The organism is Streptomyces sp. NPDC049585 (assembly GCF_040675615.1).
Classification (GTDB): domain Bacteria; phylum Actinomycetota; class Actinomycetes; order Streptomycetales; family Streptomycetaceae; genus Streptomyces; species Streptomyces luteosporeus.
The window spans coordinates 222,265-263,143 of record NZ_JBFAPE010000007.1; the positions used below are offsets into that span (position 1 = coordinate 222,265).

Annotated in this window: 44 protein-coding genes (1 of these 44 cut by a window edge); 14 read left to right on the plus strand and 30 right to left on the minus strand. The window is 70.7% G+C overall.

All coding sequences use genetic code 11. The features are described from left to right. The 4 genes from AB0K17_RS11680 to AB0K17_RS11695 form a co-directional block, all read right to left on the minus strand. A protein-coding gene (locus AB0K17_RS11680; RefSeq protein ID WP_365982848.1) for a dicarboxylate/amino acid:cation symporter crosses the window boundary here: on the minus strand, window positions 1–49 show its 5' portion. The gene continues 1,280 nt to the left of window position 1, outside the view; 49 of the gene's 1,329 nt are visible here — the first part of the coding sequence; the start codon lies at window positions 47–49; its stop codon lies beyond the left edge, outside the window. A 197-nt stretch (window positions 50–246) separates the two neighbouring features. After that, window positions 247–528 carry a DUF4229 domain-containing protein gene (locus tag AB0K17_RS11685; protein ID WP_365968352.1) on the minus strand — a complete coding sequence of 94 codons (282 nt, stop codon included), beginning with the start codon at window positions 526–528 and terminating at the stop codon, window positions 247–249. Window positions 529–608: 80 nt separating this feature from the next. Next, complete coding sequence (gene mqnE, locus AB0K17_RS11690) at window positions 609–1,772, minus strand: aminofutalosine synthase MqnE (RefSeq protein WP_365968351.1); 1,164 nt, start codon at window positions 1,770–1,772, stop codon at window positions 609–611. 80 nt (window positions 1,773–1,852) lie between these two features. Further along, entirely contained in the window at window positions 1,853–2,308 is a 456-nt protein-coding gene (locus AB0K17_RS11695; protein WP_126914801.1) for an Lrp/AsnC family transcriptional regulator, read from the minus strand. A 141-nt stretch (window positions 2,309–2,449) separates the two neighbouring features. Here AB0K17_RS11695 and AB0K17_RS11700 point away from each other — a divergent pair, with 141 nt between their 5' ends. After that, window positions 2,450–2,581: a hypothetical protein gene (locus AB0K17_RS11700; RefSeq protein WP_365968380.1), complete on the plus strand. Its 132-nt coding sequence runs from the start codon at window positions 2,450–2,452 to the stop codon at window positions 2,579–2,581. On the opposite strand, the gene AB0K17_RS11705 is transcribed toward AB0K17_RS11700, so the two are convergent. Continuing rightward, window positions 2,578–3,267 (minus strand): UbiX family flavin prenyltransferase, encoded by a 690-nt coding sequence (locus tag AB0K17_RS11705; protein ID WP_365968350.1) that lies wholly within the window; start codon window positions 3,265–3,267, stop codon window positions 2,578–2,580. The genes AB0K17_RS11700 and AB0K17_RS11705 overlap by 4 nt on opposite strands. Before the next feature lie 229 nt (window positions 3,268–3,496). Here AB0K17_RS11705 and AB0K17_RS11710 point away from each other — a divergent pair, with 229 nt between their 5' ends. Beyond that, window positions 3,497–4,573 (plus strand): hypothetical protein, encoded by a 1,077-nt coding sequence (locus AB0K17_RS11710; protein ID WP_365968349.1) that lies wholly within the window; start codon window positions 3,497–3,499, stop codon window positions 4,571–4,573. Between the two features lie 73 nt (window positions 4,574–4,646). On the opposite strand, the gene mqnP is transcribed toward AB0K17_RS11710, so the two are convergent. Together mqnP and AB0K17_RS11720 are read right to left on the minus strand one after the other, a co-directional pair. Beyond that, entirely contained in the window at window positions 4,647–5,552 is a 906-nt protein-coding gene (gene mqnP, locus AB0K17_RS11715) for a menaquinone biosynthesis prenyltransferase MqnP (RefSeq protein ID WP_365968348.1), read from the minus strand. A gap of 79 nt (window positions 5,553–5,631) precedes the next feature. Next, on the minus strand, window positions 5,632–7,083 hold the full coding sequence (locus AB0K17_RS11720) for a menaquinone biosynthesis decarboxylase (protein ID WP_344438385.1): 1,452 nt from the start codon (window positions 7,081–7,083) through the stop codon (window positions 5,632–5,634). Window positions 7,084–7,193: 110 nt separating this feature from the next. On the opposite strand from AB0K17_RS11720, the gene AB0K17_RS11725 reads away from it, so the two are divergent. After that, window positions 7,194–7,487: a PLD nuclease N-terminal domain-containing protein gene (locus AB0K17_RS11725; protein WP_365968347.1), complete on the plus strand. Its 294-nt coding sequence runs from the start codon at window positions 7,194–7,196 to the stop codon at window positions 7,485–7,487. Window positions 7,488–7,525: 38 nt separating this feature from the next. On the opposite strand, the gene AB0K17_RS11730 is transcribed toward AB0K17_RS11725, so the two are convergent. The 9 genes from AB0K17_RS11730 to hemL all read right to left on the minus strand — a co-directional run bounded on the left by AB0K17_RS11730 (window position 7,526) and on the right by hemL (window position 16,644). Then, entirely contained in the window at window positions 7,526–8,050 is a 525-nt protein-coding gene (locus AB0K17_RS11730; protein ID WP_365982849.1) for an SRPBCC domain-containing protein, read from the minus strand. A 37-nt stretch (window positions 8,051–8,087) separates the two neighbouring features. Then, window positions 8,088–8,645, minus strand: coding sequence for a Uma2 family endonuclease (locus AB0K17_RS11735; RefSeq protein WP_365968345.1), 558 nt, complete (start codon window positions 8,643–8,645; stop codon window positions 8,088–8,090). Between the two features lie 120 nt (window positions 8,646–8,765). Next, entirely contained in the window at window positions 8,766–9,845 is a 1,080-nt protein-coding gene (gene ccsB, locus AB0K17_RS11740; RefSeq protein ID WP_365968344.1) for a c-type cytochrome biogenesis protein CcsB, read from the minus strand. Further along, window positions 9,842–11,644 carry a cytochrome c biogenesis protein ResB gene (locus AB0K17_RS11745; protein WP_365982850.1) on the minus strand — a complete coding sequence of 601 codons (1,803 nt, stop codon included), beginning with the start codon at window positions 11,642–11,644 and terminating at the stop codon, window positions 9,842–9,844. The genes ccsB and AB0K17_RS11745 overlap by 4 nt, the downstream gene beginning before the upstream one ends. A 3-nt stretch (window positions 11,645–11,647) precedes the next feature. Continuing rightward, window positions 11,648–12,352, minus strand: a complete 705-nt coding sequence (locus AB0K17_RS11750) for a cytochrome c biogenesis protein CcdA (RefSeq protein WP_365982864.1) — start codon at window positions 12,350–12,352, stop codon at window positions 11,648–11,650. 88 nt (window positions 12,353–12,440) lie between these two features. Next, entirely contained in the window at window positions 12,441–13,064 is a 624-nt protein-coding gene (locus AB0K17_RS11755) for a TlpA disulfide reductase family protein (protein ID WP_365982851.1), read from the minus strand. A 23-nt stretch (window positions 13,065–13,087) separates the two neighbouring features. After that, entirely contained in the window at window positions 13,088–14,437 is a 1,350-nt protein-coding gene (locus AB0K17_RS11760) for a hypothetical protein (RefSeq protein WP_365968341.1), read from the minus strand. 195 nt (window positions 14,438–14,632) lie between these two features. Further along, window positions 14,633–15,280: a histidine phosphatase family protein gene (locus tag AB0K17_RS11765; RefSeq protein WP_344438511.1), complete on the minus strand. Its 648-nt coding sequence runs from the start codon at window positions 15,278–15,280 to the stop codon at window positions 14,633–14,635. A 38-nt stretch (window positions 15,281–15,318) separates the two neighbouring features. Then, window positions 15,319–16,644 carry a glutamate-1-semialdehyde 2,1-aminomutase gene (gene hemL, locus AB0K17_RS11770; RefSeq protein WP_365982852.1) on the minus strand — a complete coding sequence of 442 codons (1,326 nt, stop codon included), beginning with the start codon at window positions 16,642–16,644 and terminating at the stop codon, window positions 15,319–15,321. A 127-nt stretch (window positions 16,645–16,771) separates the two neighbouring features. Between hemL and AB0K17_RS11775 the strand changes: the two genes are divergently transcribed. The 4 genes from AB0K17_RS11775 (at window position 16,772) to AB0K17_RS11790 (ending at window position 19,032) form a co-directional block, all read left to right on the plus strand. Further along, a complete protein-coding gene (locus AB0K17_RS11775) occupies window positions 16,772–17,350 on the plus strand; it encodes a hypothetical protein (RefSeq protein WP_365968339.1) in 579 nt (192 codons plus the stop codon). Between the two features lie 26 nt (window positions 17,351–17,376). Next, window positions 17,377–17,712, plus strand: coding sequence for a YnfA family protein (locus tag AB0K17_RS11780; protein WP_365982853.1), 336 nt, complete (start codon window positions 17,377–17,379; stop codon window positions 17,710–17,712). 62 nt (window positions 17,713–17,774) lie between these two features. Beyond that, window positions 17,775–18,536 carry an SDR family oxidoreductase gene (locus AB0K17_RS11785; protein ID WP_365968337.1) on the plus strand — a complete coding sequence of 254 codons (762 nt, stop codon included), beginning with the start codon at window positions 17,775–17,777 and terminating at the stop codon, window positions 18,534–18,536. Between the two features lie 115 nt (window positions 18,537–18,651). Next, a complete protein-coding gene (locus AB0K17_RS11790; protein ID WP_365982854.1) occupies window positions 18,652–19,032 on the plus strand; it encodes a VOC family protein in 381 nt (126 codons plus the stop codon). 36 nt (window positions 19,033–19,068) lie between these two features. Here the strand turns inward: AB0K17_RS11790 and AB0K17_RS11795 are convergent, their stop codons facing one another. Then, window positions 19,069–20,262 (minus strand): RtcB family protein, encoded by a 1,194-nt coding sequence (locus tag AB0K17_RS11795; RefSeq protein ID WP_365982855.1) that lies wholly within the window; start codon window positions 20,260–20,262, stop codon window positions 19,069–19,071. Window positions 20,263–20,424: 162 nt separating this feature from the next. Here AB0K17_RS11795 and AB0K17_RS11800 point away from each other — a divergent pair, with 162 nt between their 5' ends. Together AB0K17_RS11800 and AB0K17_RS11805 are read left to right on the plus strand one after the other, a co-directional pair. Beyond that, window positions 20,425–21,294 carry a hypothetical protein gene (locus AB0K17_RS11800; protein ID WP_365982856.1) on the plus strand — a complete coding sequence of 290 codons (870 nt, stop codon included), beginning with the start codon at window positions 20,425–20,427 and terminating at the stop codon, window positions 21,292–21,294. 137 nt (window positions 21,295–21,431) lie between these two features. Continuing rightward, entirely contained in the window at window positions 21,432–22,169 is a 738-nt protein-coding gene (locus AB0K17_RS11805; protein WP_365968333.1) for a hypothetical protein, read from the plus strand. 76 nt (window positions 22,170–22,245) lie between these two features. Here AB0K17_RS11805 and lysS read toward each other — a convergent pair whose 3' ends face one another. Beyond that, window positions 22,246–23,967, minus strand: coding sequence for a lysine--tRNA ligase (lysS, locus tag AB0K17_RS11810; RefSeq protein ID WP_365968332.1), 1,722 nt, complete (start codon window positions 23,965–23,967; stop codon window positions 22,246–22,248). A gap of 157 nt (window positions 23,968–24,124) precedes the next feature. Between lysS and argS the strand changes: the two genes are divergently transcribed. Beyond that, the gene (gene argS, locus AB0K17_RS11815; RefSeq protein ID WP_365982857.1) at window positions 24,125–25,882 is read left to right on the plus strand and encodes an arginine--tRNA ligase; all 1,758 of its coding nucleotides are present in this window, start codon (window positions 24,125–24,127) and stop codon (window positions 25,880–25,882) included. A 4-nt stretch (window positions 25,883–25,886) separates the two neighbouring features. Here the strand turns inward: argS and AB0K17_RS11820 are convergent, their stop codons facing one another. The 6 genes from AB0K17_RS11820 to AB0K17_RS11845 all read right to left on the minus strand — a co-directional run bounded on the left by AB0K17_RS11820 (window position 25,887) and on the right by AB0K17_RS11845 (window position 32,361). Next, window positions 25,887–26,327 carry an ATP-binding protein gene (locus tag AB0K17_RS11820; protein WP_344438422.1) on the minus strand — a complete coding sequence of 147 codons (441 nt, stop codon included), beginning with the start codon at window positions 26,325–26,327 and terminating at the stop codon, window positions 25,887–25,889. A 260-nt stretch (window positions 26,328–26,587) separates the two neighbouring features. Continuing rightward, window positions 26,588–27,580, minus strand: coding sequence for a porphobilinogen synthase (hemB, locus tag AB0K17_RS11825; protein WP_365968330.1), 993 nt, complete (start codon window positions 27,578–27,580; stop codon window positions 26,588–26,590). After that, window positions 27,577–29,226 carry a bifunctional uroporphyrinogen-III C-methyltransferase/uroporphyrinogen-III synthase gene (locus tag AB0K17_RS11830; RefSeq protein ID WP_365968329.1) on the minus strand — a complete coding sequence of 550 codons (1,650 nt, stop codon included), beginning with the start codon at window positions 29,224–29,226 and terminating at the stop codon, window positions 27,577–27,579. The genes hemB and AB0K17_RS11830 overlap by 4 nt, the downstream gene beginning before the upstream one ends. After that, window positions 29,223–30,197, minus strand: coding sequence for a hydroxymethylbilane synthase (gene hemC / locus AB0K17_RS11835; protein WP_365968328.1), 975 nt, complete (start codon window positions 30,195–30,197; stop codon window positions 29,223–29,225). The genes AB0K17_RS11830 and hemC overlap by 4 nt, the downstream gene beginning before the upstream one ends. Then, window positions 30,194–31,573, minus strand: coding sequence for a glutamyl-tRNA reductase (locus AB0K17_RS11840; RefSeq protein WP_365982858.1), 1,380 nt, complete (start codon window positions 31,571–31,573; stop codon window positions 30,194–30,196). The genes hemC and AB0K17_RS11840 overlap by 4 nt, the downstream gene beginning before the upstream one ends. Then, the gene (locus AB0K17_RS11845) at window positions 31,570–32,361 is read right to left on the minus strand and encodes a redox-sensing transcriptional repressor Rex (RefSeq protein WP_365968326.1); all 792 of its coding nucleotides are present in this window, start codon (window positions 32,359–32,361) and stop codon (window positions 31,570–31,572) included. Before AB0K17_RS11845 ends, AB0K17_RS11840 begins: the two co-directional genes overlap by 4 nt. Window positions 32,362–32,718: 357 nt before the next feature. Here AB0K17_RS11845 and AB0K17_RS11850 point away from each other — a divergent pair, with 357 nt between their 5' ends. From AB0K17_RS11850 to AB0K17_RS11865, 4 genes are all read left to right on the plus strand, one after another. Further along, complete coding sequence (locus tag AB0K17_RS11850; protein WP_344438436.1) at window positions 32,719–32,997, plus strand: glutaredoxin family protein; 279 nt, start codon at window positions 32,719–32,721, stop codon at window positions 32,995–32,997. A gap of 107 nt (window positions 32,998–33,104) precedes the next feature. Then, the gene (locus AB0K17_RS11855; protein ID WP_365968325.1) at window positions 33,105–34,052 is read left to right on the plus strand and encodes an HAD-IB family hydrolase; all 948 of its coding nucleotides are present in this window, start codon (window positions 33,105–33,107) and stop codon (window positions 34,050–34,052) included. Window positions 34,053–34,503: 451 nt separating this feature from the next. Continuing rightward, window positions 34,504–35,298: an ECF subfamily RNA polymerase sigma factor, BldN family gene (locus AB0K17_RS11860; protein ID WP_365968324.1), complete on the plus strand. Its 795-nt coding sequence runs from the start codon at window positions 34,504–34,506 to the stop codon at window positions 35,296–35,298. 271 nt (window positions 35,299–35,569) lie between these two features. After that, window positions 35,570–36,745, plus strand: a complete 1,176-nt coding sequence (locus AB0K17_RS11865) for a DUF5667 domain-containing protein (RefSeq protein WP_365968323.1) — start codon at window positions 35,570–35,572, stop codon at window positions 36,743–36,745. Window positions 36,746–36,799: 54 nt separating this feature from the next. Here AB0K17_RS11865 and AB0K17_RS11870 read toward each other — a convergent pair whose 3' ends face one another. From AB0K17_RS11870 to AB0K17_RS11895, 6 genes are all read right to left on the minus strand, one after another. Then, a complete protein-coding gene (locus tag AB0K17_RS11870) occupies window positions 36,800–37,879 on the minus strand; it encodes a lysophospholipid acyltransferase family protein (RefSeq protein ID WP_365968322.1) in 1,080 nt (359 codons plus the stop codon). Between the two features lie 14 nt (window positions 37,880–37,893). Further along, window positions 37,894–38,940 (minus strand): NAD-dependent epimerase/dehydratase family protein, encoded by a 1,047-nt coding sequence (locus AB0K17_RS11875; RefSeq protein ID WP_365982859.1) that lies wholly within the window; start codon window positions 38,938–38,940, stop codon window positions 37,894–37,896. Between the two features lie 238 nt (window positions 38,941–39,178). Further along, window positions 39,179–39,277 carry an AURKAIP1/COX24 domain-containing protein gene (locus AB0K17_RS11880; RefSeq protein WP_003948845.1) on the minus strand — a complete coding sequence of 33 codons (99 nt, stop codon included), beginning with the start codon at window positions 39,275–39,277 and terminating at the stop codon, window positions 39,179–39,181. A 110-nt stretch (window positions 39,278–39,387) separates the two neighbouring features. After that, window positions 39,388–39,597, minus strand: coding sequence for a helix-turn-helix domain-containing protein (locus AB0K17_RS11885; protein ID WP_154080489.1), 210 nt, complete (start codon window positions 39,595–39,597; stop codon window positions 39,388–39,390). 128 nt (window positions 39,598–39,725) lie between these two features. Continuing rightward, a complete protein-coding gene (locus tag AB0K17_RS11890; RefSeq protein ID WP_365968320.1) occupies window positions 39,726–40,544 on the minus strand; it encodes a phosphatase in 819 nt (272 codons plus the stop codon). Window positions 40,545–40,704: 160 nt separating this feature from the next. Next, a partial coding sequence (locus AB0K17_RS11895; RefSeq protein WP_365982865.1) for an integrase core domain-containing protein occupies window positions 40,705–40,879 on the minus strand: 175 nt, incomplete at its 5' end.

The window sequence follows — 40,879 nt, forward strand, 5'->3', positions numbered from 1 at the left end:
GGGCGGTGCGGCCGCGCGGGGTGGCGGCGGGAGACGGGGACGTGGACATGCCGGTCACCCTAACACTCATGCTTTGAGCACCCCAAAGGTTGACTTTGAGGCGCGGGCATGCAAAAAGCGCCCCGGGACGCGCCTGCGCCCCGCCGTGGAGCGGTGCTTCCACGGCGGGGCGCAGGGCGCGAGCGAGGCGCGATGTGAGGAGAGTTACACGAAAAGGGCGATTTGCCCCTCCCGTTGCCTCCGGTCCTAGTCCTCCTGGCCGGCGTTGGCGGCCATCTTCGCCTTCGCCCGGTCGACGCGGTCGACGATCTGCTCCGACATCGCGTCGCGCTGCTTGCGCAGCAGCACCAGGCTCAGCGGCGCCGAGATGATCAGGGCGAGCAGCAGCATCCAGAAGATGTTGGAGCCGCCGACCCCGAGCGGGACGAGGCGGACGTAGCACAGCACCCACACGACGGCGAAGCATGCGACGAGCAGGCCGATACGCAGGGCGGTGTAACGGAGCGAGGCGTATTTCTGGCTACTCACGGGCGGGACCTTCTTCTCCAGCACTTCTCACGGACGGCCCGACGGGCCGCATCCAGTCAAACACGCCCCCCGCGTACCGGTCACGCACGCATCGGCTGCGGCGTCTCGCGCAGCGAGGCGTCGGGGCCGGGGTACTCGCGGATGACCTCGTAGCGCGTGTTGCGCTCGACCGGGCGGAAGCCGGCCTCGCGGATCAGCTCCAGCAGGTCGTCCCGGGTGAGCTTGTTGGGCGTGCCGTAGTTGTCGGCGTCGTGCGTGATCTTGTACTCGACGACCGAGCCGTCCATGTCGTCCGCGCCGTGCTGCAGGGCGAGCTGGGCGGTCTGCACACCGTGCATGACCCAGAAGACCTTCACGTGCGGGACGTTGTCGAACAGCAGCCGGGAGACGGCGAACGTCTTCAGCGCCTCGGCGCCCGTGGCCATGCTGGTGCGGGCCTGCAGGGTGTTGCGGACCTTGCCGTCCTTCATGTCCACGAAGTCGTGCTGGTAGCGCAGCGGGATGAAGACCTGGAAGCCGCCGGTCTCGTCCTGCAGTTCACGCAGCCGCAGGACGTGGTCCACGCGGTGGCGCGGCTCCTCGATGTGCCCGTAGAGCATGGTGCAGGGCGTCTTCAGGCCCTTGGAGTGCGCCAGGCGATGGATGCGCGACCAGTCCTCCCAGTGGGTCTCGTGGTCGACGATGTGCTGGCGGACCTCCCAGTCGAAGATCTCCGCGCCGCCGCCGGTCAGCGACTCCAGGCCGGCGTCGATCAGCTCGTCGAGGATCTCGGAGGCGGACAGGCCGGAGATCTTCTCGAAGTGGTGGATCTCGGTGGCGGTGAACGCCTTGAGCGAGACGTTCGGCAGCGCCTTCTTCAGCTCGCGCAGCGAGCGGGGGTAGTAGCGCCAGGGCAGCGCGGGGTGCAGGCCGTTGACGATGTGCAGCTCGGTGAGGTTCTCGTTCTCCATGGCCTTGGCCAGGCGCACGGCCTCCTCGATGCGCATCGTGTACGCGTCCTTCTCGCCCGGCTTGCGCTGGAACGAGCAGTACGCGCACGAGGCCGTGCACACGTTGGTCATGTTGAGGTGCCGGTTGACGTTGAAGTGGACGACGTCGCCGTTCTTCCTCGTCCGGACGTGGTGGGCGAGTCCGCCGAGCCAGGCGAGGTCGTCGGACTCGTAGAGGGCGATGCCGTCCTCGCGGGTCAGCCGCTCACCGGCGAAGACCTTTTCCTCGAGCTCGCGCTTGAGCCCAGCGTCCATGCGTCCGCCTCTTTCGCTACATCCGGCAAGGTTCGGTCCGGTTGTCCCCTCGCAACCGGATCGAGCCTACTCCCCTGCCCTCAGACGTCCTCGGGCAGCTCTCCCACCCGGTTCTCCCACTTGGTCGACAGCACGATGGTGGTACGGGTGCGGCTGACGCCCTTGGTTCCGGACAGGCGGCGGATGGTGCGCTCCAGCCCGTCGACGTCGCCGACGCGGACCTTGAGCATGTAGGAGTCGTCGCCGGCGATGAACCAGCAGTCCTCGATCTCCTCCAGGTCGCGCAGCCGGCGCGCCACGTCCTCGTGGTCGGCGGCGTCGGAGAGCTGGATGCCGATCAGGGCGGTGACGCCCAGGCCCAGCGAGGCGGCGTTGACGGTCGCCCGGTAGCCGGTGATGACACCGGCCGCCTCCAGGCGGTTGATCCGGTCCGTGACGCTCGGCCCGGACAGGCCCACCAGCCTGCCCAGTTCGGCGTACGAGGCCCGGCCGTTCTCCCGCAGCGCCTGGATGAGCTGCCTGTCCACCGCGTCCATAGCCTGGAACCTTTCAAATAATCAGCGATCTCGCCGGTTTACGTGTAGAATCTAAGGCGTACGGGGCGCCAGACCCCGTAAATCTTTCACAGGATCGGCGAATCAACGACGATCCTTCGATCTCTCAGGAGTGAAGCACCCGTGTACTCGATCGAGATGGCCTACGCCCGTATGCGCGAGCTGCAGGACCTGGCCAACCGCTCGCGTGCCCACCAGCCCGCCGCTCCCCGTCGCGCCTCCAAGATCCGCCTGGCGCGCGGCAAGAAGCGCTAACCGCTCTCGCGAGCACCACTCGCACCACCGAGCTCTCCTTCCCAACGGCGGTACAGCCGGTGCGGCACCCCTGCCGCGTCCAGCACCCGCCCGGCGACGAAGTCCACCAGATCCTGGATGTGCGTCGCCCCCGCGTAGAACGCCGGCGAAGCGGGCAGCACCACGGCTCCCGCGTCGTCGAGCGCCACGAGCTGGCGCAACGTCTGCCCGCTCAGCGGCGTCTCCCGCACCGCGACGATCAACGGCCGGCGCTCCTTGAGCGTCACGCTCGCCACCCGCTGCAGCAGGTCCTTCGACAATCCCAGCGCCACACCGGCCACACAGGCGGTGCTCGCGGGCACGATCAGCATCCCTCGCACGGGGTACGACCCGGACGAGGGACCCGCGGCCAGATCACCGGCCGCCCAGTACCGCACGTCCGAGACGTCCGCGTCGAAGGCGTGCGGTTTGCCGTCCGCCCCCAGGGCCAGCCAGCTGCGCAGGTCCTCCTGCCAGTGCGCGTCCCGGAAGCGGATGCCGGTCTCGTCCAGCAGCGTCAGCCGCGCGGCCCGGCTGACCACGAGGTCCACCGCCTGCCCCGCTGCCAGCAGTCCCCGCACGACGGCCGCGGCGTACGGCGTCCCGGATGCACCGGAGACCCCCACGACCCAGGGCCGGCGCTGCGTTGTGTGTTCGTACGGCTCCACGCCCCCGAGCCTATCCGGCGCCTCCCGCTGCGGGCCTGACCAGGCGGTCCGGCCGGGGAGCGGTGACGCAGGGGGCCTGTGCGAAGGGAGAGTTGAGCCCTGTCAGGATGTCGTGAAAGAGCTTTGACATGATCGATCGTTTTGCACTTTAGTTATCTTTTGCCAAGTTCCGTCTACGGGGGAGCGCACCATCCACACCACGCGAAAGGCTCTGGCCGCCGCCGGCGTCGTGGCGATCATCGCCGCGGGTTCCACGGCCTGCGACCCGAGCAACAGCCTCAGCACGGCCGCCAAGGTCAAGCAGGCCTTCGACAAGCTCGGCAAGCAGAAGTCGCTCTCCCTGGAGATCGGATTCGACGCCAATGCCGACCAGATCTTCAAGGCCATGCAGGGCCAGGACGACTTCACCCGTGACGACGCCGCGATGCTCGCCAAGATGAAGCTCGACTACTCCTTCGGCTCCGACACGGCCCTGAAGGACGCCAAGGCGGACGACAAGAGCTTCAAGTACGGGATGCAGCTGGGCGAGAGCGGCAAGCCGGTCCTCGAGGCGCGTCAGCTCGACAACAAGAGCTACTTCCGTGTCGACCTCAAGGCCGTCATGGCCTTCGCCGAGAAGCACGGCAAGAAGCCCGGCTCGGGCGACGCCGAGGGCAAGGCCATGGAGAAGCTGATCCGGCAGGCCGACCAGCTCCCCGACTCGCTCGGCGGCGCCAAGAACGCCCTCAAGGGCGAGTGGGTCAGCCTCGACAAGGCGACTCTCGAGGAATTCGCCAAGTCGATGGACAAGTCCGGCAGCGGAAAGAGCACGCAGCCCGACCCCGAGACCCAGAAGAAGGTCTACGAGGTCCTGCAGCGCGCCCTGGTCGACAACGCCGAGGTCAAGGACGCGGGCAAGAAGAACGGCGTCGAGCACGTCACCGCCACCGTCCCGGCGAACAAGGTCGCCAAGGACTTCGCCGAGGGCCTCAAGCCGCTCAAGGACAAGCTCGGCGCCAAGGCCCCGTCCCTGGACAAGCTCGACAAGGACCTGGACGAGCTCGACAAGAAGAAGGACAAGAACCTCGTCTTCGACCTGTCGATCAAGGACGGCATGCTCGCCGGCCTGAGCCTGGACGCCGCCCAGTTCAACGACGACGCCAAGGGCGAGGACAAGCTCCAGGGCCCGCTGCCGATCGCCATCACCTTCAAGGACGGCGCCGCCGCTCTCACGGCCCCGGCCGGGGCCAAGGAGCTCAAGCCGCAGGACCTGATGGGCGCCGCCATGTTCGCCATGGGCGCGGGCAAGGACGGCAAGGACGTCTGACCGTCCCCGTAACGACACGAGAGGGCGGCACCCCGGTGGGGGTGCCGCCCTCTCGTCGTACGCGATGCGCCCGTCAGGCCACGCCCAGGCCCCGCACCAGCAGGTCCAGCAGCGCGCACAGGAAAAGGGCGATGCCGATGAAACCGTTCACCGTGAAGAAGGCCCGGTTCAACCGGGACAGGTCGCGCGGCGTGACGATGGAGTGCTCGTAGACGAACGCCGCGGCCACCACCAGCAGACCCGTCCAGAAGAACGCCCCTGCGTGCGTCAGCAGCGCGTACCAGACCAGCAGGGCCGTCGTGACGACGTGGCACGCGCGGGCGCCGTAGAGAGCCGCGGGGATGCCGAAGCGGGCCGGGGTGGACTTCACCCCGTGTGCGCGGTCCGCCGCCACGTCCTGGCAGGCGAAGATCAGGTCGAAGCCGCCGATCCACACGCCCACCGCCAGGCCCAGCACCACCGCGTCCCACGACCAGGAGCCCGTCACCGCCAGCCATGCGCCGACCGGGCCCATGGCCTGGGCCAGGCCCAGGATCGCGTGCGGGAAGTCGGTGAAGCGCTTGCCGTACGGGTAGACCACCATCGGGATCACCGCGATGGGGGCCAGTGCCAGGCACAGCGGGTTGAGCAGGGCGGCGGCGCCCAGGAAGAAGACGACGGCCACCAGCGCGCCCGTCCACGCCGAGCGCACCGAGACCGCGCCGGTGACCAGCTCGCGGCCGGCGGTGCGGGGGTTACGGGCGTCGATCTCGCGGTCGATGATGCGGTTGCAGGCCATGGCGAAGGTGCGCAGGCCCACCATGGCGACGGTCACCAGCAGCAGCCGCCACCAGCCGATGTGACCGTTCTTGAAGTACATCGCCGTCAGCGACGCTATGTAGGCGAAGGGCAGCGCGAAGACCGAGTGCTCGATCATCACGAGGCGCAGGAAGGCCCGGGTCCGCCCGGGCTGCGGCACGGCGGCGGCAGCGGTGCTCACAGCCCGTACCCCGGTTCACCCCCGCGGAAGCGGGGAAACCCCGGCTTCGCGCTGCCGCATCCCATGTTGACGGCCTGTGTCACAGCCCGTACTCCTTCCAGCGCCGAGTCACTCGATCGGATGTCTCCGGGTCCGACTCCACCATGTGCGGCCAGCCGCCGTCACGCGTGTAGCCCTCCTCGGGCCATTTGGCGGTCGCGTCGATGCCCGCCTTGCCGCCCCAGAACTGCTGGTACGAGGCGTGGTCGAGGTGGTCGACCGGGCCCTCGACGACGGTCAGGTCGCGGGCGTAGTCGGTGTTGCCCAGCGCCCGCCAGGCCACCTCGTGCAGGTCGTGGACGTCGCAGTCGGCGTCGACGACCACGATCAGCTTGGTCAGCGACATCATGTGCGCGCCCCAGATGGCGTGCATGACCTTCTGGGCGTGCTTGGGGTACTTCTTGTCGATCGAGACGATCGCGCAGTTGTGGAAGCCGCCGGCCTCGGGCAGGTGGTAGTCCACGATGTCCGGAATGATGATCTTCAGCAGGGGCAGGAAGAACCGCTCGGTGGCCCGGCCCAGCGGGCCGTCCTCCGTCGGCGGCCGGCCCACGACGATGGACTGCAGCAGCGGCCGGCGCCGCATCGTCACGCAGTCGATCGTCAGCGCGGGGAAGTCCTCCTGCGGCGTGTAGAAGCCGGTGTGGTCGCCGAAGGGCCCCTCCGGCAGCATCTTCCCCGGCTCCAGCCAGCCCTCCAGGACGACCTCGGCGTTGGCCGGCACCTGCAGCGGCACCGTCTTGCAGTCGACCATGTCGATGCGCTTGCCCTGGACGAAGCCGGCAAAGAGGTACTCGTCGATGTCGCCGGGCAGCGGCGCCGTCGAGGCGTACGTCACCGCCGGCGGGCAGCCGAAGGCGATGGCGACCGGCAGCCGCTCGCCCCGCTTGGCCGCGACCTGGTAGTGGTTGCGGCTGTCCTTGTGGATCTGCCAGTGCATGCCGATGGTGCGCTTGTCGTGCCGCTGCAGGCGGTACAGGCCGAGGTTGCGCACGCCGGTCTCGGGGTGCTTGGTGTGGGTCAGGCCGAGGTTGAAGAAGGAGCCGCCGTCCTCGGGCCAGGTGAACAGCGCCGGCAGCTGCTCCAGGTCGACGTCGTCGCCGGTGAGGACGACCTCCTGGACGGGGGCGTCCTTGATCTTGCGCGGCGGCACATGGGCCATCGCGCCCAGCTTGCCGAACGCCTCGCGCACCCCGGTGAAGCCGTGCGGCAGCTCCGGCTTGAGCAGACCGCCGATCTTCTCGCCGATCTCGTCGTACGAGCGCAGGCCGAGCGACTTCAGCAGGCGGCGGTCGGTGCCGAAGACGTTCATCGCGAGCGGCATCGAGGCGCCCTTGACGTTCTCGAAGAGCAGCGCCGGCCCGCCGGACTTGTTCACTCTGTCGACGATCTCCCCGATTTCCAGGTACGGGTCGACTTCGGCCGTGATGCGCTTGAGATCGCCGTCGCGCTCCAGGGCCCGCAGGAAGGAGCGAAGATCGTCGTAAGCCATGCGTTCCAGTATCGAGCACGCACTAGGCTGGAGCGGTCACGGGGCCGCTCCGGCGGCCCGCGCACGCCGCTCCCGCGCCGTGTCCATGCCGTACTCCGGGGGGCTTCCCGATGCTGAGGTATCTGCCGTTCCTGCTGGTACTGGCGTTGTGGATCTACGCGTTCATCGACTGCCTCAACACGCCGGAGGACGAGGTACGCAACCTGCCGAAGATGGCCTGGGTGCTGATCATCCTGCTCTTCGGCGAGGTGCTGCTCGGCCCGGTCGCCTGGCTGATCGCCGGCCGCCCGCGCGCCGCGACCCGCCGCGCGGCCGGCGGCGGCGGCCGCTGGGTGGCGCCCGACGACAACCCCGAGTTCCTGCGCTCGCTCAAGCGCGACGAGGACGAGGGCCCGCAGCGCTAGGCGCCCCTTCGGGGCGCTGCGGATCCGCCGGACACGACCTAGGCGCCCCGCTCGCCGCGGTACTCGTCCCGCAGCTGTTGCCACCGCTCCGTCGTCCACGCCGACCAGTCGGCCGGGTTTCCGCCGAGGGCCTGCAGCAGGTACTCGAAGTGGTGGTGCCAGCCCGCGAGGCAGTCCAGCCGCACGTCCTCGGTGCCGGTCATCTCGTTGGTGAAGTGCAGCAGCGTGCCGCCGACCCCGAGCGGCCCCGGCTCCAGCTCGAAGCGGATCCGCCCGTGGATCTCCACGGTGTACTCCACCACCCGCTTCGGCTGCCACGCCGTCACCCGCCCGGGCGCGACAGTGGCGTTCCCCTGCGCGTCGGTGTTCTGCCACCGCAGGGTGATGGCCCCGCCCTCGCGCTGCTCGAACGGCTCGGCGACCGCCAGCCACGCCGGCAGCCCCTCGGGCGTGGCGATCGCGTCCCACACCTCGTCGACGGGGTACGGGATGGACAGCTCGTAGCGCAGCGTGTGGATGTCGCCCCGGGACTCGGCCGCGCCGTAGGGGGAGGGGATCTCCATGGGTCCACCTTTAACACGGTCAGGCGCGGGGCGCGCGTCAGTCGCGGGGCCAGGCCGTTGTATCGACGACGATCTCAGGGAACGGGAGGGTGAACTTGCTGGTGAAGGTGTAGGTCGTCTCGTCGGTGTACTCGCCGTCGCGAGGCGCGTGGAAGACGTGTACGAGACCGGTCTTGGGGTCGGCGATCACATAGGTGGGCACTCCGGCCACGGCGTACGTCTTCAGCTTCGACCCGAAGTCATCACGTCGGCTGCTCCGGGAGACGACTTCGGCCACCAGCTCCAGGTCCTGGTACCGGTAGAGGCCCTTCTCCTTCTCGGCGCCCTCCTTGACGAGTGCCAGGTCGGGGGCGAAGCCGTTGAGGCAGCCGGGGAAGTCGACCCGAACGTCCCAGAGGATGCCGGGGTAGTCGAAGCCTCGTACATCCTCCAGGGCACGACTGAACAGCCTGATGATCATGGAGTGCACGTCGCGCTGCGGATTCAGGACGATCTCCCCCTCGATGATCTCCGCTCGATACCCAGCGGGCACGTTCATGGCCTCGATGAGCGCGAACATCTCATCGAGTGTGGTCGAGTCCTCCATGGTCGCCATCCGGCACCTCCCGAGCTGGATCTCCGAGTCTAAGAATCCGTCGGCCCTCACACTCGCACAAAGGCCCGCCTCCCCCGAATGGGTGAGGCGGGCCCTTCGTGCGGCCGTACAGTTGCGGACTCACACCCCCGCGTACGAGTGCTTGCCGCTCAGCAGGATGTTCACGCCGTAGTAGTTGAACAGGTAGCAGGAGAAGGCCAGCAGGCCCAGGATCGCGGCCTTGCGGCCCTTCCAGCCGGCGGTGGCGCGGGCGTGGAGGTAGCAGGCGTAGGCGACCCAGGTGATGAAGGACCAGACCTCCTTGGGGTCCCAGCCCCAGTAGCGGCCCCAGGCGGCCTCGGCCCAGATCGCGCCCGCGATGATCGTGAACGTCCACAGCGGGAAGACGGTGGCGTTGATGCGGTAGGCAAACTTGTCGAGCGTCGCCGCCGAGGGCAGTCGCGAGAGGACGTTGTCGATCTTCCGCAGGGGGCGGTCCTCCGCGAGCCGGGCCTCGTAGCCGTCGCGGAAGAGGTAGAAGAACGTCGAGACCGCACCCACGTACAGCGCCGCGCCGGAGAGGATGGCGCAGGAGACGTGGATCCACAGCCAGTACGAGTGCAGGGCCGGCACCAGCTGGTCGCTGGCGGTGTAGAGCACCGAGACGGCCAGGCCCAGGTCCAGCAGGACCGTCGTGATCAGCGGCAGACCCAGCCAGCGGATGTTCTTCTTCGCCACCAGCAGCGCGAGGTAGACGGCGACCGCGACCATCGCGAACGTCGTCGAGAACTCGTACATGTTGCCCCACGGGGCCCGCTGCACCGACAGCGCGCGGGTGAGCACGCCACCGGCGTGCAGCGCCCAGGCGAGCACCGTCAGCGAGATGGCCATGCGGCCATAGAGGTCGCCCTTCTCGCTGGTGCCGGCCGCGCCCGGGCCGTCGGGGACGTCCCGGCTGCCGGGGGCCGACCGGGTGACGACCTTGGGCCGCTCCAGGACGGCGGTGCCGCCGCCGGACTGCTTGACCGTCACGCTCACCGCGGGGGCCGCGGCCGCCTCGGCGGTGATCGCCGCCGCGGTGCGCCCGACGGCGCTGCGGCTGCCGAAGACCCACTCGGCGATGTGCGCGAGGAAGGCGAGGGTGTAGACGGCCATGGCCGAATAGACCAGCCAGTTGCTGATGTGGGCCAGGTTCTCGTTGGTTGCAGCCGCGAGGGTCACGCGCGCGCTCCTTCGGACGGTTCGGCTGTGTCGGCTGGGGTGCCGGGTTCGGGGGCGACGGGCGGCGCGTGGGGCTGCAGGCCGGCGGCCAGCGCGGCGAGCTCCTCGGGCAGCCGGGCGGACTCGCTGCGGGCCAGGCCCGCCAGCTCCACGACCGTACGCCCGTCCTCGCCGGCGAGGGCCCGCACCCACACGCGGCGGCGCTGGACGAACAGCGAGCCGGCCAGGCCCACCAGGGCGCCGACCGCGCCGGCCAGCGCGAGGCCGTTGCCGGGCTTCTGGGAGACCTGGAAGGTCGCCCACTGCCGGATGCCGTCGAAGTGCAGCGTGCCCGCCCCCTCCGGCAGCGTCATCGTGTCGCCGACCTTGAGGATCTGCGCGAACTTCGAGCCGTCGGGGTCGGCGAACTGCTTCATCCTGGAGTCGTCGAGCTGGTAGACGCTCTGCGGCACGCCCGAGTCCAGGCCCAGGTTGCCCCGGTAGGCGGTCAGCACCAGGCGCGGATTGTCCAGCGCCGGGAACTGGGAGAGCATCGTGCCGGACCGCAGGTCGAGCGTGGGCACGAAGTTGCCCTTGAAGCCGAGGTCGGACTCCTTGCCGTCCTTGTCCCGGTAGTCGGGCACCTTCAGCACGGACGTCTCGGTGACGTTGCTGTCCAGCGGCAGCGAGGGCATCGGGCCGCGGAAGGCCACGTCGCCCTTGCCGTCGCGGACGGTGACCATCGGCGCGTAGCCGTGGCCGATGAGGTAGACCTTCGAGCCGGCCGTCTCCAGCGGCTCGTTGACCTTGACCGTGGCCTTGCGGGGCGTGCCGTCGGGCCCGTCCCAGTACGTGATGTGGGCGGCGTAGTCGCGCGGGGTGCCCTTCTGCGGGCCGGTGCGCTCGTAGGACCCGGAGAAGCTGTCGAGCCGGAACCCGAACGGATCGAGGTCGTCGGCGCTGAACAGCGAACCGGACTTGAAGTCGTCGTACTGCGTGAGCGTGTTCGAGAAGCCGTCGCCCTCGACGACCAGCTTGCCGCCCTCGGACTTGAACAGCTGGCCGGAGGCGAAGGCCACCAGCATCACGATCAGCGAGACGTGGAAGAGGAGGTTGCCCGCCTCGCGCAGGTAGCCCTTCTCCGCGCCCACGGAGTCCGCGGCGCGCTCGACGCGGAAGCGTCGTCGGCGCAGCAGCCGCTCGGCGGCCGCCAGCACCTGCTCCGGCTCGGCGGAGGTGTGCCAGGTGGCGTGCGCGGGCATGCGCGTCAGCCGGCGCGGCGCGCCCGGCGGGCGGCTGCGCAGCTGGCCGACGAACTGCCAGGTGCGCGGGACGATGCAGCCGATCAGGGAGACGAACAGCAGGATGTAGATCGCGGAGAACCACACCGAGCTGTAGACGTGGAAGAGCCCGAGCTTGTCGTAGATCGGCGCGAGCGTCCCGTGCTTGCCGCGCCACTGTTCGACCTTGAGCTCGTCGACGCCGGTCTGCGGCACGAGGGAGCCGGGGACGGTGGCCAGGGAGAGCAGGAACAGCAGGATCAGCGCGACCCGCATGGAGGTCAGCTGCCGCCAGCACCAGCGCACCCAGCCCAGCGCCTCGCGCCCGGCCCAGGCCAGCGCGCCGAGCACGCCGGGCCGGCGGACGCCGCCGAAGGAGCCGGGTACGGCGCGGCCGCCCTCGGCGTCGTCGTCGACGGGCGCCGTGGACAGCGCGGCGGCCGCGGCGGCCGTCGTGTCCACGGTCTCCGTCGCGTCAGCGGCGTCCGGGCCGGCTTCGGTGCCGGCGTCGGTGCCGGCGGGGCCGTTCGTCTTGGCCATCGATCAGATCCCAGGGGTGAAGGTGCTCGACCACGTCTGCAGCTCGCCGACCATGCTGTCCCACACCCCGGTGACCAGGAGCACGCCGACGACGACGAGCATCCCGCCGCCGGCCCGCATGACCCACGCGTAGTGCCGCTTGACCCACCCGAACGCACCGAGCGCGCGCCGGAAGGCCACCGCGGTCAGGACGAAGGGCAGGCCCAGGCCCAGGCAGTAGGCGACGGTCAGCAGTGCGCCCCGGCCGGCGCTGGCCTGGTTGAAGGACAGCGACTGCACGGCGGCGAGCGTCGGACCGATGCACGGCGTCCAGCCCAGGCCGAAGAGCACGCCGAGGACGGGCGCGCCGGCCAGGCCGAGCGCCGGCCTGGTGTGGAAGCGGAACTCGCGCTGCCCGAAGAAGCCGAGCGCGCCCATGAAGGCCAGGCCGAGCACGATCGTCAGGGCGCCGAGCACCATGGAGATCGTCCCCTTGTACTCCTGCAGCGTCCGGCCGAAGTAGCCGAAGAACGCGCCGGCGGAGACGAAGACGGCGGAGAAGCCGGCCACGAAGAGGGAGGAGCCGGCCACCATCCGGCCGCGCCGGGCCTCGGCCAGGTCGGCGCCGCTGACGCCGGTGACGTAGGAGAGGTAGCCGGGCACCAGCGGCAGCACGCAGGGCGAGAAGAAGGAGATGAGCCCGCCGAGCACGGCCACGGGCAGCGCCATCAGCAGCGCGCCGGACAGCACGGTCTGGTTGGTGTCGGTCACGGCGGCGAGGACGTGCGCGGCGGCGGGGGACCCGGTGATCACGGGGTCACTTCTCCGCTACCAGGGGGGCGAGCGTCTGGCGCAGCTCGTCCTCGCTCAGGGCCTTCATGGCGCGGGCGGCGATCTTGCCGTCGCGGTCGATGAAGACGGTCGAGGGGATCGACTGCGGGTTCAGGCTGCCCTTGGGGAAGCGCAGCAGCAGCTTGCCGGAGGAGTCGTACAGGCTCGGGTAGGGAACCTTGAACTCCTTCTCGAAGGCGATCGCGGGGGCCGGGTCGGGGTCGCGCGTGTCGAGCCCGACGAACTGTACGCCCTTGTCCTTGAAGTCGTTCGCGACGGCGACGAGGTTCTTGGCCTCGGCCCGGCAGGGCGCGCACCACGAGCCCCACACGTTAAGGACGACGATCTTGCCCTTGTACTCCTTGGCGACGTCGAGGTCCTTGTCGTCGAGCGTCCTGCCCGACAGCTCGGGCGCCGCCTGCCGGCCGCTGCGCTCCTTGACGACGTCCACGCCGCCCGTACCCTGCACGAACTGCGTCTGCCCGCCGCCTCCCGCGGAGTCGTGGGAGCCGCAGGCGCTGAGCGTCAGCGCCGCAAGGACCGCGCCGATCGCCGGCACGGTGGTACGACGGCGTGGAAGTGGGCGTCGAAGGGCGCGGCAGGCACTCATGTGAAAAGTTTCGCATGGGCAGTTTAGGGATCTTCCGCACCCCCCTCGGTCTCGTCGGAGGACTCCCGCTCCCAGCCGGCCGGCGGCTCCTTCTCCTTTTCCCGCTCGGGAGTGGCCTGCGGCCGCGGCTTGGGGCGGCTCCCGGCCGCGGCCGCCTTGCCGTGCCACTTCTCCCCCACGTCCAGCGACCGCAGGTGCGCGAGGACCTCCGGCTTCTGCACGTCCAGCCAGTCCACGAACTGCCGGAAGGACACCAGCCGCACGTCGCGCCGCTTGTCGTCGGCGATGTACTTCAGCGCCTCCTCCACGGCGTCCATGTAGATCCCGCCGTTCCAGTCCTCGAAGTGGTTGCCCACGAAGAACGGCGCCCGGTTCGTCTCGTACGCCCGGTCGAACCCGGCGATGTACGACTCGGTCGCCTGCCGGCGCCAGGAGGGGTAGTGGTCGGGCACGCCGCGGGTGGTGTTCTTCGACTGGTTGGCGAGGATGTTGTAGTCCATCGACAACACCTCGAAGGAGTGACCCGGGAAGGGCATCTGCTGCAGCGGCAGGTCCCACAGCCCGTGCTTCTTGCGCGGCCAGACCTGCTCGCCGCCCGAGGAGCTCGCGTCGTAGCGCCAGCCCAGCCGCGCCGCCGTCGGCAGCAGACCGTCCTGGTTCAGCAGGCACGGCGTCCGGCCGCCGATCAGCTCCTTGCGGTAGTCGAAGGGCAGCGGCTCCAGGTCGGTGAAGCCGGTGTGGGTGCGCCACTGGGTGACGAAGGAGACGGCCTGGTCGATCTCCGAGGCCCAGTCCTCCGGCGACCAGCGGGCCACCGAACCGTGCCCGGTGCAGAAGTGCCCGTTGAAGTGCGTGCCGACCTCGTGCCCCTCCAGCCACGCCGCCCGCAGGTTCTTCAGCGTCGCCCTGATGTGGTCGTCGGACAGGTAGCCGATGTCGGAGGCGCCGACCGGGTTGTTCGGCGGCTCGTACAGCCGCTTGCGCGACTCCGGCAGCAGGTAGATGCCCGAGAGGAAGAACGTCATCTTCACGCCGTGGTCCCGGGCGAGCTTGCGGAAGCGCGGGAAGAGGCCGTTGCCGACCTCGCCGGCCCCGTCCCACGAGAAGATCACGAACTGCGGCGGCTTCTCCCCCGGCTCCAGCGGCACCGGAGCCGGCGGCTGCTCCGGCTGCGTGCCGGTGTCCGCCGTCGAGCCGTCCCCGATCAGCCGCGCCTTCGCCTTGGCCTCGTGACCGCGCTGCCGCGGCCCCGGACCGGTGGCCACCACCTCGTCGTCCGCGGACTGCGAACAGCCCGCGACCCCGCCGAGCGCCGCGGCCGCACCTGCTCCCATCCCCATGCCGAGCAGGTCCCGGCGGCTGATGTCGCGCATGTCGGCTCCATCCGGTTGCGCCCCCATACCATACGCCGTCCATATAAATGGACATTGAGTATGAGGGCGCGCCGGATTACGACGGTTGCGCAGTTATCGAGGGATTTCCCGCCCCCTGGGGGTGTTCTGGCGCCCCGCCAGGCGTACGACGCGCGCCGGGCGCACCGCACCCGACGCGCACGCCCCGGGCAGTCCTCAGGCCCCGAACGCCTTCTGGCCGCCCTTCACCGGCTTCGCACCCGCCAGCAGGTGCGCCGGCACCAGATCCCGCGCCGGCTCGCTGTACCCCACCGAGACGATCCGGTCGCCCCGGTAGGTGAACGTCGTCAGGCTCGCCAGCGTGCACTGCCGCTTGCGCGGGTCGTGCCACAGCCTGCGCTTCTCCACGAAGCTGCGCACGATCCAGATCGGCAGCTGATGGCTCACCAGCACCGCCTCGTGCCCGCGCGCCGCGTCCTTCGCCGCATCCAGCGCACCCATCATCCGCACGACCTGCTCCACGTACGGCTCGCCCCACGACGGACGGAAGGGGTTCGTCAGATGCCGCCAGTTCGCCGGCTTGCGCAGCGCACCGTCGCCCACGCCGAAGGTCTTGCCCTCGAAGACGTTCGCCGCCTCGATCAGCCGCTCGTCCGTCGCCAGCTGAAGGCCGTGCGTCTTCGCGATCGGCGCCGCCGTCTCCTGCGCCCGCTCCAGCGGCGAGGCCACCACGTACGTCACGTCCCGCTCCGCCAGGTGCTCCGCCACCCGGTCGGCCATCCGCCGGCCCAGCTCGGAGAGGTGGTAGCCCGCCCGGCGGCCGTAGAGCACGCCGTCGGGGTTGTGCACCTCGCCGTGTCGCATGAGATGGACGACGGTGATGTCGTCCGCGCCCTTCGCGCTCACTTCTCCCCCTCCGTCGCCTCGGCCGCCGCCCGCGCCGCCGCCGGCAGCGCCACCGCGATCCGCTCGAGCGCCGCCGCGTCGTGGCTCGTGGAGACGAACCACGACTCGAACGCCGACGGCGGCAGGTACACGCCCTGCGCCAGCATCGAGTGGAAGAAGGCGTTGAAACGGAACGCCTCCTGCGAACGGGCCTTCTCGTAGTCCGTGACCTGCGCCTCGGTGAAGAAGACCGAGAACATGTTCCCCGACGTCTGCAGGCGGTGGGCCACCCCCGCCTTCGTCAGCGCCTCCGTCACCGCAGAGCCGATCTCGGCGGCCACCGCGTCCACCTTCTCGTACGCGGCGTCGTCCAGCAGCCGCAGCTGCGCCAGGCCCGCGGCCGTCGCCACCGGATTGCCCGACAGCGTGCCCGCCTGGTACACCGGGCCGGCCGGCGCCAGCTGCGCCATCACGTCCGCCCGGCCGCCGAACGCCGCCGCCGGGAAGCCGCCGCCCATGACCTTGCCGAAGGTCATCAGGTCCGGCTTCACGCCGTCGATGCCGTACCAGCCGGCCTTCGAGACGCGGAAGCCCGTCATCACCTCGTCGGAGATGAACAGCGCGCCGTTCTGCGCGCACGCCGTCTTCAGGCCCTCGTTGAAGCCCGGCAGCGGCGGGACGACGCCCATGTTGCCCGGCGACGCCTCGGTGATCACGCACGCGATCTCACCCGGGTGGGCGTGGAACGCCGCGTGCACGGCCTCCAGGTCGTTGTACGGCAGCACGATCGTGTCCCCGGCCTGCGCCCCGGTCACACCCGGGGTGTCCGGCAGCCCGAAGGTCGCCACACCGGAACCGGCCGCGGCCAGCAGCGCGTCCACGTGACCGTGGTAACACCCGGCGAACTTGATCACCTTGGCCCGGCCCGTGAAGCCGCGCGCCAGGCGGATCGCCGACATGGTCGCCTCGGTGCCCGAGGACACCAGGCGCACCTGCTCGACCGGCTCCACCCGGGAGACGATCTCCTCCGCGAGGGCGACCTCGCCCTCGCCGGGCGTGCCGAACGAGGTACCGCGCGCCACGGCCTGCTGGACCGCGGCGATCACCTCCGGGTGCGAGTGGCCGAGAATCATCGGTCCCCACGAGCACACGAGGTCCACATATTCCCGGCCATCCGCGTCCGTCAGGTACGGACCGGTGCCCGAAACCATGAACCGGGGCGTACCCCCCACGGCGCGGAACGCGCGCACGGGAGAGTTCACGCCACCGGGCGTCACGGCCGACGCACGGTCGAAGAGCATCTGGGAGACTGGGGCGTCATATGGGTAGCTCACGCTAGCCATGGTCTCAGAGCGCTCCCACCGGTCGCGTCCGGGCGTTTCGCGCGTCCGCAGCGGGGGAGGTCTCTGAGACGATGATCGGGTTGCGCAGCGGGGGCTGTGCTGCCCAAAAGTGCGGTCGGGTGGAGATATGCATCGCGGTGGCGGACTGGGCGAGGGCACGGACGACCTGGGGCCCGAGCGAGCCGAGCGGACCCACAAGGGGCGACACCGGCGCGCGGACAAAAGCGGCGAGAGCCGTGAGGAACACAGCGCGAGCAGGAGTGGCCGGGTGGGGGTGACCTACAAGTACTTCGGGGCGCCGAACGGCGCCACCGCCGCCCGCGTGCCCCTTTCCATGCGCCCCGAGGAGCTCGGCGGTGACGAGCTGGGCATGGGCGGGATGTTCACCAGGATCAAGCCGGAGACCGTGGCCGCCATGGTCCTCACCGGCATCCAGGGCATACCCCTGCACAAAGTGCCCCCGCTCGAGCTGGTGGTTCTCCACCCCGACTACGCGGTCGTCAAGCTGCCCATGACCGTCGTCGACCCGCTGCGCGGCATCGGCGAGGAATCGGTGGGCGCGGCGGCGTTCATCTGGTCCACGGTCCCCGACCGGGGCGGCCCCCGCGACGCCTTCACCGTCTACCAGCTGCTGCACGAATGGCAGGATTTCTCCCACCGCCTGCACGAGGCCGGCCACCAGCCGTACTGCCTGGTCTGGCCGTAACCGCCCGCACCGACCCCACCGGACACATGCTCATCGCCCGCTCCATCGCCCTCTTCGTCCTCGCCGCCCTCCTGGAGATCGGCGGCGCCTGGCTGGTGTGGCAGGGCGCCCGCGAACACCGCGGCTGGGCCTGGATCGGGGCGGGGATCATCGCGCTCGGCGCGTACGGCTTCGTCGCCACGCTCCAGCCCGACGCCCACTTCGGCCGGATCCTCGCCGCGTACGGCGGGGTCTTCGTCGCCGGATCGCTCGCCTGGGGCATGGTCGCCGACGGCTACCGGCCCGACCGCTACGACGTGACCGGCGCCCTGGTCTGCCTCGCCGGCGTCGCCCTGATCATGTACGGCCCGCGAGGCCGGTGAGGGGCCCGGCCTATGCTGCGGCATAGGTCCCAGCGATCCCAGCCGTCCCAGGAGGCCCAACCATGAGCACCCGCACCGCAGTGATCACCGGCGCCAGCAGTGGCATCGGCGCCGCCACCGCCCGGCAGCTCGCCGCCGCCGGCTACCGCGTCGTGCTCACCGCCCGCCGTGAGGACCGCATCACCGCCCTCGCCGACGACCTCACCGCCGCCGGCCACCAGGCCGTCGCCTACGCCCTCGACGTCACCGACCGCACCGCCGTCGACGCCTTCGGCGACTGGCTCGACGGCCAGGGGCCCATCGAGGTCCTCGTCAACAACGCCGGCGGCGCCATCGGCACCGAGACCGTCGCCACCGCCGACCCCACCGACTGGCGCACCATGTACGAGGTCAACGTCCTCGGCACCCTCCACATGACGCAGGCCCTCCTGCCCCGCCTCACCGCGGCCGAGGGCACCGTGATCGTCCTGTCCTCCACCGCGGGCCTGGCCACCTACGAGGGCGGTGGCGGCTACGTCGCCGCCAAGCACGGCGCCCACGTCCTCGCCGAGACCCTCCGCCTGGAACTGTGCGGCCAGCCCGTGCGCGTCATCGAGATCGCCCCCGGCATGGTGCGCACCGAGGAGTTCGCCCTCACCCGCTTCCGCGGCGACCAGGACAAGGCCGCCGCCGTCTACACCGGCGTCGCCGAACCCCTCACCGCCGACGACGTCGCCGACACCATCACCTGGGCCGTCACCCGCCCGCCCCACGTCAACATCGACCTGCTCGTCGTCCGCCCCCGCGCCCAGGCCTCCAACTACAAGGTCCACCGCGAGTCCTGACCGGCCATCGGCCGCGGGACCGAGGACCGGCGACCGATAGCCGAAACGATCAAGCTGGCCTAGATTCGACGCACAGAACCCCGCCCCACGCCGAAAGACCGGAGATTCGGGAACCATGCGCGTCATCGATTTCGACCACCTCGTCCTCAACGTCGCCGACCCCGAGCGCGCCCTCGCCTTCTACACCGGCCCCCTCGGCCTGGAGCCGGTCCGCGTGGACGAGTGGCGCGCCGGCAAGGTGCCCTTCCCCTCGGTCCGCGTCTCCCCGACCACGATCATCGACCTGGTCGAGGGCCCCCGCGGCGAGACCAACGTCGACCACCTCTGCCTGGTCGTCGAACCCCTCGACTGGCAGACCGTCATCGACGCCGGCACCTTCGACGTCGTACGCGGCCCCATCTCCGCCTTCGGTGCCCGCGGCACGGCCCAGTCCCTCTACGTCCGCGACCCGGACGGCAACACGGTCGAACTGCGCTGGTACCCGCAGGACGCGTGAGCCGGCACCGGTCGCCGGCCCGGCCCTTCGTCCGCCTCAGCCCTTCACGCAGATGACCTGCTTGAGGTGGGCCACGACCTCGACGAGGTCCCGCTGCTGCTCCATGACCTGCTCGATGGGCTTGTAGGCGGCCGGGATCTCGTCGACGACGCCGGAGTCCTTGCGGCACTCGACGCCGCGCGTCTGGTGCGCCAGGTCCTCGGCGGAGAAACGCTTCTTCGCGGCGTTGCGGCTCATGCGGCGGCCGGCGCCGTGCGAGGCGGAGTTGAACGAGTCCTCGTTGCCCAGGCCACGCACGATGTACGAGCCCGTGCCCATGGAGCCGGGGATGATGCCGTACTCGCCGCCGCCCGCGCGGATCGCGCCCTTGCGGGTGACCAGCAGGTCCACGCCCTCGTAACGCTCCTCGGCCACGTAGTTGTGGTGGCAGGAGATCTCGGGCTCGAAGGTGGGCTTCGCCTTCTTGAGCTCCTTGCGGATGACGTCCTTGAACAGCGCCATCATGATCTCGCGGTTGTGGCGCGCGTACTCCTGCGCCCAGAACAGGTCGTGCCGGTAGGCCGCCATCTGCGGGGTGTCGGCTATGAACACCGCGAGGTCGCGGTCGACCAGGTTCTGGTTGTGCGAGAGCTTCTGCGCCTGGCCGATGTGGTACTCGGCCAGCTCCTTGCCGATGTTCCGGGAGCCGGAGTGGAGCATGAGCCACACCGAACCAGACATATCTACACAAAGCTCCACAAAATGATTTCCCGAGCCAAGCGTTCCCATCTGCTTCAGCGCGCGCCCCTGGCGGAACTTCACTGCCTCCGCCACCCCCTGGAACCGTCCCCAGAAGTCGTCCCAGCCCGCCGTCGGCAGGCCGTGCAGGCGGACCGGGTCGACCGGGTCGTCGTGCATGGCGAAGCCGACCGGGATGGCGTCCTCGATCTTGCGGCGGAGGCGGGAGAGGTCGCCGGGGAGGTCCTCGGCGCGCAGGGAGGTCCTGACCGCGGACATGCCGCAGCCGATGTCGACGCCGACCGCCGCCGGGCAGACGGCGCCGCGCATCGCGATCACGGATCCGACCGTGGCGCCCTTGCCGAAGTGGACGTCCGGCATCACGGCGAGGCCCTGCACCCACGGCAGTGTCGTCACGTTCTGCAGCTGCCGCAGGGCGACGGGCTCGACGGTGGCCGGGTCGGCCCACATGCGGATCAGCACCCGGGCGCCGGGCACCTCGGTGTAGGACATATTGGGTTCATTCCCCCGAATAGAGCAGATAAAGCAAACAGCGGACGTATTCGCTGATAGTCGACAGGGAACCGGCGGATGCGGCGGCCCGTGCGGTACACATTGTGTTCAGTCGCCACCCTGCGGCGACAACCCGTTTTCCGGCGAAGGGAGCCACGGACAGTGCAGCGAAGGGCGTACGCACCGGCAGCAGCACTGGCCGCGGTGGCGGTGCTGTCGGCGCTGCTCGGCGGGTGCGGCGGGGGTGCCGGGGCCGACGGCCACGGCCAGGACGCCAAGCCCGGGCCGGGCGGTTCGTCGGCCGGCTCGGCGGAGCCGGGGAAGTACCACAGCCTGCCCGAGCCGTGCGGCTACGTGAGCCCCGCGACGATCCGGCGGATGCTGCCGGGCGTGGACCAGGGCGACGAGGAGGAGGCCAAGCGCCTGCTGCGCGGCCAGGCCGCGATCACGTACGACACGGACCGCCGGGTGGGCTGCCGCTGGAAGCTGGAGACCCCGGAGGGCACGCGGCATCTGACGGTGGACTTCGAGCGTGTCGTGTCGTACCAGCCGGGGATCAGTGACGAGAACCGGGCCCGCCAGCTGTACGCGCGGCAGGCGGCCGAGGCGCACATCGCCGTTGCGACGCCGTCGGCGTCCTCCTCGCCGTCCGCCTCGGCGGGCGGCGCCTCGCCGAGCACCGGCCCGGCCCCGCAGCTGCGCGGCGCCACGCCGGCGCCCTCCTCCCCGCCGGCGTCCACTGCGGCGCCGTCCGGCGGAGCGTCCTCGGCGTCGCCGTCGGCCGATCCGCGGCTGGCGCCGCGGGTGCTGGACGATCTGGGCGACGACGCGTTCGTGAACGACAAGCTGGTCACGGCGGGCTCGGGGGTGCACCGTGACGTCACGGTGGTCTTCCGTTCGTCCAATGTGCTGGTGACGATCGCGTACGACCAGTGGACGACGGATTCGCGGCACGTGCCCGCCAGCCAGGACCTGCAGGGCAAGGCCCAGGACCTGGCCCGTGAACTCGACGCGGGGCACTTCGGTAATTAGCGGGTGATTAGCCCGGGCGCGAGGGCGCAATGCGGCGTCCGCCGTGCCCGGGCCGCGTACCGTGCCCGTATAAAACCGTGCTCGTATCAAACCGGTACGGCCCCCGCCGTCACTACTTTCGAATGAGCGAAGGACCCATGCACCGACGTACAGCCCCGCGACTCGCCCGATTCCTCGCCTGCGCCGCAGTTCCGGTGATGCTCGTCGCCACCGGCTGCTCGGACGACGGCGGGGAGAAGAAGGAGCCGGAGAAGAAGCCGTCGTCCGCGGCCCCGGGTTCGGCGAAGCCGAGCGCCTCGGCGTCCGCCTCCGCGAAGGCGGCGACGTTCGCCAAGCTGCCGGAGGTGTGCAAGACGCTGTCCGGTGACACCATCGACAAGCTGGTGCCGAAGGCGGAGAAGAAGGAGGGCAAGGCGCTGCCCTCGTCCGACACCAATGACTCCGCCAGCTGCATCTGGAGCGGTCTGAACGACAAGGACGTCAAGGACCTGCAGTTCCGTACGCTGACGGTGTCGCTGAAGCGGTTCTCCTCGGACCCGACGCTGGGTTCGGGCGAGAAGCGGGCCGACGATTTCCAGGCGAAGCAGGTGCAGGCGGCGACGACGCAGGACGGTGCGAAGGACGCCAAGTCGGAGAAGGTCTCGGGCATCGGTGACACGGCGACGGTGGTGAGCTCGACGACGAAGAAGGACGACAACGAGTTCAAGAACGAGACGGTCGTCGCGCGCACCCAGAACGTGGTGGTGACCGTGAAGTACAGCGGTGCCGGTTACGAGGGCGCGAAGACGCCGGACGCGGACGAGCTGAAGAAGTCGGCGCAGGACGCGACCAAGGAGGTCGTGAAGGCGGTCGGCGCGGCCAACGGCAAGCAGTAGGCAGTAGCCAGCCGAAAAGGGCCCCGGTCCGGTGATCTCTCACCGGACCGGGGCCCTTTTCCGTATCGGCGACCCGTTACGCGCTCAGCAGCTTGCGCACCCGGTCGGCGCCGACGGCGAGCAGCAGCGTGGGCAGGCGCGGGCCGGTGTCCCGTCCGACGAGCAGGTGGTAGAGCAGCGCGAAGAACTGGCGCTGGGCGACCTTGAGCTCGGGGGTGGGCTTGGCCTCGGGGTCCAGGCCGGCCATGATCTTCGGCACGCCGTAGACGAGGTGGGTCAGGCCGTCGAGGGACCAGTGCTCGTCCAGGCCCTCCAGCAGCAGGCGCAGCGACTCGCGGCCGGTGTCGTCGAGGGAGGCGAGGAGCTCGGTGTCGGGCTCGGCGCGGACGATGGTGCGCTGGTCGGCGGGGACCTGGTTGTTGATCCAGTGCTCGGCCTTGTCCAGGCGCGGGCGGCACTCGTCGAGGGTGGCGACGGGGTTGGCCGGGTCGAGGTCGCCGAGGATGCGCAGGGTCTGCTCGTCGTGGCCGGCGGTGATGTCGACGACGGAGGCCAGCGTGCGGTAGGGCAGCGGGCGGGGGGTCGTGGGCAGGTCGCCGGTGGCGGTGCGGACGGCGCGGTTGTAGGCGGCGACGTCGGCGGGCAGGGCGGTGCCGTCGGCGACCTTGGCGACGAGCTTGTCCCACTCGTCGTAGAGCCGCTGGATCTCCTGGTCGAAGGCGATCTTGAAGGACTGGTTGGGCTTGCGGCGGGCGTAGAGCCAGCGCAGCAGCGGGGCCTCCATGATCTGCAGGGCGTCGCCGGGGGTGGGCACGCCGCCCTTGGAGGAGGACATCTTGGCCATGCCGCTGATGCCGACGAAGGCATACATGGGGCCGATGGGCTGCTCGCCGCCGAAGATCGGGCCGACGATCTGGCCGCCGACCTGGAAGGAGGAGCCCGGGGAGGAGTGGTCGACGCCGGAGGGCTCGAAGATCACGCCTTCGTGGGCCCAGCGCATGGGCCAGTCGACCTTCCAGACGAGCTTGCCGTGGTCGAACTCCTTGAGCAGCACGGTTTCGCTGTGGCCGCACTGGCAGGTGTAGGAGAGCTCGGTGGTCTCGTCGTCGTACGCCGTGACGGTGGTGAGGTCCTTGTTGCAGACGGTGCAGTACGGCTTGTACGGGTAGTAGCCGGTGCTGCTGCTGCCGTCGTCCTCGGTGGCGGCGCCGGAGCCCTCGGCGGCCTCCAGCTCGGCCTCCTCGACGGGCTTCTGCTGCTTCTTGACCGCGGTGGCGGGCTTGGCCTTGGTGCGGTACTGGGCGAGGATCGCGTCGATGTCGCCGCGGTGCTTCATGGCGTGCAGGATCTGCTCGCGGTAGGCACCGGAGGTGTACTGCGCGGTCTGGCTGATGCCGCGGTACTCGACGCCGAGCTCGTCCAGGGCCTCGATCATGGCGGCCTTGAAGTGCTCGGCCCAGCTGCCGTACGGGCTGCCGGGCGGGGCGGGCACGGCGGTCAGCGGCTTGCCGATGTGCTCGGCCCAGGAGGGGTCGATGCCGGCCGGGACCTTGCGGTACCGGTCGTAGTCGTCCCAGGAGAGGATGTGGATGCACTCGTGGCCGCGGCGGCGGATCTCGTCGGCGACCAGGTGCGGGGTCATGACCTCGCGGAGGTTGCCGAGGTGGATGGGGCCGGAGGGGGACAGGCCCGAGGCGACGACGATCGGTTTGCCGGGAGCGCGGCGCTCACCTTCGGCGATGACCTCGTCGGCGAAACGGGAGACCCAGTCGGCCTCGGTGCTCTGAGCCTGAGCCACGGCACTTCCTTCCTTACGGTCCTGGCATGACCATTGTCCCAGACGGACGGGGTGCTCCGCGGGTTGCCCGAGGGGGGCGCGAATTCCGTGGGGACCGTGGTACACGCATGGGATACTCGGGGTGTCGAAATGCCGCCTACCGGAATGGCACCTTTCCATGGCTTCGGTTCCTTCGCTCGCTTCCACGCTTCACCAGCGCATCGCGGACGCCCTGGCGGCCGCCGTGCCGCAGGCCGGCGCCGCCGACCCGCTGCTGCGACGAAGCGACCGGGCGGATTTCCAGGCCAACGGCATGCTGGCGCTGGCGAAGAAGCTGAAGGGCAATCCGCGGGAACTGGCGGCCGAGGTCGTGAAGTCCCTGCCGGCGGACGAGCTGATCAAGGACGTCGAGGTCTCCGGCCCGGGCTTCCTGAACATCTCGATCACCGATGCCGCGATCACCGGCACCCTGGCGGCCCGTGCGGCGGACGAGCGCCTGGGCGTGCCGTTCAAGGAGCACCCGGGCACGACGGTGATCGACTGGGCGCAGCCGAACGTGGCCAAGGAGATGCACGTCGGTCACCTGCGGAACACGGTGATCGGCAACTCGGTCGTGCGGCTGCTGGAGTTCACCGGTGAGAAGGTGGTCAGCCGCCACCACATCGGCGACTGGGGCACGCAGTTCGGCATGCTCATCCAGTACTTGATCGAGCACCCGCACGAGCTGGACCACAAGGACACGCAGGTCTCCGGCGAGGAGGCCATGTCGAACCTGAACCGGCTGTACAAGGCCTCGCGTGCGCTGTTCGACTCGGACGAGGAGTTCAAGGGCCGGGCCCGGCGCCGGGTGGTGGACCTGCAGGCGGGCGACGAGCAGACGCTCGCGCTGTGGCAGAAGTTCGTCGACGAGTCGAAGATCTACTTCTACTCGGTGTTCGACAAGCTGGACGTGGAGATCCGCGACGAGGACATCGTCGGCGAGTCGGGTTACAACGACATGCTCGCCGAGACCTGCCGCCTGCTGGAGGAGTCGGGCGTCGCGGTGCGCTCGGAGGGCGCGCTGTGCGTCTTCTTCGACGACGTGAAGGGCCCGGAGGGCAACCCGGTCCCGCTGATCGTGCAGAAGTCCGACGGCGGCTTCGGCTACGCCGCGACCGACCTGTCCGCGATCCGCGACCGGGTCTTCAACCTCAAGGCCGACACGCTGCTGTACGTGGTGGACACCCGGCAGTCGCTGCACTTCAAGATGGTCTTCGAGACCGCGCGCCGGGCCGGCTGGCTCACCGACGAGGTCACGGCCGTGCAGCTGGGCTTCGGCACGGTGCTGGGCAAGGACGGCAAGCCGTTCAAGACCCGTGAGGGCGAGACGGTGCGGCTGGTGGACCTGCTGGACGAGGCCGTCGCCCGGGCGTCGGCGATCGTGCGCGAGAAGGCCCAGGACCTGAGCGAGGAGGAGATCGCCGAGCGTGGTGCCCAGGTGGGCATCGGCGCGGTGAAGTACGCGGACCTGTCGACGTCGGCGGCCCGCGACTACAAGTTCGACCTGGACCAGATGGTGTCGCTCAACGGTGACACCTCGGTCTACCTGCAGTACGCCTTCGCGCGCATCCAGTCGATCCTGCGCAAGGCGGGCGAGGCGGGTCCGGTGGCGCACCCGGAGCTGGCGCTGGCTCCGGCGGAGCGCGCCCTGGGTCTGCACCTGGACCAGTTCGCGGCGACGGTGGCGGAGGCGGCCGGGGAGTACGCGCCGCACAAGCTGGCGGGGTACCTCTACCAGCTGGCCTCGCTGTACACGACGTTCTACGACCAGTGCCCGGTGCTGCGCGCCGAGTCGCCGGAGCTGGTGGAGAACCGCCTGTTCCTGTGCGACCTCACGGCCCGCACGCTGCGCCAGGGCATGGCGCTGCTGGGCATCCGTACGCCCGAGCGCCTCTGACGGCTCATCCCGCGCCGGCGCCGAGCTCGAACCAGATCAGCTTGCCGACCAGCCCCTGGGGCTGGTCGCGCAGGGCGAAGCCGCCCCAGCTGTCGGCGCACCACTGGACCAGGCCCAGGCCCCGGCCCTGTTCGGCGCCGTTGTCGGCGGCGTCGGGCAGGGCGACGCGGTCGAGCGCGGGCATGCGGGGGTTGGTGTCCCACACGGCGACGCGCACCCGGTCGCCCTCGCGTTTGACGCGTACGGAGGCGGGGCCGTCGGAGTAGCGGTAGGCGTTGGTGACGAGCTCCGAGGTGAGCAGCTCGGCGGTGTCGGCGAGTTCGAGGAAGCCGTGTTCCTCGAAGATGGTGCGCAGGGTGCGCCGGGCGATGCACGGCGCCATGGGGTCCGAGGGGACCTGGAGGGTGTACTCCCAGTCGTCCGTGGGTTCGGGGTCATGACTCATGCACGCCTCCGTGGAGTAAGCGACCTGACACACACGGTAGTCATGGTCGGAGCACATACCCCGCCCCTCGGGGTTTTCAGCAAGAGACGACCTGTGTGGGTGACGATCGTGAACTATGCGCCCACTCTCGCGTGAGCTGCGCAAACGCGATGTCTTCGCACGGGGCGGGAATGCACGGGCGGCGCCGTGCGGTCCCGGAGGCCGGGATTCCCGCAGGACGCCGCCATTGCGCTGCGTAACAAAGGGGCCGGGGGCGGCGGCTAGAGCTGCCGCGCGACCTCCGTCGCCCAGTACGTGAGAATCATGTTCGCCCCGGCGCGCTTGATGCCGGTGAGCGTCTCCATGATGGCCCGGTCGCGGTCGATCCAGCCGTTGGCGGCGGCCGCCTCGACCATCGCGTACTCGCCGGAGATCTGGTACGCGGCGACGGGCACGTCGACGGCGTCGGCGATCTTCGCGAGGACGTCGAGGTAGGGCAGGGCCGGCTTGACCATGACCATGTCGGCGCCCTCGTTCAGGTCGAGGGCGAGCTCGCGCAGGGACTCGCGCAGGTTGGCCGGGTCCTGCTGGTAGGTCTTGCGGTCGCCGGTCAGCGAGGAGCCGACGGCCTCCCGGAAGGGGCCGTAGAACGCCGAGGCGTACTTGGCGGTGTAGGCGAGGATCGCCACGTCCTCGTGGCCGGTCTGGTCGAGGGCGTCGCGCACGACGCCGACCTGGCCGTCCATCATGCCGCTGGGGCCCACGACGTGGACGCCGGCGTCGGCCTGGACCTGGGCCATCTCGGCGTAGCGCTCGAGGGTGGCGTCGTTGTCGACGCGGCCGGCGGCGTCGAGGACGCCGCAGTGGCCGTGGTCGGTGTACTCGTCCAGGCACAGGTCGGACATGATCACGAGCTCGTCGCCGACCTCGGCCTTCACGTCGCGGATGGCGACCTGCAGGATGCCGTCGGGGTCGGTGCCGGCGGTGCCGAGCGCGTCCTTCTTGGCGTCCTCGGGGACGCCGAAGAGCATGATCCCGGCGACGCCCGCCTCCAGCGCCTCGACGGCGGCCTTGCGCAGGGTGTCACGGGTGTGCTGGACGACGCCGGGCATCGCCGAGATCGGCACCGGCTCGCCGATGCCCTCCCGCACGAAGGCGGGAAGGATCAGGTCGGCCGGGTGCAGCCGGTGTTCGGCGACCATGCGGCGCATGGCGGGGCTGGTCCTCAGCCGCCGGGGCCGCGACCCCGGGAAGCTGCCGTACGTGGTGCTCAACTGCGTGCCCTCCTACGTGATCCGGGCCGCCGCTCGCTCGGACGGGTGACCGCTTCACCGGCCTCCAGGGCGGCGTCGCGGCGGGCCGCGCCGAACTCCGCGAGCGCCTCGGCCAGCTTGTGCACCGAGGGCTCGGGCGACAGCACGTCCACCCGCAGGCCGTGTTCCTCCGCGGTCTTCGCGGTGGCCGGGCCGATGCAGGCGATGACGGTGACATTGTGGGGCTTGCCGGCGATGCCGACGAGGTTGCGCACCGTGGAGGAGGAGGTGAAGAGCACGGCGTCGAAGCCGCCGCCCTTGATCGCCTCGCGGGTCTCGGCCGGCGGCGGCGAGGCCCGCACGGTGCGGTAGGCGGTGACGTCGTCGACCTCCCAGCCCAGCTCGATCAGGCCGGCGACCAGGGTCTCGGTGGCGATGTCGGCGCGCGGCAGGAAGACGCGGTCGATCGGGTCGAAGACCGGGTCGTAGGGCGGCCAGTCCTCCAGCAGGCCTGCGGCGGACTGCTCGCCGGAGGGCACGAGGTCGGGCTTGACGCCGAACTCGACCAGGGCGGCGGCGGTCTGCTCGCCGACCGCGGCGACCTTGATGCCGGCGAAGGCGCGGGCGTCGAGCCCGTACTCCTCGAACTTCTCCCGCACCGCCTTGACGGCGTTGACGGAGGTGAAGGCGATCCACTCGTAGCGGCCGGTGACCAGGCCCTTGACCGCGCGCTCCATCTGCTGCGGGGTGCGCGGGGGCTCCACGGCGATGGTGGGCACCTCGTGCGGCACCGCGCCGTAGGAACGGAGCTGGTCGGAGAGGGAGGCGGCCTGCTCCTTGGTGCGCGGCACGAGCACGTTCCAGCCGAAGAGCGGCTTGGACTCGAACCACGACAGCTGTTCGCGCCGGTCGGCGGCACTGCGCTCGCCGACCACGGCTATGACCGGCTGGGCGCCGTCGGCCGAGGGCAGCACCTTGGCGGCCTTGAGCACCTGCTGGAGCGTGCCGAGGGTGGCGGTCCAGGTGCGCTGGCGGGTGGTGGTGCCGGCGACGGTGACGCTCAGGGGGGTGTCGGGCTTGCGGCCGGCGGCGACCAGCTGCCCGGCGGTGGCGACGACGTTCTCCAGCGTGGTGGAGACGACCGCGGTCACCTCGCTGGCGCCGACCTCGGCCCAGCAGGTGGCGTCCGCGGTGCGGGCGTCGACGAAGCGGACGTCGCCGCCGTTGCCGTCGCGCAGCGGGACGCCGGCGTAGGCGGGCACGCCGACGGCGTTGGCGATGCCGGGGACGACCTCGAAGGTGATGCCCTCGGCGGCGCAGGCCAGCATCTCCTCGGCGGCGTCGCCGTCGAGTCCGGGGTCGCCGTGCACGGCACGCACGACCCGCTTGCCGGTGCGCGCGGACGCCATGACAAGATTGGCGGTGTCCCGAAGGACGGGCACGTCCGCGGCCTTTGATGCCTCGTCAGTAACCGTGTGGAGGGGCACGTCCACGGTGCTGCGGGCGTGCGCGCGCACCACGTCGAGCACCTGCGGATCGGCGATCAGGACGTCCGCGGCCGCCAGTGCCTCCACGGCACGCAGCGTCAGCAGGCCCGGGTCACCGGGGCCTGCGCCGAGGAAGGTGACGTGCCCGTGCGCGGAGTGGTTCGGGGCGGTGGGGTTCAATGTGCTCGCTCCCCCATAAGACCGGCCGCACCCTTGTCGAGCATCTCGGCGGCGAGTTCGCGGCCGAGGGCAAGGGCGTCCTGTTCGGACGCGGGTACGGGACCGGTGGTGGACAGCTGCACCAGCGTCGAGCCGTCGGTGGTGCCGACGACGCCGCGCAGGCGCATTTCGGTGACAGCCTGCTCCTCGACCAACAGGTCGGCCAACGCACCCACGGGCGCGCTGCAGCCGGCCTCCAGGGCGGCGAGCAGGGAACGCTCGGCGGTCACGGCGGCCCGGGTGAACGGGTCGTCGAGCACGGCGAGCGAAGCGGCGAGCGGTGCGTTGGTCGCGACGCACTCGATCGCCAGTGCCCCCTGGCCGGGGGCGGGCAGGATCCGGTCGGCCGGCAGGTACTGGGTGACCTCGTCCAGCCGGCCCAGGCGGGTCAGGCCCGCCGCGGCCAGCACCACGGCGTCCAGCTCGCCGTTGGCGACGAAGCCGAGCCGGGTGTCGACGTTTCCGCGCACGGGCACGGTCTCGATCCGCCGGCCCGCCTCGCGGGCCCAGGCGTTGAGCTGGGCCATGCGGCGGGGCGAACCGGTGCCGATGCGTGCCCCGTCGGGGAGCTGCTCGAAGGTGAGCCCGTCGCGGGCGACGAGCACGTCGCGCGGGTCCTCGCGCTTGGGGACGGCGGCCAGCAGCAGCCCGTCGGGCTGCGCGGTCGGCAGGTCCTTCAGCGAGTGGACGGCGAAGTCGATCTCGCCGGCGAGGAGCGCGTCGCGCAGCGCCGAGACGAACACGCCGGTGCCGCCGATCTGCGCCAGCGCCTCGCGCGAGACGTCGCCGTAGGTGGTGATCTCCACCAGTTCCACCGGATGTCCGGTGGCCTTGCGGACCGCCTCGGCCACCTGACCGGACTGAGCCATCGCGAGCTTGCTGCGGCGGGTGCCCAACCGCAGGGTGCGCCGCGTCGAAGAGGTGTCGTTCATGCCGGCTCCCGTGCCGTGGTGTGCCTGTCGGCACGCGTGTCGGCCCTGCTGACGGCGGCGACCGCCTGCGGGTCGAGGTCGAAGAGTTCGCGCAGCGCGTCGGCGTAGCCGGCGCCGCCCGGGGTGGCGGCCAGCTCCTTCACGCGCACGGTGGGGGCGTGCAGGAGCTTGTCGACGACGCGGCGCACGGTCTGGGTGATCTCCGCGCGCTGCTTGTCGTCCAGGTCCGGCAGCCGCCCGTTGAGGCGGGACATCTCGCTCGCCACCACGTCGGCGGCCATGGTGCGCAGCGCCACCACGGTCGGCGTGATGTGCGCGGCGCGCTGGGCGGCGCCGAAGGCGGCGACCTCGTCGGAGACGATGGTGCGCACCTGGTCGACGTCGGCGGCCATGGGGGCGTCCGCGGAGGCCTCGGCGAGGGACTCGATGTCCACGAGCCGGGCGCCGGGCAGCCGGTGCACGGCGGCGTCGACGTCGCGGGGCATGGCCAGGTCCAGCAGGGCCAGGGCCGGTCCGCTGCCGTTCGTACGACCGGCGAGGGCGGCCCGTACGGCGTCGGCGGTCAGGACGAGGCCGGTGGCGCCGGTGCAGGAGACGACGACGTCGGCGAGCGCCAGCTCGCCGGGGACGGCGTCCATCGGCACGGCCGAGGCGGTGAAGCCGGACGCGCCGGGCCCGCCGGGCTCGGTGAGGATGGCGGCGAGCCGCTCGGCGCGCTCCAGGGTGCGGTTGGCGACGGCCACGTGGGCGACGCCGGCGCGCGCGAGGGTGGCGGCGGCCAGCGAGGACATCGAGCCCGCGCCGATGACCAGGGCCCGCCGGCCCGCCGCCCAGTCGGCGACGGGGGTGCCGGCGGCCAGCTGCTCCAGGCCGAAGGTGACCAGGGACTGGCCGGCCTTGTCGATGCCGGTCTCGCTGTGGGCGCGCTTGCCGACCCGCAGGGCCTGCTGGAACAGGTCGTTCAGCAGCCGGCCGGCGGTGTGCAGCTCCTGGCCGAGGGCGAGGGCGTCCTTGATCTGGCCGAGGATCTGGCCCTCGCCGACGACCATCGAGTCCAGGCCGCAGGCCACCGAGAACAGGTGGTGGACGGCCCGGTCCTCGTAGTGCACGTACAGGTAGGGGGTGAGCTCCTCCAGCGCCACGCCCGAGTGCCGGGCGAGCAGCGTGGACAGCTCGGCGACGCCCGCGTGGAACTTGTCCACGTCGGCGTACACCTCGATGCGGTTGCAGGTGGCGAGCACCGCCGACTCGGTGGCGGGCTCGGCGGCCAGCACGTCGTGCGCGAGCCGGGCCCGGCTCTCGCGCGTGAGCGCGGCCCGCTCCAGCACGCTGACCGGGGCGCTGCGGTGGCTGAGACCGACGACGAGGAGGCTCATGCCGGCATCACGGCGGGGACGTCCCCCTCCGGTCCCTTCCTGCTGCCCGCGCCCTGGGCCGGACGGCCCGGGGCCTGCGGGGCGCCGGCGGCCGCGGTGACGGCCGCGGGGCCCTGACCGGGCTCCTCGCCGGCCTTGCGCTGCTCGTGGAAGGCGAGGATCTGCAGCTCGATGGACAGGTCGACCTTGCGCACGTCGACGCCGTCGGGCACGGCGAGCACGGTCGGCGCGAAGTTGAGGATCGAGGTGACACCGGCGGTCACGAGGCGGTCGCAGACCTGCTGGGCGGCGCCGGCGGGGGTGGCGATGACGCCGATGGACACCCCGTTGTCACGGATGATCGACTCGAGTTCGTCGGTGTGGCGCACGGGCAGCCCGGCCACCGGCCGGCCGGTCATGGCCGGGTCGGCGTCGATGAGGGCCGCGACGCGGAAGCCGCGGGAGGCGAAGCCGCCGTAGTTGGCCAGGGCGGCGCCGAGGTTGCCGATGCCGACGATGACGACGGGCCAGTCCTGGGTCAGGCCCAGCTCGCGGGAGATCTGGTAGACGAGGTACTCGACGTCGTAGCCCACGCCGCGGGTGCCGTACGAGCCCAGGTAGCTGAAGTCCTTGCGCAGCTTGGCGGAGTTCACGCCGGCAGCACTGGCCAGCTCCTCGGAGGAGACGGTGGGGACCGAGCGCTCGGAGAGCGCGGTCAGCGCGCGCAGATACAGCGGTAGCCGGGCGACGGTGGCCTCGGGGATCCCTCGGCTTCGGGTCGCCGGTCGGTGAGTTCGGCCAGTTGCCACGGTGCTCCTGCGGGTAGAGCGGGGCTGCGGGCAGCGCCTTGTCCCAGAACCGCCCTGTTGAACGCAGGCTATGCCTTTGTGAACGCGTGCACAAAGATGGTGTCCGATTTGCCCGGCCAACGTGATGGGTGTCACGCGGCGATTCGGCCCGTTCCGGGAACCGTTCGACCGGGTCCCTCGACGGCCGGTCGGGTACCCCGGCTGTCCGCCACACCTGCCACAGGAGTACCACGCGCAGACCCACCGGGACACGGGCGCTCACTCCTTGCGGACTCGAACAAAACGCCCACGATGGTAGTCGACTCAGGCACCCAATCGGACGCCTCGAACGGGAGCGAACGGGGCACAATGGCCGCCATGAGCCCGCTCCTGCGCCGCAGCGCCCGCAAGAACCCCGCCGACAGCGTCGTCACCCTGGTCGGCAAGCCCGGCTGCCACCTGTGCGACGACGCCGAAGCGGTGATCGCACAGGTCTGCGCGGAGCTCGGGGCCCGCTGGGAGAAGAAGGACATCACCCAGGACGAGGAGCTGCACCGCAAGTACTGGGAGCAGATCCCGGTCGTCCTCGTCGACGGGGCGCAGCACGACTTCTGGCGGGTGAACCCCGACCGCCTGCGCAAGGCGCTGGGGGCCTGACGGCCGGGCCGCACGGGCCGCTGGGTAACCGCTCCGACGCGCAGAGTTCACGCCATCGCACCACTCGGGGCTCCGGTTACCCCGAACAAACTGGCTATGCTCGCGGCATGGCCGCACTCGGATGGCTCACCCCGCGCAGGCGCTCCGCCACGGCACGCAGCGTGCTGGCCGGCGAAGCGGCGGCGGAGGCAGCCCGCAAGTCCGCGCAGGAGAACGCCCAGGAGCACGAGGCGTCGCCGGCGTCCGCCCAGGCGCCGGGCGAGCCGGAATTCCCGGTCGCCGGCGACGAGCGGGCAGCCGCGTTCTTCGACCTGGACAACACCGTCATGCAGGGCGCGGCCATCTTCCACTTCGGTCGCGGGCTGTACAAGCGGCACTTCTTCGGCAAGCGCGAGCTCGCGCGCTTCGCCTGGCAGCAGGCGTGGTTCCGGCTGGCTGGCATCGAGGACCCCGAGCACATGCAGGAGGCCCGCGACAGCGTCCTGTCCATCGTCAAGGGCCACCGCGTCTCCGAGCTGATGACCATCGGCGAGGAGATCTACGACGAGTACATGGCCGAGCGCATCTGGCCCGGCACCCGCGCCCTGGCCCAGGCCCACCTGGACGCCGGGCAGAAGGTCTGGCTGGTCACCGCCGCCCCCGTGGAGACGGCGACGATCATCGCCCGCCGACTGGGGCTGACCGGTGCGCTGGGCACCGTCGCCGAGTCGGTCGGCGGGGTCTACACCGGCAAGCTGGTCGGCGAGCTGCTGCACGGCCCGGCCAAGGCCGAGGCCGTACGGGCGCTGGCCGCCGCCGAGGGCCTGGACCTCGCGCGCTGCGCGGCGTACAGCGACTCCGCCAACGACATCCCGATGCTCTCGCTCGTCGGGCACCCCTACGCGATCAACCCCGACAGCCGGCTGCGCAAGCACGCGCGCGAGCACGGCTGGCGGCTGCGCGACTACCGCACGGGCCGCAAGGCCGCCAAGATCGGCATTCCCGCCGCGGCCGGCCTCGGCGCGCTCGCCGGCGGCGCCGCCGCGGGCATCGCCCTGCACCGCCGCCGTCGCTGAGGCCCGGCCGCGGCCCCGCCCGCGGCCGTTTCCGTCAGGTGCTCACCGACCGTGCCGTCCCCGGCGCCGTCCACCTGCCGCCCATCACCGGAACGGGCGACGCCGCGGCGCGCCTCCTCGCCACGCGCCGTAATCGGACTGACCGAACAGGCAATCTTTTTGTCGTACCCATGTGAAGGGTTCGACACTCCTTACGTGTCCGGATTGCCACAACACGCTGCCCAATCGGCCACACTCTCGCCAATTCCTGTCAACTTCCGTTCGTAGTTCGATATTTGAACGGGCATGAACCGTGCTCAGAACGAACGGAAACGATGATTTAGGCAACTCGGTGTAGCGCTGCCTGTACGAAGGGTTATTCTCCTCAAACGCAAGCCGGTACCCGCTTGTCCCTACGACGAGTGAACGGTCCCGCGCTGCACGTGATGGAAGCTCTGCCTCTGGGAGTCCCGTGTACCCACACGTCGGGGTTGACGCCTCGGGCCTGGCTACGCTGCGCGCAGCGGTCCTCGACCGTCTGCGCGGCTTCGTCCCCACCGCGTACGCCGTCCCCGCCTTCGCCGCGCCCGCCCTCGCGGGGGTGGGCGGCCCTGCCGGCCCCTGCTACGCCCTCGCCGAGAGCAGCGCGGCCGTCGGCAGACGCACCCGCCGGGCGGCCGGCGCCGCCACGACGACCCGCCGTCCGAGCGCGGACAGCGACAGCGCCCGCATGCTCGACCTCGTCGAACGCGCCCAGGCCGGCGAGGCCGAGGCCTTCGGCCGGCTCTACGACCAGTACGCCGACACCGTCTACCGCTACATCTACTACCGCGTCGGCGGCCGGGCCACGGCCGAGGACCTGACCAGCGAGACGTTCCTGCGCGCCCTGCGCCGCATCGGCACCTTCACCTGGCAGGGCCGCGACTTCGGCGCCTGGCTGGTGACCATCGCCCGCAACCTGGTGGCCGACCACTTCAAGTCGTCCCGGTTCCGGCTGGAGGTCACCACCGGCGAGATGCTCGACGCCAACGAGGTCGAGCGCAGCCCCGAGGACTCCGTCCTCGAATCCCTCTCCAACGCCGCCCTGTTGGAGGCGGTGCGCAAGCTCAACCCCCAGCAGCAGGAGTGCGTCACCCTGCGCTTCCTCCAGGGCCTGTCGGTCGCCGAGACCGCCCGCGTCATGGGGAAGAACGAGGGCGCCATCAAGACCCTGCAGTACCGGGCCGTGCGCACCCTCGCCCGGCTCCTGCCGGACGACGCCCGCTGATCGTGCCCGGCCCCGCCCGGCCCCCGCGGCCGAGCATCCTTCCGACCCCCGAACCCCCGATTTTCGATGTGATGTCCGCAATCACTCACCGGCGGCCACCTCACCGCGGCCGCGTAACCCGACTGCCGCGCCGCTCGTTGTCCGGGGTGCAGACTTCCCGATGCCACGTCATGCCGGTATTCACTCACTCGATCGAGTGGATGCTCCCCCGGCGTGCAACCCTTCATGTGCCCAGGGGAGTCGACCGTCATGACGAGAGGAGGTGCCGCCTGTGATCGCGAATGTATCGGCGCACCGGCGGGCGAACGCCTTCGCCCAGGCCCTGGACCAGGATGCCCAGGGTGCTGCGGCCGCACAGTCCGGCCCACCGGTGGAAGACACCGAGCAGGCAAAGCTGTTGGCCCTGGCGGGCGGGCTCGGCGCACTGCCGGGCCCCGAGCTGGACCCCGAGGTCAAAACCGTGCAGCGGGCACAGCTGATCGCCGCCATGGAGGCGCAGTTCGCCGGCGGCATCCCCGCACAGCGCCCGGGCCGCGGAGCGCACCGGGCCGGCCGGCTCTCCCGGCTGCGCCCCCGCTCCCGCTGGTCCAAGGGGCTCGCCGCCGGCGGGCTCACCGTGGGCGTGGCGGCGGGGGCGTTCGGCGGCGTGGCGGCCGCGAGCACCAATGCCCTGCCCGGCGACACGCTCTACGGCCTCAAACGCGGCATGGAGGACCTCAAGCTCGGTATGGCGGACGGCGACGCCGCACGCGGCGGCCTGTTCCTCGACCAGGCGTCCACGCGCATGCAGGAGGCCCGCCGGCTGATGGAGCGCGGCCGCGCCGGCGCGCTGGACCACGAGTCGCTCACCGAGATCCGCCGCACCCTCGCGGGCATGCAGCACGACGTCGCCGAGGGCCACCGGCTGCTGCACGGCGTCTACCAGCGGGACGGCTCGCTCGGCGCCATCCAGCGGCTGTCCTCGTTCGCCTCGTCCCACCGCGAGAGCTGGAGCCAGCTGCGCGAGAAGCTGCCCGTCCAGCTCACCGACGTGAGCAACGGCGTCACCTCGGTCTTCGCCGCCATAGACGAAGAGGTCGAGCCGCTGCGGTCGCTGCTGCACAACAACCAGGGCAGGCACGGCTCGCCCACGGGCGGCACCGCCTCGCACCACGGCACGCCCGGCAACGCCGGCAGCCAGTCCTCGCCGTCCGCGAAGGCCTCCTCGTCGGCCGACGGCAAGCGCTCCGGCGGCAAGCCCGCCCAGTCCTCGCCGAGCGGCCCGGAGGAGCACGAGGGGCTCCTCGGCGGTACGGGGCTGCTGCAGCCCCCGTCCGAGGGCACCGGTGCCGACCGGCAGGCGCACGGCAAGGACGGCAGGCCGTCCAAGCAGCCGGACGTCACCATCCCGCCGCTGCTGCCCAACATCCTCCCGGGTCTGGGCATCCACGGCGAGGACGAGAAGTAGGCACCCGCGAGAAGCAGGCACCCGGGCGGTCGGTGTTCTTCCGAAGAGGTTTCTTCAGAAGAACACCGACCGCCTCTGCACCAGCAGCTTGTAGAGCGTGTGCTGGATCGTCTCGCGCACCTGGTCGGTCAGGTTGAACATCAGCATCGGGTCGTCCGCCGCCTCCGGCGAATAACCGTCGGTCGGGATCGGCTCACCGAACTGGATCGTCCACTTCGTCGGCAGCGGCACCAGCCCCAGCGGCCCGAGCCAGGGGAACGTCGGGGTCACCGGGAAGTACGGGATGCCCAGCAGCCGCGCCACCGTCCTGGAGTTGCCGATCATCGGATAGATCTCCTCGGCCCCCACGATCGAGCACGGCACGATCGGCGCCCCGGCACGCAGTGCCGTCTGCACGAAGCCGCCCCGCCCGAAGCGCTGCAGCTTGTACCGCTCGGAGAAGGGCTTCCCGATCCCCTTGAAGCCCTCCGGCATCACCCCCACCAGCTCCCCGCGCTCCAGCAGCATCTGCGCATCCTCCGCGCAGGCGAGGGTGTGCCCGAGCTTGCGCGACAGCTCGTTGATCAACGGCAGCACGAAGACCAGGTCCGCCGCGAGCATCCGCACGTTGCGCCCGGCCGGGTGGTGGTCGTGCACCGCCACCTGGAGCATCAGGCCGTCCACGGGCAGCGTGCCGGAGTGGTTGGCGACGATGAGCGCCGAGCCCTTCTCCGGGATGTTCTCGATGCCCTTCACCTCGACCCGGAAGTACTTCTCCTTGAACGGCCGCAGCACCGACATGATCAGCTGATCGGTGAGCTCCTGGTCGTAGCCGAAGTCGTCGACCTCGTACTCGCCCGTGATCCGCCGGCGCAGGAAGTTCAGCCCGTGGGCCACCTTCCGCTCCCAGCCGTCCGCGCCCTGCCGCTCCCCGGCCGCCCCGGCCCCGCCGCCGTCCGTCGCCGCCTCGTCGGCGCCCGCAGCGCCGCCCACGGGGCCCCGCCCGGGCCGGGTGCCCGGTCCGGGCCCGTCGTCCTCGCGCTGGGCCGGTACGGGCGCCAGCGCGGCCCGCTCCGTACGGGCCCGGCCGGCGCGCTTGGGCCGCCGCTTGGACCGCGGCTCCTCGCCGAACGGAATCACCTTCGCATCGGCCATGGTGCGTGCGCTCCTCAGTTCTGGCCGCTGCCCGCAGGCATCAGCGCGGCGATCCGGTCGACGGTACGGGCGAGGGCTTCCGGCGGCAGCAGCCCCGGGCCGCGGCTGCGGGCGAAGTCCGCGAAGGCCGCGGGCGTGGAGTAGCGGGGGTGGAACCCCAGCGTGTCGCGCATCTGCGCGGTGTCCACGACCCGGCCGTGGGTGAGCAGCCGGACCTGCTCGGGCGAGAAGTCCAGCGCCCCCACCGAACGCAGCGCGGAGCCGACCCAGGTCACCGTCGGCAGGAAGAAGGGGAGCGTGGGGCGCCCGAGGCGCCGCGCGGCCTGCGAGAGCAGCAGCACGCCGTCGCCCGCGATGTTGAAGGTGCCGCTGTTGAGCGTGCCGCGGACCGGCTCGCCGGCCGCGATGCGCAGCACCTCGATCGCGTCGTCCTCGTGGACGAACTGCAGCCGGGGGTCGAAGCCGAGGACGGTGGGCAGCACGGGCAGCGAGAAGTACTCGGCGAGCGGCGAGTCCGCGCAGGGCCCGAGCACGTTCGCGAAGCGCAGGACGCACACGGCCACGTCGGGCCGGCGCCGGGCGAAGCCGCGCACATAGCCCTCGACCTCCGCCACGTCCTTGGCGAAGCCCCCGCTCGGCAGCGACTTCGGCGGCGTGGACTCGGTGAAGACGGCCGGGTCGCGGGGCGCCGAACCGTACACCGTGGTGCTCGACTTGATCACCAGCCGCTTGACGGAGGGCGTCTTCTGGCAGGCGCCGAGCAGCTGCATCGTGCCGATGACGTTGGTCTCCTTGACCGTCGCCCGGCTGCCGCGCTTGCCCAGGGGCGTGCCGTTGACGTCCATATGGACGACCGTGTCGACGGAGTGCTCCGCGAGGACCCTGCCGATCGTGGGATGGCGGATGTCCGCCCGTATGAAATCGGCCCCGCCCAGACGGTGCTCGGGTGGCACTGCGTCCACCCCGATGACGCGGTCGACGTCGGGCTCGCGCTGGATGCGGCGGACGAAGCGACCGCCCAGTTGCCGTGCGACTCCGGTGACGAGCACGACCTTGCCCAAGATCAGCGCCTTCCTTCCCACCGAGCTGAAGCCCTGTCGCGGCCACCGTAGCGGGTCGTTGTTGCACTGTGATGACCACCGGTGGGGCGGAGCGTCATTTCAAGCCGTAGCGACGGTTTCACTTACTGCTACGTAAGCTCGGGGGCGGCGGCGAGGGGCCATGGGGGTGGCGCCGAACACACCGCAGCCCTCCCGCCGTGAACGACGGGAGGGCTGCGGGACGAGCACAGCGGCGTGCTTACTTCTTGTTGCGACGCTGAACGCGCGTGCGCTTGAGCAGCTTGCGGTGCTTCTTCTTGGCCATCCGCTTGCGCCGCTTCTTGATAACAGAGCCCACGACTACCCTCGCTTACATCGATTCACTCGGTGCGGGGCGTCCGAGCCCACACGACCTACATCGGGTCAGCGTACCCGCCACCGGGCGAACAACGTAATCCGGGGTCCCCGTCAGGCCGTTTCCACCCCCACGAAGGACTCTCGGAGGTACTCGTGCACCGCTTGTTCTGGGACCCGGAACGACCTGCCCACCCGGATCGCCGGCAGATGACCGCTGTGCACCAGCCGGTACACGGTCATCTTGGAGACTCGCATCACCGCGGCGACTTCCGCCACGGTCAGGAACACGACCTCGTTGAGAGGCCTTTCGCCAGCAGCCATGACACACCTGAACCTTCCGCACATGACGCGCACCGGCTTCCCCTCCGGTGACTCCTCGTCGCTGCGCGCTCACTCCCCAGGTTAGGGGCGGGTGATGCGAGTGGGGAAGAGGAGCAGCCATCGGCCGCCTACTGTGACAGACACGCTCGATTGAGTACATAGCGAGTAAGCGGTCGGTAGTAATCAGACCGCACAGTGTCATCAAGCGGAACGGCCACGGACACCCGCCCCTCGGCCTCGCCGACGAACGGCGCGGGGTCGTCCGAGTCCGCCAGACCGATGGCCTCAATGCCCAGCTGACCTGCTCCGCAGAGCCATCCGTGGTCCCCCACGACCAGGGCCGGCACGGGCCCGCCGTCCTCCGCGACGCCGGCCAGCGCGACCCGAAGCGGGAGGGGCGAATGCGTATGTGCGCCCGGCTCACTCGCAGACGGCCGTGCGCCGGGTTCGCGCACCATCGCGACTCCTCCGGCGTAGTGAAGGTTGTATGTGCGTACGCCGAACCGGGTCGTCATGTCGACACTTCGACCCTGCGCCGGGGTGAGGACAGCACATCCCGCCGACGACAGACCGGCGGCCAAACCGGCGTAGAAGCCCAGGAGACGGTGCGGGTGGCCCGTGCCGATGAGCACCGGCGCCCCCGTCGCGGCCACCGTCGCGAGCCGGTCGGCGAAGGCATCGAGTGCCACCATCGTCCGGTCCGGATCAATCACATCCTGCCCGGAAGTTTCCCTGGGATCGACCGAAACACCACACCTCTGGCCCATCAGACGCAACAAATCCGCGAAGCGCCAGTCGTATTCCGGCTCCAGACCGATCAGCACCCGCGGGTCCCGCGCGGCGAACCGCCGGTACCGCGCCAGGCTGCCCTCCCGGGACGTGGCGACACGGCCCGCGATCCCGGTGGCGAGCAGATGGGCGATCAGATCGTCACGCGCGCAGGACACGGCCCGATGCTGGCCGAAGGCCGGCGAGCCCGGCGACCGAACAACGGCGAAATCAGCCCATGTGGTGACCACGAGCCGGGACCGGCGCCCCGTGGGGGGCGGGGCGGTGTCGATCTGCGGCTGCGCCGCGTGGGGGGCGGCACGATCCGCCGGCCGCGGCCTAGGTGTGTTGTCCCGGCAGGTTGGTGACACGGCTGGCGGGTGTTTGGCCTGCGATGCCGGTGTGGGGTCGGTGGTAGTTGTACCAGTCCAGCCAGTCGGGAAAGGCGGCTTGGCGTTCGTGGTCTGAGGTGTAGGGCTGCTGGTAGGCCCATTCCTCGAGCAGGGTGCGGTGG

Coding starts and splice junctions, on each gene's coding strand:
- mqnE (WP_365968351.1), bottom strand. CDS start 1,772: ATGGACGCTGGGCTCAAGCGCGAGCTCGAGGAAAAGGTCTTCGCCGGT.
- AB0K17_RS11695 (WP_126914801.1), bottom strand. CDS start 2,308: ATGGACGCGGTGGACAGGCAGCTCATCCAGGCGCTGCGGGAGAACGGC.
- AB0K17_RS11720 (WP_344438385.1), bottom strand. CDS start 7,083: ATGGCTTACGACGATCTTCGCTCCTTCCTGCGGGCCCTGGAGCGCGAC.
- AB0K17_RS11725 (WP_365968347.1), top strand. CDS start 7,194: ATGCTGAGGTATCTGCCGTTCCTGCTGGTACTGGCGTTGTGGATCTAC.
- AB0K17_RS11730 (WP_365982849.1), bottom strand. CDS start 8,050: ATGGAGATCCCCTCCCCCTACGGCGCGGCCGAGTCCCGGGGCGACATC.
- AB0K17_RS11735 (WP_365968345.1), bottom strand. CDS start 8,645: ATGGCGACCATGGAGGACTCGACCACACTCGATGAGATGTTCGCGCTC.
- AB0K17_RS11745 (WP_365982850.1), bottom strand. CDS start 11,644: ATGGCCAAGACGAACGGCCCCGCCGGCACCGACGCCGGCACCGAAGCC.
- AB0K17_RS11750 (WP_365982864.1), bottom strand. CDS start 12,352: ATGGCGCTGCCCGTGGCCGTGCTCGGCGGGCTCATCTCCTTCTTCTCG.
- AB0K17_RS11755 (WP_365982851.1), bottom strand. CDS start 13,064: ATGAGTGCCTGCCGCGCCCTTCGACGCCCACTTCCACGCCGTCGTACC.
- AB0K17_RS11760 (WP_365968341.1), bottom strand. CDS start 14,437: ATGCGCGACATCAGCCGCCGGGACCTGCTCGGCATGGGGATGGGAGCA.
- AB0K17_RS11765 (WP_344438511.1), bottom strand. CDS start 15,280: ATGCGACACGGCGAGGTGCACAACCCCGACGGCGTGCTCTACGGCCGC.
- hemL (WP_365982852.1), bottom strand. CDS start 16,644: ATGGCTAGCGTGAGCTACCCATATGACGCCCCAGTCTCCCAGATGCTC.
- AB0K17_RS11775 (WP_365968339.1), top strand. CDS start 16,772: ATGCATCGCGGTGGCGGACTGGGCGAGGGCACGGACGACCTGGGGCCC.
- AB0K17_RS11780 (WP_365982853.1), top strand. CDS start 17,377: ATGCTCATCGCCCGCTCCATCGCCCTCTTCGTCCTCGCCGCCCTCCTG.
- AB0K17_RS11785 (WP_365968337.1), top strand. CDS start 17,775: ATGAGCACCCGCACCGCAGTGATCACCGGCGCCAGCAGTGGCATCGGC.
- AB0K17_RS11790 (WP_365982854.1), top strand. CDS start 18,652: ATGCGCGTCATCGATTTCGACCACCTCGTCCTCAACGTCGCCGACCCC.
- AB0K17_RS11795 (WP_365982855.1), bottom strand. CDS start 20,262: ATGTCCTACACCGAGGTGCCCGGCGCCCGGGTGCTGATCCGCATGTGG.
- AB0K17_RS11805 (WP_365968333.1), top strand. CDS start 21,432: ATGCACCGACGTACAGCCCCGCGACTCGCCCGATTCCTCGCCTGCGCC.
- argS (WP_365982857.1), top strand. CDS start 24,125: ATGGCTTCGGTTCCTTCGCTCGCTTCCACGCTTCACCAGCGCATCGCG.
- AB0K17_RS11820 (WP_344438422.1), bottom strand. CDS start 26,327: ATGAGTCATGACCCCGAACCCACGGACGACTGGGAGTACACCCTCCAG.
- hemC (WP_365968328.1), bottom strand. CDS start 30,197: ATGAACGACACCTCTTCGACGCGGCGCACCCTGCGGTTGGGCACCCGC.
- AB0K17_RS11840 (WP_365982858.1), bottom strand. CDS start 31,573: ATGAGCCTCCTCGTCGTCGGTCTCAGCCACCGCAGCGCCCCGGTCAGC.
- AB0K17_RS11850 (WP_344438436.1), top strand. CDS start 32,719: ATGAGCCCGCTCCTGCGCCGCAGCGCCCGCAAGAACCCCGCCGACAGC.
- AB0K17_RS11855 (WP_365968325.1), top strand. CDS start 33,105: ATGGCCGCACTCGGATGGCTCACCCCGCGCAGGCGCTCCGCCACGGCA.
- AB0K17_RS11870 (WP_365968322.1), bottom strand. CDS start 37,879: ATGGCCGATGCGAAGGTGATTCCGTTCGGCGAGGAGCCGCGGTCCAAG.
- AB0K17_RS11885 (WP_154080489.1), bottom strand. CDS start 39,597: ATGGCTGCTGGCGAAAGGCCTCTCAACGAGGTCGTGTTCCTGACCGTG.